Origin of the sequence: Rhodococcus sp. IEGM 1351, from assembly GCF_030056875.1 — a bacterium.
Classification (GTDB): Bacteria; Actinomycetota; Actinomycetes; order Mycobacteriales; family Mycobacteriaceae; genus Rhodococcus_F; species Rhodococcus_F opacus.
Genome location: NZ_JASHKU010000002.1, coordinates 280,999 through 334,410, shown reverse-complemented (window position 1 = coordinate 334,410; position 53,412 = coordinate 280,999). Strand labels below are relative to the sequence as shown.

General features: G+C 56.9%; 75 protein-coding genes and 1 tRNA gene (2 of these 76 cut by a window edge). 46 read left to right on the top strand and 30 right to left on the bottom strand.

All coding sequences use genetic code 11. The features are described 5' to 3' along the window. The 5 genes from QM806_RS04695 to aceE all read right to left on the bottom strand — a co-directional run. A protein-coding gene (locus QM806_RS04695) for a KasA/KasB family beta-ketoacyl-ACP synthase (RefSeq protein ID WP_005247840.1) crosses the window boundary here: on the bottom strand, positions 1-941 show its 5' portion. It extends 310 nt beyond the left edge of the window; only the first 941 of its 1,251 coding nucleotides appear in the window; its start codon is at positions 939-941; its stop codon lies beyond the left edge, outside the window. A gap of 8 nt (positions 942-949) precedes the next feature. Then, positions 950-1,261: a meromycolate extension acyl carrier protein AcpM gene (acpM, locus tag QM806_RS04690; RefSeq protein ID WP_005247839.1), complete on the bottom strand. Its 312-nt coding sequence runs from the start codon at positions 1,259-1,261 to the stop codon at positions 950-952. A gap of 106 nt (positions 1,262-1,367) precedes the next feature. Beyond that, positions 1,368-2,285: an ACP S-malonyltransferase gene (locus QM806_RS04685; protein ID WP_005247836.1), complete on the bottom strand. Its 918-nt coding sequence runs from the start codon at positions 2,283-2,285 to the stop codon at positions 1,368-1,370. A 127-nt stretch (positions 2,286-2,412) separates the two neighbouring features. Beyond that, positions 2,413-3,684 carry a PucR family transcriptional regulator gene (locus QM806_RS04680; RefSeq protein ID WP_005261202.1) on the bottom strand — a complete coding sequence of 424 codons (1,272 nt, stop codon included), beginning with the start codon at positions 3,682-3,684 and terminating at the stop codon, positions 2,413-2,415. 75 nt (positions 3,685-3,759) lie between these two features. Continuing rightward, the gene (aceE, locus tag QM806_RS04675) at positions 3,760-6,615 is read right to left on the bottom strand and encodes a pyruvate dehydrogenase (acetyl-transferring), homodimeric type (protein ID WP_283290571.1); all 2,856 of its coding nucleotides are present in this window, start codon (positions 6,613-6,615) and stop codon (positions 3,760-3,762) included. 224 nt (positions 6,616-6,839) lie between these two features. Here aceE and QM806_RS04670 point away from each other — a divergent pair, with 224 nt between their 5' ends. The 4 genes from QM806_RS04670 (at position 6,840) to QM806_RS04655 (ending at position 8,581) form a co-directional block, all read left to right on the top strand. Next, positions 6,840-7,376 carry an Rv2240c family protein gene (locus tag QM806_RS04670; RefSeq protein ID WP_005562267.1) on the top strand — a complete coding sequence of 179 codons (537 nt, stop codon included), beginning with the start codon at positions 6,840-6,842 and terminating at the stop codon, positions 7,374-7,376. Between the two features lie 168 nt (positions 7,377-7,544). Further along, positions 7,545-7,970, top strand: a complete 426-nt coding sequence (locus QM806_RS04665; protein WP_005247829.1) for a DUF3052 domain-containing protein — start codon at positions 7,545-7,547, stop codon at positions 7,968-7,970. A gap of 39 nt (positions 7,971-8,009) precedes the next feature. After that, positions 8,010-8,474, top strand: a complete 465-nt coding sequence (locus QM806_RS04660; RefSeq protein ID WP_005247827.1) for a peroxiredoxin — start codon at positions 8,010-8,012, stop codon at positions 8,472-8,474. A 32-nt stretch (positions 8,475-8,506) separates the two neighbouring features. Next, a tRNA-Val gene (locus QM806_RS04655) sits at positions 8,507-8,581 on the top strand. Between the two features lie 54 nt (positions 8,582-8,635). Here QM806_RS04655 and QM806_RS04650 read toward each other — a convergent pair. Both QM806_RS04650 and QM806_RS04645 read right to left on the bottom strand, forming a co-directional pair. Continuing rightward, on the bottom strand, positions 8,636-9,868 hold the full coding sequence (locus tag QM806_RS04650; RefSeq protein WP_283290568.1) for a site-specific integrase: 1,233 nt from the start codon (positions 9,866-9,868) through the stop codon (positions 8,636-8,638). An 86-nt stretch (positions 9,869-9,954) separates the two neighbouring features. Beyond that, the gene (locus QM806_RS04645; RefSeq protein WP_283290566.1) at positions 9,955-10,242 is read right to left on the bottom strand and encodes a hypothetical protein; all 288 of its coding nucleotides are present in this window, start codon (positions 10,240-10,242) and stop codon (positions 9,955-9,957) included. Between the two features lie 193 nt (positions 10,243-10,435). Between QM806_RS04645 and QM806_RS04640 the strand changes: the two genes are divergently transcribed. After that, entirely contained in the window at positions 10,436-10,744 is a 309-nt protein-coding gene (locus QM806_RS04640; protein WP_283290564.1) for a hypothetical protein, read from the top strand. Positions 10,745-10,963: 219 nt separating this feature from the next. Here the strand turns inward: QM806_RS04640 and QM806_RS04635 are convergent, their stop codons facing one another. From QM806_RS04635 to QM806_RS41600, 17 genes are all read right to left on the bottom strand, one after another. After that, a complete protein-coding gene (locus tag QM806_RS04635; protein ID WP_283290563.1) occupies positions 10,964-11,368 on the bottom strand; it encodes a hypothetical protein in 405 nt (134 codons plus the stop codon). 87 nt (positions 11,369-11,455) lie between these two features. Next, entirely contained in the window at positions 11,456-11,947 is a 492-nt protein-coding gene (locus QM806_RS04630; protein WP_283290562.1) for a DUF3846 domain-containing protein, read from the bottom strand. A gap of 8 nt (positions 11,948-11,955) precedes the next feature. Beyond that, the gene (locus tag QM806_RS04625) at positions 11,956-12,432 is read right to left on the bottom strand and encodes a hypothetical protein (protein WP_283290560.1); all 477 of its coding nucleotides are present in this window, start codon (positions 12,430-12,432) and stop codon (positions 11,956-11,958) included. Then, on the bottom strand, positions 12,425-12,700 hold the full coding sequence (locus QM806_RS04620) for a hypothetical protein (RefSeq protein WP_283290558.1): 276 nt from the start codon (positions 12,698-12,700) through the stop codon (positions 12,425-12,427). Before QM806_RS04620 ends, QM806_RS04625 begins: the two co-directional genes overlap by 8 nt. Positions 12,701-13,099: 399 nt before the next feature. Next, entirely contained in the window at positions 13,100-13,384 is a 285-nt protein-coding gene (locus QM806_RS04615; protein WP_283290556.1) for a hypothetical protein, read from the bottom strand. Further along, the gene (locus QM806_RS04610) at positions 13,381-13,599 is read right to left on the bottom strand and encodes a hypothetical protein (RefSeq protein WP_283290554.1); all 219 of its coding nucleotides are present in this window, start codon (positions 13,597-13,599) and stop codon (positions 13,381-13,383) included. The genes QM806_RS04615 and QM806_RS04610 overlap by 4 nt, the downstream gene beginning before the upstream one ends. 1,560 nt (positions 13,600-15,159) lie before the next feature. Then, positions 15,160-15,609 carry a hypothetical protein gene (locus QM806_RS04605; RefSeq protein ID WP_283290552.1) on the bottom strand — a complete coding sequence of 150 codons (450 nt, stop codon included), beginning with the start codon at positions 15,607-15,609 and terminating at the stop codon, positions 15,160-15,162. Beyond that, on the bottom strand, positions 15,610-15,837 hold the full coding sequence (locus QM806_RS04600; RefSeq protein WP_283290550.1) for a hypothetical protein: 228 nt from the start codon (positions 15,835-15,837) through the stop codon (positions 15,610-15,612). It abuts the gene before it with no gap. Between the two features lie 92 nt (positions 15,838-15,929). Then, on the bottom strand, positions 15,930-16,073 hold the full coding sequence (locus tag QM806_RS04595; RefSeq protein ID WP_283290548.1) for a hypothetical protein: 144 nt from the start codon (positions 16,071-16,073) through the stop codon (positions 15,930-15,932). Next, complete coding sequence (locus QM806_RS04590; protein ID WP_283290546.1) at positions 16,063-16,254, bottom strand: hypothetical protein; 192 nt, start codon at positions 16,252-16,254, stop codon at positions 16,063-16,065. The genes QM806_RS04595 and QM806_RS04590 overlap by 11 nt, the downstream gene beginning before the upstream one ends. Beyond that, positions 16,247-16,501 (bottom strand): hypothetical protein, encoded by a 255-nt coding sequence (locus QM806_RS04585; protein ID WP_283290545.1) that lies wholly within the window; start codon positions 16,499-16,501, stop codon positions 16,247-16,249. Before QM806_RS04585 ends, QM806_RS04590 begins: the two co-directional genes overlap by 8 nt. 135 nt (positions 16,502-16,636) lie before the next feature. Continuing rightward, positions 16,637-16,900: a WhiB family transcriptional regulator gene (locus QM806_RS04580; protein ID WP_283290543.1), complete on the bottom strand. Its 264-nt coding sequence runs from the start codon at positions 16,898-16,900 to the stop codon at positions 16,637-16,639. Beyond that, positions 16,897-17,175 (bottom strand): helix-turn-helix domain-containing protein, encoded by a 279-nt coding sequence (locus QM806_RS04575; RefSeq protein ID WP_283290542.1) that lies wholly within the window; start codon positions 17,173-17,175, stop codon positions 16,897-16,899. Before QM806_RS04575 ends, QM806_RS04580 begins: the two co-directional genes overlap by 4 nt. A gap of 2 nt (positions 17,176-17,177) precedes the next feature. Next, positions 17,178-18,275, bottom strand: coding sequence for an AAA family ATPase (locus QM806_RS04570; RefSeq protein ID WP_283290540.1), 1,098 nt, complete (start codon positions 18,273-18,275; stop codon positions 17,178-17,180). Further along, entirely contained in the window at positions 18,275-18,529 is a 255-nt protein-coding gene (locus QM806_RS04565) for a hypothetical protein (protein WP_283290538.1), read from the bottom strand. Before QM806_RS04565 ends, QM806_RS04570 begins: the two co-directional genes overlap by 1 nt. Before the next feature lie 313 nt (positions 18,530-18,842). Continuing rightward, positions 18,843-19,106 carry a hypothetical protein gene (locus tag QM806_RS04560; RefSeq protein WP_283290536.1) on the bottom strand — a complete coding sequence of 88 codons (264 nt, stop codon included), beginning with the start codon at positions 19,104-19,106 and terminating at the stop codon, positions 18,843-18,845. 60 nt (positions 19,107-19,166) lie between these two features. Beyond that, entirely contained in the window at positions 19,167-19,658 is a 492-nt protein-coding gene (locus QM806_RS41600; protein ID WP_502943828.1) for an NUMOD4 domain-containing protein, read from the bottom strand. 72 nt (positions 19,659-19,730) lie between these two features. Here QM806_RS41600 and QM806_RS04555 point away from each other — a divergent pair, with 72 nt between their 5' ends. Beyond that, positions 19,731-20,078, top strand: a complete 348-nt coding sequence (locus tag QM806_RS04555) for a hypothetical protein (protein WP_283290534.1) — start codon at positions 19,731-19,733, stop codon at positions 20,076-20,078. Positions 20,079-20,157: 79 nt separating this feature from the next. After that, entirely contained in the window at positions 20,158-20,313 is a 156-nt protein-coding gene (locus tag QM806_RS04550) for a hypothetical protein (RefSeq protein ID WP_283290532.1), read from the top strand. Positions 20,314-20,342: 29 nt separating this feature from the next. On the opposite strand, the gene QM806_RS04545 is transcribed toward QM806_RS04550, so the two are convergent. From QM806_RS04545 to QM806_RS04535, 3 genes are all read right to left on the bottom strand, one after another. Beyond that, on the bottom strand, positions 20,343-20,597 hold the full coding sequence (locus QM806_RS04545; RefSeq protein ID WP_283290530.1) for a hypothetical protein: 255 nt from the start codon (positions 20,595-20,597) through the stop codon (positions 20,343-20,345). Next, the gene (locus tag QM806_RS04540; RefSeq protein ID WP_283290529.1) at positions 20,597-21,319 is read right to left on the bottom strand and encodes a hypothetical protein; all 723 of its coding nucleotides are present in this window, start codon (positions 21,317-21,319) and stop codon (positions 20,597-20,599) included. Before QM806_RS04540 ends, QM806_RS04545 begins: the two co-directional genes overlap by 1 nt. Before the next feature lie 1,175 nt (positions 21,320-22,494). Then, a complete protein-coding gene (locus QM806_RS04535; RefSeq protein WP_283290527.1) occupies positions 22,495-23,112 on the bottom strand; it encodes an ERF family protein in 618 nt (205 codons plus the stop codon). Between the two features lie 452 nt (positions 23,113-23,564). On the opposite strand from QM806_RS04535, the gene QM806_RS04530 reads away from it, so the two are divergent. From QM806_RS04530 to QM806_RS41595, 3 genes are all read left to right on the top strand, one after another. Next, positions 23,565-24,401 carry a replication-relaxation family protein gene (locus tag QM806_RS04530; RefSeq protein WP_283290526.1) on the top strand — a complete coding sequence of 279 codons (837 nt, stop codon included), beginning with the start codon at positions 23,565-23,567 and terminating at the stop codon, positions 24,399-24,401. Positions 24,402-24,617: 216 nt separating this feature from the next. Then, positions 24,618-25,016, top strand: a complete 399-nt coding sequence (locus QM806_RS04525) for a YopX family phage-derived protein (protein ID WP_283290525.1) — start codon at positions 24,618-24,620, stop codon at positions 25,014-25,016. Between the two features lie 983 nt (positions 25,017-25,999). Continuing rightward, positions 26,000-26,386 carry an HNH endonuclease gene (locus QM806_RS41595; RefSeq protein ID WP_502943827.1) on the top strand — a complete coding sequence of 129 codons (387 nt, stop codon included), beginning with the start codon at positions 26,000-26,002 and terminating at the stop codon, positions 26,384-26,386. A gap of 1,062 nt (positions 26,387-27,448) precedes the next feature. Here the strand turns inward: QM806_RS41595 and QM806_RS04520 are convergent. Together QM806_RS04520 and QM806_RS04515 are read right to left on the bottom strand one after the other, a co-directional pair. Continuing rightward, positions 27,449-28,291, bottom strand: coding sequence for a hypothetical protein (locus tag QM806_RS04520; RefSeq protein WP_283290524.1), 843 nt, complete (start codon positions 28,289-28,291; stop codon positions 27,449-27,451). 21 nt (positions 28,292-28,312) lie between these two features. Beyond that, positions 28,313-29,161, bottom strand: a complete 849-nt coding sequence (locus QM806_RS04515) for a hypothetical protein (RefSeq protein ID WP_283290522.1) — start codon at positions 29,159-29,161, stop codon at positions 28,313-28,315. 337 nt (positions 29,162-29,498) lie between these two features. On the opposite strand from QM806_RS04515, the gene QM806_RS04510 reads away from it, so the two are divergent. From QM806_RS04510 to QM806_RS04475, 8 genes are all read left to right on the top strand, one after another. Then, positions 29,499-30,422 carry a hypothetical protein gene (locus QM806_RS04510; protein WP_283290520.1) on the top strand — a complete coding sequence of 308 codons (924 nt, stop codon included), beginning with the start codon at positions 29,499-29,501 and terminating at the stop codon, positions 30,420-30,422. Positions 30,423-30,434: 12 nt separating this feature from the next. Further along, the gene (locus QM806_RS04505) at positions 30,435-30,899 is read left to right on the top strand and encodes a hypothetical protein (RefSeq protein ID WP_283290518.1); all 465 of its coding nucleotides are present in this window, start codon (positions 30,435-30,437) and stop codon (positions 30,897-30,899) included. Positions 30,900-31,137: 238 nt separating this feature from the next. Beyond that, entirely contained in the window at positions 31,138-31,686 is a 549-nt protein-coding gene (locus QM806_RS04500; RefSeq protein WP_283290516.1) for a CAP domain-containing protein, read from the top strand. Continuing rightward, positions 31,683-32,069, top strand: a complete 387-nt coding sequence (locus tag QM806_RS04495; protein ID WP_283290514.1) for a YopX family phage-derived protein — start codon at positions 31,683-31,685, stop codon at positions 32,067-32,069. Before QM806_RS04500 ends, QM806_RS04495 begins: the two co-directional genes overlap by 4 nt. Then, on the top strand, positions 32,066-32,200 hold the full coding sequence (locus QM806_RS04490; RefSeq protein WP_283290513.1) for a hypothetical protein: 135 nt from the start codon (positions 32,066-32,068) through the stop codon (positions 32,198-32,200). The genes QM806_RS04495 and QM806_RS04490 overlap by 4 nt, the downstream gene beginning before the upstream one ends. Then, positions 32,201-32,605: a hypothetical protein gene (locus QM806_RS04485; RefSeq protein WP_283290512.1), complete on the top strand. Its 405-nt coding sequence runs from the start codon at positions 32,201-32,203 to the stop codon at positions 32,603-32,605. It begins immediately after the preceding gene. A gap of 2 nt (positions 32,606-32,607) precedes the next feature. Next, a complete protein-coding gene (locus tag QM806_RS04480; RefSeq protein WP_283290510.1) occupies positions 32,608-33,426 on the top strand; it encodes a hypothetical protein in 819 nt (272 codons plus the stop codon). Positions 33,427-33,933: 507 nt separating this feature from the next. Continuing rightward, positions 33,934-34,395 (top strand): hypothetical protein, encoded by a 462-nt coding sequence (locus QM806_RS04475; protein WP_283290508.1) that lies wholly within the window; start codon positions 33,934-33,936, stop codon positions 34,393-34,395. Here the strand turns inward: QM806_RS04475 and QM806_RS04470 are convergent. After that, on the bottom strand, positions 34,376-35,191 hold the full coding sequence (locus QM806_RS04470; protein WP_283290507.1) for a biosynthetic peptidoglycan transglycosylase: 816 nt from the start codon (positions 35,189-35,191) through the stop codon (positions 34,376-34,378). The genes QM806_RS04475 and QM806_RS04470 overlap by 20 nt on opposite strands. 394 nt (positions 35,192-35,585) lie before the next feature. Between QM806_RS04470 and QM806_RS04465 the strand changes: the two genes are divergently transcribed. From QM806_RS04465 to QM806_RS04340, 28 genes are all read left to right on the top strand, one after another. Continuing rightward, complete coding sequence (locus QM806_RS04465; RefSeq protein WP_283290506.1) at positions 35,586-35,825, top strand: biotin/lipoyl-containing protein; 240 nt, start codon at positions 35,586-35,588, stop codon at positions 35,823-35,825. A 704-nt stretch (positions 35,826-36,529) separates the two neighbouring features. Further along, entirely contained in the window at positions 36,530-36,700 is a 171-nt protein-coding gene (locus QM806_RS04460; RefSeq protein WP_283290505.1) for a hypothetical protein, read from the top strand. Beyond that, positions 36,697-36,969, top strand: a complete 273-nt coding sequence (locus QM806_RS04455) for a hypothetical protein (RefSeq protein ID WP_283290504.1) — start codon at positions 36,697-36,699, stop codon at positions 36,967-36,969. The genes QM806_RS04460 and QM806_RS04455 overlap by 4 nt, the downstream gene beginning before the upstream one ends. Then, positions 36,966-37,223 (top strand): HK97 family phage prohead protease, encoded by a 258-nt coding sequence (locus QM806_RS04450; protein WP_283290503.1) that lies wholly within the window; start codon positions 36,966-36,968, stop codon positions 37,221-37,223. Before QM806_RS04455 ends, QM806_RS04450 begins: the two co-directional genes overlap by 4 nt. After that, complete coding sequence (locus QM806_RS04445) at positions 37,220-37,579, top strand: hypothetical protein (RefSeq protein ID WP_283290501.1); 360 nt, start codon at positions 37,220-37,222, stop codon at positions 37,577-37,579. Before QM806_RS04450 ends, QM806_RS04445 begins: the two co-directional genes overlap by 4 nt. Next, positions 37,580-37,933, top strand: coding sequence for a hypothetical protein (locus QM806_RS04440; protein WP_283290499.1), 354 nt, complete (start codon positions 37,580-37,582; stop codon positions 37,931-37,933). It begins immediately after the preceding gene. Beyond that, positions 37,930-38,130 carry a helix-turn-helix domain-containing protein gene (locus tag QM806_RS41590; RefSeq protein WP_502943826.1) on the top strand — a complete coding sequence of 67 codons (201 nt, stop codon included), beginning with the start codon at positions 37,930-37,932 and terminating at the stop codon, positions 38,128-38,130. The genes QM806_RS04440 and QM806_RS41590 overlap by 4 nt, the downstream gene beginning before the upstream one ends. A gap of 460 nt (positions 38,131-38,590) precedes the next feature. Continuing rightward, a complete protein-coding gene (locus QM806_RS04435) occupies positions 38,591-39,046 on the top strand; it encodes a DUF5681 domain-containing protein (RefSeq protein WP_283290498.1) in 456 nt (151 codons plus the stop codon). A gap of 3 nt (positions 39,047-39,049) precedes the next feature. Further along, positions 39,050-40,441: a phage terminase large subunit gene (gene terL, locus QM806_RS04430; protein ID WP_283290497.1), complete on the top strand. Its 1,392-nt coding sequence runs from the start codon at positions 39,050-39,052 to the stop codon at positions 40,439-40,441. A 69-nt stretch (positions 40,442-40,510) separates the two neighbouring features. Continuing rightward, positions 40,511-41,848, top strand: coding sequence for a phage portal protein (locus QM806_RS04425; protein ID WP_283290496.1), 1,338 nt, complete (start codon positions 40,511-40,513; stop codon positions 41,846-41,848). A 77-nt stretch (positions 41,849-41,925) separates the two neighbouring features. After that, on the top strand, positions 41,926-42,654 hold the full coding sequence (locus QM806_RS04420; protein ID WP_283290495.1) for a phage head morphogenesis protein: 729 nt from the start codon (positions 41,926-41,928) through the stop codon (positions 42,652-42,654). Between the two features lie 31 nt (positions 42,655-42,685). Further along, positions 42,686-42,958 carry a GroES family chaperonin gene (locus QM806_RS04415; protein WP_283290493.1) on the top strand — a complete coding sequence of 91 codons (273 nt, stop codon included), beginning with the start codon at positions 42,686-42,688 and terminating at the stop codon, positions 42,956-42,958. 36 nt (positions 42,959-42,994) lie between these two features. Continuing rightward, positions 42,995-43,327, top strand: coding sequence for a hypothetical protein (locus tag QM806_RS04410; protein WP_283290491.1), 333 nt, complete (start codon positions 42,995-42,997; stop codon positions 43,325-43,327). After that, a complete protein-coding gene (locus QM806_RS04405) occupies positions 43,324-45,822 on the top strand; it encodes a hypothetical protein (RefSeq protein ID WP_283290489.1) in 2,499 nt (832 codons plus the stop codon). Before QM806_RS04410 ends, QM806_RS04405 begins: the two co-directional genes overlap by 4 nt. Further along, positions 45,822-46,301 (top strand): restriction endonuclease, encoded by a 480-nt coding sequence (locus tag QM806_RS04400; protein ID WP_283290487.1) that lies wholly within the window; start codon positions 45,822-45,824, stop codon positions 46,299-46,301. Before QM806_RS04405 ends, QM806_RS04400 begins: the two co-directional genes overlap by 1 nt. A 13-nt stretch (positions 46,302-46,314) precedes the next feature. Continuing rightward, complete coding sequence (locus QM806_RS04395; protein ID WP_283290485.1) at positions 46,315-46,890, top strand: hypothetical protein; 576 nt, start codon at positions 46,315-46,317, stop codon at positions 46,888-46,890. 66 nt (positions 46,891-46,956) lie between these two features. Further along, entirely contained in the window at positions 46,957-47,865 is a 909-nt protein-coding gene (locus QM806_RS04390) for an HK97 family phage prohead protease (protein WP_283290483.1), read from the top strand. Between the two features lie 28 nt (positions 47,866-47,893). Further along, positions 47,894-48,988 (top strand): phage major capsid protein, encoded by a 1,095-nt coding sequence (locus tag QM806_RS04385; protein WP_283290482.1) that lies wholly within the window; start codon positions 47,894-47,896, stop codon positions 48,986-48,988. Positions 48,989-49,030: 42 nt separating this feature from the next. Next, positions 49,031-49,549 carry an HNH endonuclease signature motif containing protein gene (locus tag QM806_RS41585; protein ID WP_502943825.1) on the top strand — a complete coding sequence of 173 codons (519 nt, stop codon included), beginning with the start codon at positions 49,031-49,033 and terminating at the stop codon, positions 49,547-49,549. A gap of 3 nt (positions 49,550-49,552) precedes the next feature. Further along, positions 49,553-49,786, top strand: a complete 234-nt coding sequence (locus QM806_RS04380; protein WP_283290480.1) for a hypothetical protein — start codon at positions 49,553-49,555, stop codon at positions 49,784-49,786. Next, on the top strand, positions 49,786-50,106 hold the full coding sequence (locus tag QM806_RS04375; RefSeq protein ID WP_283290479.1) for a hypothetical protein: 321 nt from the start codon (positions 49,786-49,788) through the stop codon (positions 50,104-50,106). Before QM806_RS04380 ends, QM806_RS04375 begins: the two co-directional genes overlap by 1 nt. A gap of 66 nt (positions 50,107-50,172) precedes the next feature. Further along, entirely contained in the window at positions 50,173-50,745 is a 573-nt protein-coding gene (locus QM806_RS04370) for a head-tail connector protein (protein ID WP_283290477.1), read from the top strand. After that, positions 50,745-51,056: a hypothetical protein gene (locus QM806_RS04365; RefSeq protein ID WP_283290476.1), complete on the top strand. Its 312-nt coding sequence runs from the start codon at positions 50,745-50,747 to the stop codon at positions 51,054-51,056. The genes QM806_RS04370 and QM806_RS04365 overlap by 1 nt, the downstream gene beginning before the upstream one ends. Next, on the top strand, positions 51,056-51,517 hold the full coding sequence (locus QM806_RS04360) for an HK97-gp10 family putative phage morphogenesis protein (RefSeq protein WP_283290475.1): 462 nt from the start codon (positions 51,056-51,058) through the stop codon (positions 51,515-51,517). The genes QM806_RS04365 and QM806_RS04360 overlap by 1 nt, the downstream gene beginning before the upstream one ends. Further along, entirely contained in the window at positions 51,510-51,962 is a 453-nt protein-coding gene (locus tag QM806_RS04355) for a hypothetical protein (RefSeq protein ID WP_283290473.1), read from the top strand. Before QM806_RS04360 ends, QM806_RS04355 begins: the two co-directional genes overlap by 8 nt. 19 nt (positions 51,963-51,981) lie before the next feature. After that, on the top strand, positions 51,982-52,155 hold the full coding sequence (locus QM806_RS04350; RefSeq protein ID WP_283290471.1) for a hypothetical protein: 174 nt from the start codon (positions 51,982-51,984) through the stop codon (positions 52,153-52,155). Next, positions 52,142-53,104 (top strand): phage tail tube protein, encoded by a 963-nt coding sequence (locus QM806_RS04345; protein ID WP_283290469.1) that lies wholly within the window; start codon positions 52,142-52,144, stop codon positions 53,102-53,104. Before QM806_RS04350 ends, QM806_RS04345 begins: the two co-directional genes overlap by 14 nt. Positions 53,105-53,173: 69 nt before the next feature. Beyond that, positions 53,174-53,412, top strand: the 5' portion of a protein-coding gene (locus tag QM806_RS04340; RefSeq protein WP_283290467.1) for a hypothetical protein. Its footprint extends 106 nt past the window's final position; the window shows 239 of its 345 coding nt (coding positions 1-239); the start codon lies at positions 53,174-53,176; its stop codon lies off the right edge, out of view.

Below are 53,412 nucleotides of genomic sequence, written 5' to 3'. Positions count from 1 at the left end.
GCCGTGGCGTGCGCGTTGATGTGCTGGATGTCCGTCTTCGTCAATCCAGCAGTCTCGATCGCCCTCGTCATGGCCCGCGCAGCGCCCGAACCCGAAGGGTCGGGAGCGACGATGTGGAACCCGTCGGAGGTGATTCCCGCGCCCAGCAGACGGGCGTGGATGGTGGCACCGCGAGCCTTGGCGTGCTCCTCGGTTTCGAGGACCATCATCGCTCCGGCCTCACCGAACACGAAGCCGTCACGATCCTTGTCGAACGGCCGCGAAGCCGCCTTCGGATCGTCGTTGCGGGTGCTCAGCGCGCGCATCATCGCGAAGCTCGCGATCGGCACGGCGTCGAGGTATCCCTCCACACCACCGGCGACGATGATGTCCGCGTCACCCATCACCAGCATGCGGTACGCATGGGCGATGGCCTCGGAACCCGAGGAGCAGGCCGACACGGGAGTGATCACTCCGGCGCGGGCCCCGAGCTCGAGTCCGACGGTGGCCGACGGACCGTTGGGCATCACCATCTGGACGGCGAACGGCGACACCTTGCGGTACCCACCGGCCTTCATCTTCTCGACGGCGTCGATCAGAGCTTCGCCGCCGCCCAGTCCGGTGCCGATGACGACGCCGAGGCGATCCTTGTCGACCTCCGGGCTGCCGGCGTTCTCCCAGACCTGACGGCCCAGGACGAGCGCCAGCCGCTCGACGAAGCTCATCCGGCGGATCTCGACCCGGGACAGCGACTCGTCGGGCGACACCTTGAGCTTGCCGCCGATCGTCACCGGAAGGTCGTTCTCCGTGACGAAGGCTTCCCGTATGGTGTCGATGCCGCTCTCGCCGGCCAACAGGCCCTTCCACGTGGCATCCACGTCACCAGCGATCGACGTCGTGGCCGCGAGGCTGGTGACGACGATGTTGGGGAACTGCTTCCCGTTGGTCGAGGCGGAAGTCACGGCTGAGCTCACTCCTCGTCGTTCTTGGCAGCTTCGAGCTTCGCCTTCACGGCCTCCGCGTCGGCGCCACCTTCTGCTTCGAGCTTCTGGATGTAGGACACGGCGTCACCGACAGTGCGCAGTCCGGCGAGATCCTCGTCGGGGATCTTCACGCCGTACTTGTCCTCGGTCTGGACGGCGATCTCAACCATGGAGAGGGAGTCGATGTCGAGGTCGTCGACGAAAGACTTTTCGATGGTCACCTCGGACGGCTCAATACCGGTGACCTCCTCGATGATCTCCGCGAGTCCGGCGATGATGTCTTCCTGGGTGGCGGCCACTGAGTGGCTCCCTTCTGATTCGGTGTAGATGTATCTGGAGTTGTGCAGGCACGTCCCCATCGGCCGCGCCTGCGGGCCCTGCACGCACCGAGGTGCGCGCAGCAAACTAGCCGAGTTCTGTCAGTTCGGCTAGCGCGGAGATATCCCCCGGGGTCTTGAGTGCCAGAGTCGGCGTACCGCGCATTTCACGCTTGGCGATACCGACGAGGGTTCCGGCTGGTGGAAGTTCCGCGATCGCGGAGACCTGAGCGGTCCGCAGGCTTGCGGTGCACAGGTCCCAACGCACAGGTCGGGTTACCTGCGCGGCCAGTTTAGTCAGTGCGTCGGCTCCGGATGCGACCGGTGCGCCGTCGGCGTTGGAGAGCAGAGTGCGGGTGGGTTCACCCGGTGTGATCTTGGACGCAGCCTCGGTGACGGCCTCCTGCGCGGGAGCCATGAACCGGGTGTGGAACGCGCCTGCGACGGGAAGTGCGCGCACCCGCGCCTTCTCCGGCGGGTTGGCCGCGAGTTCCTCGAGCGCCGACAGCAGACCTGCCGCGACGATCTGGCCCGCCGCATTGCGGTTGGCCGGCTCGAGGCCCAGTTCGTCGAGGCGGGCGAGCACCTCGGCCTCGTCGCCCCCGAGGACCGCGGACATGCCGGTCGGTTCGAGTGCGCAGGCCTTGGCCATCTCTGCGCCGCGGACGGCGGCGAGGGCGACGGCGTCGTCGGCGGAGAGGACTCCGGCGACGGCGGCTGCGGCGAGTTCACCGACCGAGTGCCCGGCCGCGATGGTGTCTGCGGGAACCAGGCCACGCGCGTCGAGTTCCTCGAAGGCGAGGAGTGCGGCGGCCACGACGAGAGGCTGAGTCACCGACGTGTCGGTGATCTCCTCCGCTGTCGCGGTGGTACCGAGGCGGACGAGGTCGAGGCCGGCAGCCTTCGACCACAGTGCGACACGGTCATGAGAACCCGGCAGCTCCAACCAAGGGATGAGCATGCCGGGAGTCTGAGAGCCCTGACCCGGGGCGAGCAACGAAATCACTCTTCAAGAGAACACCGTCAACGGCGTGCTGCGAGATGTCGTTGCGGATGAACCTTTGTCGGCGGATTTGTTGGGTTCCCACAAAATTGCACGTGGGGTCCTCGCATCGAATCTGGACAGACGTTCGTTACAGCCCTGCTTCTCCGAATGGGAAGGGTGTGACTGGTGTTAAACGTGATATGGGTTCGTTATGGGAATGTGTCAATCGACCCACTGTGGCAGCCACTCTGAGCACATACGCATCCCGCGGATTCGTCGGATCGCGACCGGTGACTTCGGCGATTCTCTTGAGTCGATACCGCACAGTATTTGGATGAACAAACAGCTGCCGCGCACAAGTCTCAACCGCACCTCCACAGTCGAGATATGCGTCCAAAGTGTCGGTGAGAACACCTCCGGCGGCCGCCAGCGGCGCGACCAGATGATCGTTCAGAGCGGTGACCGCGGCGTTGTCCCCGAGCAGTGCGCGCTCGGGTAGCAACTCGGCGGCGTGGACGGGCCGAGGGGCTCCCCGCCAGCCGGCGACCGCCTGCATCGCGGCGAGCGCCTCGACGGCACTGAAGTGCGCCGCGCCCAGCGTCGGCGTGGTCGGCCCGATGATCACCGGCTCGTCCGAGAACTTGCCGAGCAGGTCGGTCATGAAGCTCGAGTGCCCCGACCCCTCCTGGAGTTCGCCGCTGACGACCATCACGAGCCGCGAACCCTGCACCACGGCGAGGGCGGCGCGGCCGTGTTTCTGCGCGATGGTGTGGACCGTGCCGACCACGGAGACCCGTTCGTCCTCGGGGGGAGTGCCCACGATGACGGTGGCGGGGGCGGTGGCGTCCCAGTTGAGGGTCGCCGCCCGCGACAACATGTCCGAGCCCGTGTCACCACGGACCACGGCGTCGACCACCAGTGCCTCGAGCCGGGTGTCCCAGGCGCCGCGGGACTCCGCGGCACTCGCGTACACCGAGGCGGCCGCGAAACCCAATTCGCGACCGTAACGGAGGACGGCCTCGGTGAGGGCGATCAGTTGCTGGTCGTTGCGGGCGAGCGCCGGGAGCCACTGCTCGAAGAACTCCATCGCCACGCGGACCATGTCCACCGTCTGGCTGAGGGTGAGCCTGCGCGCGAGATCCTGCGGAATCACCTGGAACGCGTCCAGGCTGAACCGGATGTCACTGTCCGGATTCTTGAGCCACTCGAGGAAGTTGACGACCGCCGTCTGAACCAGCAACTGCACGTTGGAGCGTTGAGCGGCGTCGAGGTCGTCGAAGAACGGCAGTTGATCCTGCATCGTCGTGACGGCCTCGGTCGAGAGGCGACCGGAGAACTGTTTGACGCGACGCAACAGTGCGTCGGGCAACGGATCCCGGGTTTGTCGTCTGCGGGAGACCAACGGACTCTGCTCGACCATAGTCAAGAACCTACGCCCACCGCCGCCCGTGTTGTCCGACGGACACACGGGCGGCGGTGGGTGAGGATGTCGGCGTTACGCGCTACCGGTATCCGTGTAGGAGACGGCCGCGGCGCGGACGTCGTCGATGCGGTACCGGTTGGCGGCCTCGACGGCCTTGGAGCGGTCGAGGGTGCCTTCGCCGGCGAGGGCGGACAGCACGGCGACGACGATGGATTCGGCGTCGACGTTGAAGTACCGGCGGGCGGCGGGGCGGGTGTCGGAGAAGCCGAACCCGTCGGTGCCGAGGGTGGTGTACGAGCCGGGGACCCACTGGCGGATCTGGTCGGCGACCGCACGCATCCAGTCCGAGGCCGCCACGAACGGGCCGGCGGCGTCGGACAGGGCCTGCGTGACGTACGGCAGCGGGGCGTCGGTGCCGGGGTCGCGCAGGGCCTGGCGCTCCGATTCGATGCCGTCGCGGCGCAGTTCACCCCAGGAGGTGACCGACCACACGTCGGCGGCCACACCCCACTCGTCGGCGAGCAGCTGCTGGGCCCGCAGCCCCTCGGGCATGGTGACACCGGAGACCAGGATCTGCGCCTTCGGGCCCGATGCCTGCGACTTTTTGAACAGGTACATGCCCTTGAGCAGGCCCTCGACGTTCAGGTCGGCGGGTTCGGCGGGCTGGGAGTAGGGCTCGTTGTAGAGGGTGATGTAGTAGAAGATGTCCTCGCCACCGAACCCGTCGACGCCGTCGGTGCCGCCGTACATCCGGCGCAGCCCGTCCTTGACGATGTGCGCGATCTCGTAGGAGAACGCCGGGTCGTAGGCGACGGCGGCCGGGTTGGTCGAGGCCAGCAGCAGCGAGTGCCCGTCGGCGTGCTGCAAACCTTCGCCGGTGAGGGTGGTGCGGCCGGCGGTGGCGCCGAGCACGAAGCCGCGGGCCATCTGATCCGCGGCGGCCCACAGGCCGTCGCCGGTGCGCTGGAACCCGAACATCGAGTAGAAGATGTACAGCGGGATCATCGGCTCCCCGTGGGTGGCATACGAGGTGCCGACCGCGGTGAACGAGGCGGTCGAGCCGGCCTCGTTGATGCCCTCGTGCAGGATCTGCCCGATCTCCGATTCCTTGTAGGCGAGCATCAGGTCCGCATCCACCGCGGTGTACAGCTGGCCGTTGCGGTTGTAGATCTTCAGCGAGGGGAACCAGGAGTCCATCCCGAAGGTGCGGGCCTCGTCCGGGATGATCGGCACGATCCGCTTGCCGATCTCCTTGTCCCGCAACAATTCCTTCATGATCCGCACCAACGCCATGGTGGTCGCGACCTGCTGCTTGCCGGAGCCCTTGCGGACCACGTCGTAGGTCGAGTCCGCCGGCTGCGGCAACGGCGCCGGGCTGGTGCGGCGCTGCGGCAGGAACCCACCCAACGCGCGGCGCCGGTCGAGCATGTACTGGATTTCCGGGGCATCGGGGCCGGGGTGGTAGTACGGCGGCATCTTCGGGTCCTTCTCCAACTCGGCGTCGGAGATCGGGATGCGCTGCAGGTCCCGGAAATTCTTCAGATCATCGAGGGTCAGCTTCTTCATCTGGTGGGTGGCGTTGCGGCCCTCGAAGTGCTTGCCCAGGGTGTAGCCCTTGATGGTGTGCGCCAGGATCACCGTCGGCTGCCCCTTGTGCGCCATCGCCGCCGCATACGCGGCGTAGATCTTGCGGTAATCGTGGCCGCCGCGCTTGAGGTTCCAGATGTCGCGATCGGACAGGTTCGCGACCAGTTCCTTCGTCCGCGGATCCCGGCCGAAGAAGTGCTCCCGCACGTACCCGCCGTCGTTGGCCTTGTAGGTCTGGTAGTCGCCGTCCGGGGTGACGTTCATCAGGTTGACCAGGGCGCCGTCGCGGTCCGCGTGCAACAACGCGTCCCACTCGCGGCCCCAGACCACCTTGATCACGTTCCAGCCGGCGCCGCGGAAGAACGACTCCAACTCCTGGATGATCTTGCCGTTGCCGCGGACCGGGCCGTCGAGGCGCTGCAGGTTGCAGTTCACCACAAACGTGAGGTTGTCCAAACCTTCGGTGGCCGCCACATGCGCCAGACCCCGCGATTCGGGTTCGTCCATCTCGCCGTCACCCAGAAACGCCCACACGTGCTGATCGGAGGTGTCCTTGATGCCGCGGTCGTGCAGGTAGTGGTTGAACCTGGCCTGGTAGATCGCGTTCATCGGGCCCAACCCCATCGACACGGTCGGGAATTCCCAGAAATCCGGCAGCAGCCGCGGGTGCGGGTACGACGGCAACCCGCCGCCCTCGTCGGCGTGCGAGTGTTCCTGCCGGAACCCGTCCATCCGCTCCGCCGGGATCCGCCCCTCCAAAAAGGCGCGGGCGTAGATGCCCGGCGAGGCATGCCCCTGAATGAAGATCTGATCCCCACCACCGGGATGATCCTTGCCGCGGAAGAAGTGGTTGAACCCCACCTCGTACAGCGCCGCCGACGACGCATACGTCGAAATGTGGCCACCGACCCCGACCCCCGGCCGCTGCGCCCGGGTCACCATCACCGCCGCGTTCCACCGGATGAACGCCCGATACCGGCGCTCGGTCTCCTCGTCACCCGGGAACCACGGCTCGTTCTCCGTCGGGATGGTGTTCACATAATCGGTCGACGTCAACGCCGGCAGGGCGACGTGCTTCTCCCCGGCCCGCTCGAGCATCCGCAACATCAGATACCGGGCACGGGTCGGTCCGGACCGGTCCAACAGTCCGTCGAACGATTCCAACCACTCCGTGGTCTCGTCCGGGTCGATATCCGGCAGGTAAGACGCAACACCCTCACGGATGACGCGAACGCGGCCGTCGGAACCCGGGGTCGCACTGGGGTTGGAAGGTTGGGCCGCTCCGGCGCCGGGTGTGGCGGAATCCGGTTGAGACGCGGGTCCCTGGATCAGGTCTGACAACGTTGCTCCTCATTGTGGTGGGACGCGCGGTGTGGCGTCCTCTCCATGCGATCGCGGCCTTGTTAGGCCCGACCCATCTCCTTTATGAATATGGCGCGACCCTTATCTTTCACCATCGCGGCGCAGTCGGCACACTGTGTTCGGGTTACTCTCCGGTAGCGTTTGCGCAGATCCGGGGCCGAATGTTGAACTTGTCGATGTCGTCGAAAACATGGGGGAGACGAATGCGCACGTCGAGGCGCCGCTGGGGGCCGGCGAGTGCTGCCGTCGCGGCGATCGTCGGTGTGGGCGTCATCGCCGGATGCGGCGGCGCCATCGAGGGGACCGCGCAGCAGAACGATTCTCAGGCCGCCGAGTACGCCGCGGAGGCGACGTCCTCATCGGTGGCCGCGTCGTCCTCACAGAAGGCCGCAGCCGAGCGGGAGGCGCTCGTGGAACAGTGCACGATGTTCGTGAACCGTGCCGGCGACACCATCGACACCTACAACGCCTTCATCGACGCCGCCAACGCCGATGCCGCGGATACCGGCGCGAAGGCGAGCGCCGCGGCGGCGGCCCTTCGGGCGGCGGCCGACGGTGCGAACGCCGCCACACCCACGCTTCCTACCGAACTGACCGGATTGCTCACCGATTACGCGAACAACTATCGGGAACTCGCGGCCGCCGTCGACGGCGGGCAACGCGGCGACATTCTGAACACGCTCGCCAGCCGTGGAGACGAGCTCAGCGACGCGATTCGGGCAGCCTGCCCCACATCGTGACTCCCGCACCGTAGGCTCGGTCGATGACCACGCATCACTACTTTCTGAGAAAAATTCGCGTGGTCGGCTTGCGCGAAAGCGTTCGAGCATGTTCGCTTTCACCTAATTGATCTTCATCCGGCAGGTGTTCGGGTATCCGAGCACCGTCAACAAAAGGAGGACCCCACCGTGGTCGCCGCGGCGGACGCCCAAAACTACGCTCAGAAACTCGGGATCACTGCCGACATGGCGGTACAGGAACTGGGCTGGGACGAGGACACCGACGACGACCTGCGTGCCGCGGTCGAGGACACCATCGGTGGAGAACTGCTCGACGAGGATTCCGACGAGGTGATCGACGTCGTGCTGCTGTGGTGGCGCGACGAAGACGGAGACCTCGTCGACGCCCTCATGGATGCCATCGGCCCCCTGGCCGACGAGGGATTCGTGTGGGTCCTCACCCCCAAGACCGGTCAGCCCGGTCACGTCGAGCCCAGCGAGATCGCCGAGTCCGCACCTACAGCCGGTCTCACCCAGACGTCGGCGGCTAACCTCGGGGACTGGTCGGGAAGCCGTCTGGTTCAGCCGAAGTCGCGTCCCGCGAACAAGCGCTGAGCAGTCTCACTTTTCGTTCACTCACCTAAGGATCACGTCATGCCGCTCGAGGTGGGCACCACCGCCCCCGATTTCACTCTCAAGGATCAGAACAATCAGGAAGTGACGCTTTCCGATTACCGCGGAAAGAAGAACGTCCTGCTCGTGTTCTACCCCCTCGCGTTCACCGGAACGTGTCAGGGTGAACTCTGCAAGGTTCGCGACGAACTGCCGAAGTTCGAGAACGACGAGACTGCGATTCTCGCGCTGTCCGTCGGTGCGTCGCCGACACACAAGATCTGGTCCGCCGAGCAGGGATATACCTTCCCGCTGCTCGCCGACTTCTGGCCGCACGGTGCGGTCGCGCAGCAGTACGGCGTCTTCAACGAGAAGCTGGGCTTCGCGAACCGCGGCACCTTCGTCATCGACAAGGAAGGCGTCATCCGGTTCGCCGAGATGAACGGGCCCGGAGAGGCCCGTGACCAGGGAGCTTGGGAGAAGGCTCTCGCCACGCTAGAGTCCTGATGCGCATCCGGCGAGGTTCTCGCCGGATGTTCGGGCGTGTAGCTCAGTGGTAGAGCTCTGGTTTTACACACCAGCGGTCGCAGGTTCGACCCCTGTCGCGCCCACCAAGATTTATGCAGGTGAGAGGTGTTATTTCGCCTCTCGCAGAGTGTCACACGTTGTCACGATGCCACCGAGTTGTCACGGATTGTCACATCTCCCGATAACTCTGTGTCGTTCTTTGTACTGACCAAACCCGCCAGAGTGGTCGAAGCGGCCGTCAGCGCGTACGGCTGGTTGTGGACGTAGCGCGCCATCGTGAATGCTGCCGTGGCATGGCCAAGCCATTCCGACACGGTCGGGATCGGCACACCGTTCAGGATCATCAGTGTCGCGCAGGTGTGACGTTCATCATGCAGGTTGATTACTGGCACGCCAGCACGCCCACAAGCGGCCTTCCAGCGGTCGGTGAGGTAGTCGGGGTACACAGGCCGTCCAAGCGCATCCACGAAGACGTAGCCGCTCTCCTGGTAGTCGGTACCGGCTTCCAGGCGCTCGCGGTGCTGTACGGCTCGTGCGTGGAGTAGCGATGAGTAGACGGGATCAGGGATCGGTAGCTCGCGCCGTGAGCGCTTAGTCTTGGGCTTTCCGATGACGACCTTCCCGTCAGCGATCGTTCGAGTCCTCACGATCTGGATGGTGTGGGCCTCCATGTCGATGTGCTCCCACCCGAGACCCGCTAGCTCTTGTTTCCTGAGGCCGAGTGATCCGAGCCAGTGCTGATGTCCGTCGCGATCGCTCGCCGTGATATCGAGCACCCGTTGTAGCTCCTCAACCGTGAGCGTCGGGCGTTCCTCGCTATCAAGCTTGGGTGCGTCGACTAGTTGCGCGACGTTGCGGGGAATGTGTCCCTGCTTCATCTCGCTAGCCAACAGCTCACGAATTGAGCTGAGAACGTTGCGTCGGGATTGGCCGTTGGACGGGCGTCGGCGTCTCTCATCTGGTCGCGGGATATCCCCCAGCCTCAAACGTTCCATCAGGTTGTCGAGGTGTGACTTCTTTAGATCCTGGACTGGGAGATCACCGTAGAGAACGATGAGCGGTTTGAGTCGGTTGCGGTGGGTTACTCTCGTGACCTCGTTCCACCCCGGGCGACCCGCGATCCATCGTGCGACGGTCTCGCTCACCGTGTCTAAGCGCTTCGCTACGTACGTACCGGATGCTCTTTGATCGATCACCTTAGCCAGCTCAGCACGTGCCTCAGCCTCGGTATCAAAGCGTTTCCGGAGCTGCTTGCGTTTTCCGTCGACTATGCCTGTGTCGACCGTCAGCTGATACTTGACGATAGGCCGGCCATTTCTACGGCCCTGCAAAGTGACAGGTTTAATCTGTGGCGGTAATTGTTGCCTAGGCATGGGAGTCCTCAGTTCGATTTACGAGCGGAAACTCCCATTTTACGCCGAAACCTAAAAGCGTGTTTTCAATAGTCTGTGCCATCGCATTAAGTGTCCAGGGAATCCCAGTCGTCGCCGAGCATCCATCGGATCGCTGATAGCTTTCCGTTTGTCATACCCCAATCGAAGTCATCTTTAGCCGGTAGGTTTTCCTTACCATACTGCGCCTCTATACGTCGCATACCGGCTGTCATGCCGTCCATGATGTCTTCCGGCGGCATTTCTTCGATACCTTCTTGAATATTTGCCAGCATGACCAGCTTTCGTTCGTACCAGACAATGTCCGAATATTTCTTTTCTTCTTCTTGTAACTCTTTGACTGAGCGTAAACTCATGTAATTCTCCTATTCCCGATAGGAGCCATCTACTTTATAATCGAGGATGACCTCCGACTCGTACTCGGGGGTTATTTGTTGTACTTCCATTTTACTATATTTAGCATTGTAAATAAATGCTGAGTATGTCATTAATAGAGGCATAGAACGACGCCCGTCTTCTATCGCATCTAGTTGAAAGTTGGTGAGAGCAATGGGTTTCAGAAGCGTTCGTGTATCTGATCTGACCGGTGTCGAGCTCGACGACGCTCAAGTGGTGAACGTCGTCGTTCGCCATCCGGAGCACGAGGAGGCACGACAATTCGACGCCTCGCAGGAAGAACTGAAGGCTCTGAAAACGGTGGGAAACCTCGTGAGTCTCGAACTTCGGTTTGCCGATGGCACTTCGCAGGAGGCGTTCGCCACTGCTGCCGAGTTCGCGAAGTTGGTTCCTGCGGAGAAGTTGACGACCTTCGACCAGCTCAGGGGTCGTCGCAAAGGCTACCGGCCGAACGCTGACTGATCTGTTCTCGCCCGTAAAACGGCTGACTTCTGTCCCTACTAAACAACTTCATAGCCCGTCGCATCCAGCGGCGGGCATTCTATTTCACCTGTGATTTTGCTATAGTAGTTATTACGTGACAGGCGTACGCATTTGGAAAGTAACGAACACCCTCGGGTGTTCTTTGCATTCTCTAGGCATGAGAAGAGCCCGTCATTCAGACGGGCTAGTTCCCACGATCTAATCGATCCTGGTCAATGTGAACGTCACTCCACGGTTCTGCCCGGAGTACTCGCCGTACACGGACGGCGTCACATGGTGCGGGTACTCCTTGCCGCTGAGTTCATCGGCCTTGTCTCCGTTGACGGTGAAGATCGATCTCCACTCGCCAATCAACAACTCGATCGTTCCGTTTACGAAGTCCATTGAACCTGAGTATCGCCCAGGCTTGTACCACTCGACGTATGAATCAGCGGACCAACTTCCACCCCAGCTCTCGGATGGGTTGTCGTCCCGGCACTCATTGAGCGTCCCATCCTCGTAGAACGTCACGATGAATCGCTGGCCGTTGCCGACCTTGAGCCATCGACCTACGGCGATCTCCCGCGCTTTATCCCGCATCTCGTTCTGACGCTGTTCGATCATTTCCGCCTCCGAGTTCATGAAGTGAGGGTAGTCGGACAAAGAAAGTCCCCCGCTACGTTTCGGTAGCGGGGGCATTGCCTTCACGATCTACGCAGCTACGACGCGGCACTCGGTGACGAGCATCCAGCGCGAGGACAGTTCGAGCACGCCGTGGGCGGCATCCCAGTAGTCGTCGTATCGCAGACCGTTGCCGTTCCACGATGGACTACCTGTCTGCACCTCGTACTTGTACTCGTCTGTCTTGAACAGCAGATCGATGATCTCCTGCGGGACTGACGTGGTGCGGCCCTCTTCGTCCGGTTGACCGGTGATGAAGGCGTTGCCAGCAACGAAGTCCTGGAAGCGCCACCGGCCGTCTGAAAGCCACAGCTCCATCGTCGCGCGCTGGTTCTTCGGGAGACCTATGTTCTTACCTTCCTCGTTCACCCAGAGAGTTGCCTTCTGAGCTTCCAGGTCGATGGCCTGGTAGAGACCGCCGACAATGCCCTGCATCGCCGAGAGGTCGCCTTCATAGAACTCCATGTGACCCACCTCGACATTGATGTCGGCGGGGATCACGATGCAACGGATCTTGTTCATGACTGCTCCTAAATCGCGGAAAGTACTTGCGTCCGGTTGGGCGCAAGATTCTGTCCGCGATTTAGAACATGATTTCTTCGGTGTACGTCCCCATAAGGTACTGGTCGATGAGCTTCTTGCAGCTCGCGTAGCTGATCCCGAACGCCGCGTAGTAGCCGGGCCGCGTTGAGCCGCTTGATCATCTCGGCCTGGTCCCTGATGTGCGGATCGGCGACGAGTGATCCGTCCTTCTTTCGGATGCGCGTACCAGGCTTCTTGACCTCGATGAACAGCCCAAGGTAGTCGCCGAAGTCTGGGTGCGAGCGCGCGGCGACATGAAGGTCGGGCCATCCTGGATCGCCGTTCAACGCCTTGTAGAGCGCGCGTGAATAGTGGCTGGTGTTGTTGACGCCAGACGTGTCGAAGTGGAACACCACGCCCTGGTAGTTGATACGAAGGTGCTGTGCGATGAGCCTGTAGATGTCGTTCTCTACGTTGCTACGCATCACCAACCTCGCGGTTGAGCACCGCCTTGAGCGCGCCGATCAATCTCCCGTAGAGGTACTCGTCTTGCTTCGCAAGCTGCTTGCGCACAGCGATCTCAAGTCCGCTGACTGGCTTTCGCCCAACGTGGTAGTACTTGCACTGAGGACACACGTAGACATTGACCTCGTGGTTTTTGGCGTTAGGCAGCCAGTCCTTATGTTCTCTCGCTGCATGCGCAGTGAGATATTGCTTCTTGACCGAGCCACCCCTGTTGTAGTGGCTACCCACGATCGTCCTCCCAGTCGGCGGGATTTACCTCGGAGGCAGCGGTCAGGTCGCAACGCCGACACACGACGTGCCAATGGTCTTCGCAGACCTCGCCGTTGCCAACCATGTCATGACCGTCGAGGATGTAACCCGCGAACAAGCCGTCTCGTGCATAGCGGACGTTGATCCAAACGGTAAGTAGTAAGCAGAAGAGACTAGGCATTTCCGCTCCTCGGCGAGGTGTGGCCTACATGCCAGTGCTTGCATTTGGTGCATCGGTAATGGCTGTACGTCCCACGGCTATCTACCGACGAATCAGCTCGATTCTTCGCACGTTTCTCCGAACGGAAACATTGTTTCCAGCACTCGCAACCAGTGCTCGAATGCTTTGTCACGCTCTTGATGCGAGCGAAAGGGAAGTCAGTCGCCTTCATGCACCCTCGCGCGCTCTAGTAGGCTCGCCTTTGCCAATAGATCGACACGTTGACCGCGTCGCTTGTCGGCATAGCCCCACTCATTCAATGCTTCCTGGCACTCGTAGAAGATCGACATGTACTCGTGCGCACGCTGTAGCGCGAAGCTGCCGAGATCATGCACCGTCTGTGGCTCCTGCAGCTCAATGAAGTCCCGCTCAGAGCCGATGACGAGCTGTTCTTCGGTGTCGACGCCTTCGTGTTGTGGTACGGGGCGGTAGATCTCGCTCATGCCGCGCCACCTTCCAAGATGACCGGCGCCAACTGCTCCATGTGCGCAACAGCCTCATCGCGGGTGATCAGGTGCTCGTCTGCCTCGGCCATCTTGTCCTCGAATGCCAGGTAAATAGCGAGCTGAGCGATCTCCGGCTGCGTGAACGGCCGCGTCACTTCGGTCTCCGCGGTGCAGGGTTGATGTCGTAGTGATTCGGGACCGTTGTGTGCCATCGTGGCGTTCTCCTATTTAGTTGTTGGTCGGCTGATCTAGTCAGCTCATCGATCGGATAGATATGTCGCGCCAGTCATGGTGGAGGGCTGACGCGACGGTCGATGAGCTTCAAGAACGAGCACACAAACCGGGTGGGCTGGTTCATGTGCCCAGTGGCGGAGACGAAGGTTACGGAGCAAGGGGGCTCAATCTTCGGTCGTCTCCACTACTGGAATGTGCAGTCGCTGTAGACAGTACGGGAGAGAAGAGTAAGGAAAGATCTTTGCCAAACTCTTCTGTACCCCCGCTTATCGTAAGTCCGCCCAGGGGAGGGCGAAGGGGCTCTCGCCCCGTACTATCTACAACATCGGACTGCGGACTGATTTCTTTTAATGTGCTTTGACAGCCCTCGCATAGCTGTCAAAGTGAAGTAATGCGCCGCACGGGACGGACAGGTGCCTACCCGTCCCGCCTTGCTGATCGTATGATCAAGGGCTTACGCCCCGTGCGACACACTACTTTTGAAACTTGCCACAGTTGCCATGGAATGGGTACCACACGGACTTGCGGGCAACCGCGACTACTTTACTGTCCCTACACGTAGCAGCACCGAAATAACTGGTGTTGCAACGATTGATAGTCCGATTCTGTAAACGCGACGCAAATCGTCAAAGCGCTCTGCAGCTTTGTTTGCCTGGTCGGCTTCCTCGCGTTCTGTACGCTTCCAGCCGCCTAGCTTCTTCTTGAAAGCAGAGTCGTCGGATTTTTCGTAGTGTATTGGGTACTGTGAAAGTGCTGATTGTGTTCGTTCATTATCTGTCATTATGATGTTCCTGTTTTGGTTTCTGCAACCATAATGAACCAGTTCGTTTAAATATGCAATAGTAATTTTAGGCGATAGTTTTCCACTGCGGAAAAAGCTGTGGAAAACTACACGTAATCAAAGTTGGTATAGGCGAACTCTCCGTGAAGCGCGAGCGCCCACTGGTCGTACATCCACGCGGCTTCCGCCTCAGACGAAAATACTCCGATGTAGTGGCTAATTCGCTGGGAGGAGATCGAAACGATCCATTTGCTGCTGGGCGTAAGGCTGACGCCCTTATGCCTGCTTACTGTTCCTCTGTTCGGTCGGCAGTTATGTTGGTTCTGCGCATATGTGGCGATTCGCAAGTTCGTTCGTCGATTATCAAAGATGTCGTGATTGCGATGGTCGACAAGCTCGCTTCTTGAGAGTGGTCTTCCTAGAGTTCGGGCCATGACCTCTCGATGTAGATATTTATGAGTCAGCTCTTGCGACCCTGACCGGGGATACCCTCTACCATCGTTTGACCACGAGAACTCTGCTAGCTCTGCGTCCTCGATATCGAGTTGGATCATGTCGCCGCTTGCTGATGAAATGACAATATGATCGATCGGTTGAGGGAACTCGACTCGTGGACGCCTTGTCGCTAAGTTTGATTTCATTTTATTTACCTCCTCCCGAAACGGAGGCCAAAGGTCTATAATAGATCTATGACCCCGACTGCACTCGGGGTTTATTTTGTGTTTTCTATTATCGCACACCTTCAATTTATTTAGAACTACTCGTCAAACATGGCCTCATCGAGAGGGCAGCCATTTGCATGTGGCTCCGCGACATGAGATCCGCACGCGGGGCAATTGTCTAGGTCATGATCTGCCCAGTCATCGACTTGGTCGTCAGGCTGCTTAAGCCATAGCCTGCTCCATCCCTCTACCGCCGTGATCTCGTCTCGGTCGTAGACGTAGTCGACGAGTGCCCGGAGGTGCTGGCGTCGTTCTGGCTCTTCAATCGACGCCAGGGTGTCACCCAGTTCGTAGACGAACTCCGGGGTGATCTCTCCAGTTGAGACGAAGGAGTACATGGCGCTGGCCTGGCCGTTGTGCCACTGGGATGCGATCATGCGGGCAGCAGCGTCGTTTATCGGGCGGTCCTGTGCATCGCTTGCCGCGATCTCGTAGTCAATAAGCGTCTCGTCGTCCCAGCGTTCGGGGTTGGGTTGTCGTTCCATCTAGCGAGTGGCCCACTTAACGAGCTTGTAGATGCCGACGGCGACACCAATTAATACGACCACGGCAATTACGACGAGCCAGCTGATCCAGATTGGCGAGAGCACCCACCACCACGACCAGTCATTCACAGCATTTCCAGGTACCAGCTTCAACACGATGAAGACAATGGTCAGGACTCCGACGAAGCCGATACCGCTACTTGTTGAACTTGAACTATTTGAACTCACATCACCTCCTTCGGTGTCTTAGTTGATCTCGTCCAATGGACGTAACCCGGCACAACGGGGGTACACGTCAATGCCGGGATATGCCCACTCGACTACGAAGTCCAGTGGATCTTGGTCATCAGCCAGAGTGCGAACAGAGCAGTGAGCACGATGACGGTGACGGTCAGGCCGAGTAGCTTCAGGCAGTCCCAGATCGCGTCGACGAGGTAGAGCCAGAGGTTGCGGCTAATCTTCACGACTAACCTCCTCGGTCTCAAACACCTCGACGAGTTCAATCGAGTAGCCGGCCGCCTTCAGCGCAGCGTTGGCGACGGCGAGGAATTGGCGCGTTCGGCCGGCGTCTTCCACGTAGTTGCCTGACTCTCGGGGGACAGCGAGGCGGAAGTTGACCGGGACTTGGGTGGGGCGCTCACTCATCACCGTCCCTCTTGAGATCGCCTTGCTTGAAGAGTTCGATGGCGAGCTTGCAGGCGGCGTCCTCGGGTGTGTCCGCAGTAACGTTGAGTCGGCTTCTCATCTCGTTTGCCCACCCGCCAATCTGAATGACGCCAAAGTCTTCGTTCATAAAGTGATTGCGCACCTCCACTGAGTGGGGCAATTTCTGCAGAAGGTACCCGACACTGTAGGCGGGAAACTGCAATTGGTTCTCGATACGCTTCGTCAACTTAGGATTACGGTCACCGAGCGTCGTTCGTATCTGCTCGAAGTTACCTTACACTTCTCATCGACCAGTAGTACGGGTGGGCTTCCCAACCACTCAGCTCATAGAGCTCCTTGCAGAGCGGGAGTGACGCGACGTTCATGACGCGCCCCCTATCAGTGCGCGCTCTGCGGGACTCATGCCTGCCCAAATGCCTTGCTCTGGCTGTGCTCGTAATGCGTACTCACGGCAAGCATCGAGGATGACGCAGTTACCGCAGATGCGACGGGCCATCTTGGCGACGGCTGAGTCGTAGCGCTCGGGCGTCCAATACTTGTCGGTGTTCTTCGGATCGGTCTGGAGGCATGATGCATCACTGAAATCAAACTGGTCTGCGGCGGTGCTGTGTACGTCGTGGCTCATGCGGACACCTCCTCGTCTCGGTGCCCGTGGAACTCGAAGCGGTACAGCCCGTCATGAACGCGGACAGTCTCAATGAGATAGCCGTCGTCGCGTAAGTCTTTGATCCTCGCGCTGTAGCGAAAGATCCCCATGCTGTTCAGCTCAACGTTGGTTGCAAAGCCGCGGCGCTTGAAGAGGCGCAGTATCTTGGCGCACTGGCTGGATGGATCGTGCTGGCGCTTCTCGTCCTGCTCGGTGACGAGATCGTCGAGGGTCTTGTTGGCGAGGGCGGTCATACCTAGCCGACCTTCTCGTGGAGCTTTGCCTGCTCCTTCGTTGGTAGGCCGGTTGTGGGAGCGGGGGCGTCGTTGCTCTCGTAGTCCATCAGCGCGGTTAGTTCCTGCTTGAGAGCTTCCTTCAGTACTGCAAAGCTGATCAGCTCGTCCTTCCGGAACGCCGCAATACGGGCTGCCCTGAGAACGGTGTTCTTGACGTAGCCGCCGGTCACCTCATATGACGCGAGTAGATCCCAGTCGATATCCGCGGCGAGCGGCGCCTTCTTCGGGAACATGCGCTGCCAGATCTGCTTTCGCAGTTCATGTGACGGCATCTCGAATCGGATCTTCACCGCGATTCGACGATCGAGTGCTTTGTCGAGGTTTGTCGAGTGGTTGGTTGTGAAGACGGTGACGCCCTGGTGGTTCTCCAGCTTGTTGAGCAGCACATTGACCTGCGACACCTCCCACGATGCGCGGGCGTTCTCGCGGCTGCCGAGTAGAGAGTCGCACTCATCGAAGAGGATGACTGCGTCTGAGTGCTTGTCGAACATCTGGGCAATCTTCTTCTCAGTCTCACCGACGTACTTATCCATGACTTCGGCGGCGGTGATCGTGATCAACTCTTTGCCGAGGTAGTCAGCAATGGCTTGTGCCATCAACGTCTTGCCGGTGCCAGGTAGACCGTGGAACAGCAGCGAGACTCCGGTTCCCTTCTCGATCGTGTCCTCGAATCCCCACTGCTTGAAGATCAGGTCGCTGTTCTCCACAAGCGAGAGGGCTTCCACAATCATCTGCTTCTTGTACGGCTCGATGATGACCGTCTCGAACAGACTCTTGTCTGCTGCGCGGAAGTACCGACCGGCCGGGTAGTCGTCATTTACAACCCAGTCGTGGCCGGCGATCTTTGGAGGCTTGCTTTTCTTGGCTTTGCCGTACTTGCAGTCGGTGCAGTAGAAGCGGCTGCCGGAGAGCTCCTCATCGCACTTCGGGCACTTCGTGAGGCCGTCGACCCAGCTGTACTTCTGGTCAGGTGTGGAGCTCGAAGTAGTTGCGTCGTAGGAGAGCGAGAACGTGGGCGTTCGCATGTACTCGCGAAGGAAATCGTCATCGAAGGCCATCAGTCGAGATCTCCCAAGTCCATCTTGCGTGAGATTCGTGAAGCCCCGCGTGACAGCTTCGACGCACTGTCTGCCATTGACCCAATAGCCTCGACTTCATGTGTCTTGACGATGAGCATGGTCAACGAGTCCGCGATCTTGCTGGCCGCACCCGTGTCATCAGCTGCAAGGTGCTTCTCTACTGCCGCCGCCAGGCTGTCCATCAGCTTGACAGTTACTTCAGCTCGTTTGTCTGTTATTGATTCGCTTAACATTCTTTCTGTACTCCCTATTTAGTTGTATGTGAATTACTATGAGCTATTCGATGTAAATATGCAATAGCAATTTTGCCTGTGGAAAACTCCACGTTCTCGACTTCATGGTCCGGAGATTTCCGGAGCTTGGAATTTGTGTTCTAATAGCGAGTCAGTCAACATCCGGCGGTACGTGTCAACCAAAACACGGCCTTGCGAACTGCTCGATCTCATTGTGTTGTTAAGTTCCGGTCGGTCGACCCCTGTTAGTTCGTCGAATCATGCGACGCACAATCTATGTTCGAGGGCGCACACTATCGCGAACTATGCTTAGCTAGCGGTTTTCGCGTACCCACTGCCAGATCTTTGGCTTGCCATCCTCGATGTATGCAACGGGATTGATGTACGTCTCGCCACTCGGATCGTCCGCAACACACCATTCCCCTCTATAAGCGTATTCATCATCGCTGACGTTCTTGAGGATGTCTGCGACACCGGTGATTCCTTTTTCGTAGTACTCGGCGTCCCACTTTTCATAATCTTCTTCATAGATGTCGCTCATCTTATCAAGTTGTTCAATAGCTTCTTTGATCGTCATTAGTTTTTCTCCTTTATACCGTTACTTATATATGCTCCGCCGACACTGCGATATCGACGGTTACGCGGCCTTCTTGTTCCACGGTCGATTAAGACCTGTATCGAACGCGTGCTGGATATTTTGCTGGGCGGTGCACCACTCAAGGTTTGTGACGGCGTTATTTAGCTTCACGCCATCTTTATGGTTCACTTGCGGCAGGCTATCTACGTTCGGGATGAACGCAATGGCGACTAGCCGGTGAACGCTAACCCACCGCGGACGCCCGTCTACTCTCAGACCAACAAGCCGGTACCCATAACGGGTGACTGTGCCCTTGATGAGGTTGTGTCTGAATTTGTTTCTTACCCGGCCGAGGTTGCTTACCTCGTAGCTCGGGAAGTCGGTTACAGGTTTCCATTCCTCGCCAGGCGTATCGTCAGATAGCGCGAACGACAGGTGTGTGCGGCCTCGTCTTAGTTGCCTCGTATAGTGGGTCTCGCATAAGCTTTTGGCGTAATGCCAGCCATTGCACCCGTCTAGTTCACAAGTCCTGCCTTTGAATCCTCTTAACATACATTTCTATATCCTTTCTACTCTCGATTATACGACATCATATGATTTGCGAATATAGTAGAATTGACATATATGCCAAGACGACATTATGACCTGGACGAGGTGCTTGCCTTAGCCGAAGCCGGCAAAACTGCTGCTGAGATCGTGGAAGAACTCGGCCTGCCAGTGGGGGAGCGAGCGATACAGAAGGCGATCAACAAGTTCGTCGGCCCTTTGCCTAAACGCCCCGCTGCCCGCAGTGACAAGATGCGTCCCCGTGTGGTGGCGTGGATGGTGGCCCATGGTTTGAACGAGAAGGTTTGCTGCGTGTGCTTCAAACCGTCTGTGTTCGACATGTACCTGCGGGAGCTAAAGCGTGACGACGAGTTAGGATCGCTGATCTTCGTGTGTCGTCACTGCAAGCGCGTTGGTGATTTCTAGGTGCTCGGTTTGGCTCGCGCCGAAGGATTCGCGGTGGTAACGTCTCTCCGTTGGTCTCATCCTCGAAAGGAAACTATCAGTGAGTAGTCGTGCCCAGCTTGAAGTTCTTATCAAGAAGTACCGCGAAAACCCCGACGATGCCATGATGAACAAAATCCACAAAGTCGTTAATGATCTCGTCAACGCGGGAGAATTTAGCCCGAGTGACGGTGCGGATATTCTCGCCGACATCTGATCTTCCATCGTGGAGGAGTAGTTGGCTCCTTACTCCTCCACGATCCTCGGCGTACTCGTCACCTCCGGTAGTTCCAGACCGCGCTCATTCGCGATAGCCGAGTACTTCGTCAGTAGTTCGAGAACGTCGTCATCGAGCACCCACAGCACTTCCATGACATCGCCTAGTTCGGTATCGGTCAGTTCGTTCGGATCGGGTGGAAGGTTCTTGAACGCTTCGACGAACCCGCCTCGAAATATCTGCGCCTTGTCGAGCTTGTGTGGTTGATGTTCACGCTCGCTCATTAGGCTGCAGTCTTCGCTCGCTTCATAGTCTTGAGCGTGTGGCCTGCCTTACGAGCGGCACAAGCACGCGCATAAACACTCGTGACTGCCATGCCCGTCTTAGCCGCGACACTGCGAGGGCTGCGACTGCTGTTGTAGATCCGCACGAATGATTCGAGCGAGTGCCCTTTAGTTCGACGATTGGTCGGTGTGACGACCGCATTAGGAGCAGCGTCACCCACAACAGCCAGCTTTGTCTTCCGCACACTGGTGGTCTTTGCCTGGAACGCTTTCCACTGATCCAGCTCTTCGCGAGTCATGTAGTTCGGTTCCACGGGGAAGACTTCGACGAAGTACTTCGGCTCATCCTCTACCGCCTTTCGTGGATAGGTGACTGACTTGCGTCCGTTCTCGTCTTCGTACTTGATGAACGACGCGTCGAGCACTGTGTAGTCCTGGTCGCCGTCGTCGCACTTCTCCTGCACGATGGCGCCCTTCTTCAGCTCAGGTAGATCTCTGATTAGTTTGTATGTGCTGCGTGCCATTCTGGCGGCTCCTTCCTTTAATAGAATAAAATATCGGTCGTCAAGGCCCGTGAAGGTAACTTCATCGCCTCGGGCATTGAAAATGTGTTCGCCATCCACAGCCGTCACGACGCCCCGCCACCCCTCGGTCGTTGTGCCGTATCTGCGGCTTGCGGACGGTAGACCAATCACCTCGTCACCTACTTTGAAATTGCTCATCTCACCTCCTCTCGGGTCTTAGCCGCCACGTCGGTGCGCTTGAACCGCACCTCTTCGCCCGTGGCGTTATTTGTATATATGAAGTACTTCGGCGGCTCGCGGATGAACTTGTGTCCCCGACGACTGCGCGCTCCGCCTTTAGCACCGGCTATTGGTGCCCTCTCCGGGGCTCCTGCGAAGCCACCAGAGTAGAAGGGTCCGCGGCCAGCCTTCCCACCGATTTTTCCAATCCGTGAGTACCAGTCTTCTCCTTGTCGCGCCTTGTTAGATGCCGCTGCTTTCAAGCCCCCGGCCTTCGACCCACTCAAGACTGGAACCTCCGTAGAATGCGCTGCATGAGCGATAGACGCTTGTGTGCTACCTGCTCGCGAGCCTCCGCTCTTTGAGTCGCGGCTATAGCCTTCTCGACACGGGCCACTCGTACGTCCACGCTGTGAAGGTCGTCCTCAAGCGTGTGAAAGGCGTCTTGTGACCCCTTAGTCAAGCCGTCGATGCGCCGGTTAGTAGCTGCAAGTTCATCCTTGACTGTTGGACCTGCTGGCTGCGCAGCCGGTACCGTCTGAGCGCCCGTCGGCATGAGGACAACGCCCTTCTTTGCCGCTGCTCGATCGCGGGCTTGAGTCATAGTCTTCGCGACTTGCTTGCGCACCTCTGGACTGAAACCTGGTTTCGCCTCCGGTGTGCTTACCGCTGGTAGTGGTGCTGGATTCATCGCTCGGTTCGCAGATTGCTTCCGCAGTGCATACGCCTTGCGTCGCTCCTGGAACTTGCTCCAGGTCTTCAGGCTGCGGATCTCGGTGACTGTAGACGGCGAGTAGCCAGTGGCTTGTGAAATTTCGTTCGGTGTGAAGCCCGCAGCTAGTCGCCTTGCGATGTCGTTGAACTTCTGTTCGGTTATCTTAGTAGTGCCTTTCCTTGGCATATCTTAAATACTCCCTGGGGTCTCCACCCCGTTAGTTAGTACGACTGGAGGAGGGGTAACAAAGCCCCGTCCGTCATCGTGTTCAATCGTGCACACCCGGTGCACAGCTTGTTGTCGTCCGTATCTCGCGGCTCTAGGCATGAGATACAGGTATCGATCACCGCGAAGTCGTTCTCTTCCTCGCGTGAGATCTGCGCCTCGGCTTCCATCTCTTGGATGTATAGCTCGCCCTGGTCTAGTTCGAGCCAGGCCATTAGGCTGCATCCTTTTCGGCAAGCTTTGCCTGCATCTTCTCGATTGCGTCGGATGCCTCAGCACTTGTATGGATCTTTGCGATACCCGCCGAGATCGCGTCTGCACTGATGCCGGCTCGATTCATGAGCGTCCTCAATAGGTTGAGTTGCGCGTCACTGGCTGGTTTGTTCGGTGATGCCTTTGGCTTCGGACCGGGCGTGCTCTTACGCTGGGCGGTGTGCTCGTTACTGTCGGCGTCCTTCGAATCGTCGATAGCGAAGAGGCCGTTGAGCGCGTACTTACGGGCGTAGGAGCTGGTTGCCCCAGTGACCTGGGCCGCGTCCATCCCCTTCTTATCTGCTGCCTCTCGGGCATAGGCGGTCACTTCCATGAAGTTGTTCTTGTCGTCGTACACGCGTGCCGTGGCTTTCACGTAGTACCTGTCACCGATCATGTCGATGTCGTCGGCGACGACTAGCGTCAGCTCGTGCTGCTTGAGAAGTGGTTTAACCGCTTCCAGGATGTCTTCGGCACTGCGGTAGTCGTAGTTACCAAAGTCGTTCCGCTGGCTCTTAGGTGCGTTGAGCTCCGTCTGTACTGCTCGTAGTCGACTGTGAATTGTCTTTTCGCTCTCCATCTCCTTCCTTTCTCATGCTCTCCAGCTTCTCTGCTATCGGTGGATAAGCTTCCATGGCTTGTTCCGCGACGTTGGACAGAGCGACCTTGACATCTTGACCTGGCCCCTTGCCGAGTGTTCGGCCCAGCTCTTCGGCGTATTGTTCTGATGCCTCAACCACGTCTGGATCGAGTGATAGTGTTTTGTAAATCTTGCGCTTGCCCCATCGCTGGGGTTCACCTCTTCGGTATCGTTTGGTCATAGTGTGTAATCTCGTTTATCGGTTAGTTCCCCCGTTTACTGACTATGTGTGCTGATCGAACCCCGGTTATACTGTCCAGCTCGTTAATTGCTGCGTCGTGTTCTGGTAAGTACTATGAGCTATTTGGTATAAATATGCAATAGGAATTTGAGCGTGCCTGTGGAAAACTCGGTTACAACAAATCGTCGGTTCGTGCTTAAATGTTTTCTATATGACCTATGTTGCAACCCAGACTCAGCCGACGGGCAACCCCGGAGATCGCGACAGGGTGATCGGGGCATCTAGCTGGGGCGATACGCCGCGCATGACTGCCGCTCAGTCCCTAGACTTGGGTTCTATGAGACTTCTTGCCCGTGACCACGAGATCCTTCGGCTTGTTTCGCGGTTCGGACAACTGACCACGGCGCAGATTGACGCCCTGGTCTTCCACGAACTGAAGTCTCGCTCGCCATGCCGGGTAGCGATTCAACGCCTCGTGAAGCATGAACTGCTTGAGCCCGTCGCGCAGCGCCTGCCAGGTGGCCGGCTCGGTGGTAGCGCTATGAATGTGCTTCAGCTCGGACGTGAAGGTTGGCCCCTGTTCTTCGAAGGCCGACGACGGTTCAGCCGCGTGATCCGCGCGCACTCACTTGCAATTGCTGATGTATTCGTGGAGACGAAGAAAGCCGAGCGTACGGGCGTGCTTGATGTCTTGGACTACGCGACAGAGCCGGATAGTCACATCTACGTGGGCGGAGCTGACCTACGCCCTGACCTGTTTTTGGATATCGGTCTGCCACAAAAGGGGGAGCGGGTGGCTATGTGGTTAGAAGTCGACCTCGGTAGCGAGCGCCAGAAGCAGATCATTGCGAAAATCGAGGATTACAAGCTGGCGTACGAGCATTCTGACCAGTACCCGCTCGATGTGTTCCCGACATGTCTGTTCCTCGCGACAGAGCCCGAGAGAGTGCGAGAGCTACGGAATATGGTTAAGCGGGTGCGTGGTGTGCCGGATGGGCTGATCGACGTAGCCTTGATTGGTGAGTTCCCGTCAATTCTACAACGTTAGTACCACTGTTTGTATTGAATAACTATGAGACATTTGAGATAATAGTTGTAGATCAAAGTTAAACAGGTGCAACTATATGACTAACGAACAACGGCAAGCAATGAAGCTATCGAGCGAAATCCTACAACTAATCGATAGCGCCGATGGCATGACGCGTAGTGACATTCAGGGCGCAGTGGATGCGTTGGCTATGAATATCGCACGTGAGGCGCAATCATGAGAGAGTATAAGTTCAGAGGGAAGCGGGTCGATGCTGGTGAGTGGATATATGGGTGTCTAGTCGTGAACCCATATGAAACGTCTATCTGTGACGAGAACGATGTCACTTTTGGTCGCTATGACGTTGTCCCCGAGACGGTTGGTCAGTACATCACTCTCAAGGACAAGAACGGGGCGGAGATTTACGAGGGGGACATCGTTAGTCATGGTGGACAGTGGCGCGGAGCTGTGAGCTTCGGTGAGTTCCAGGTCTTCACTGAAGACGATAGCTATTGGTGTCTCGGCTGGATGGCGGGAGACATTGAACTCGACCCCAGGGGTGAGCCACTTCAGTACATCGTCATCGGCAACATCTACGAGAACCCTGAACTGCTAGACCATGGCGTGGCCGCGTAGAACGTCCCTCGGATTAACCGACCCGCGCACGGGCTGGATAGTCGACCTCACGCCGCTACTTCACTCGCCGAAAGCCACCAGACGTCGCGTAAAGCGCCCTAAGCGCAGACCAAACCACAAAGCCAACGCCTGGTCTTCGATAGCTCTCGCCGCGATCCTGGCACTTCTCATCACTCTGCCGCACTTCCGATAGCCTACAAAGAAGACCCGCACTGAGTTTGAGTGCGGGTCTTTTGCAATGTAGACCGGGAGCCTACGAAAGGAGTGTTTATGCGAGGAAGGTACTAGCCGGCCTTCGGGCGAGTCTGGCTTGTTCTTAGATTACCACGATTGCGTGTGAAGTCATTCGCGAAGACTTTATGGCGCTTCTGGCGCTCTTTCTCGTCTAAGGCGCGTGCGGCGGCTGTGGTTGGTAATGGCGCCTGATCAATCTCGATGCGACGGTTGAGGAGAGTGGAGGGGTTGAGGTTTGTTTGTGTGCCCATATCTGCATCGATTATTTCACATTAGGACTGTAATAAATAGTACAAGTGTGATTAAATGGGATTAGCTCTAAGAACTCTTGGCGAGTGCTTACTGCTAGGCACTGAGGCGTACGACTCTCTGTCGCAACCTTCTAACATAAATAAAACCCCTACGATTGGTAAGGGCTTTGAGTTTTGAACTCTTGGCTAACTATCATTATGAGGGGTTAGTCAGGAAATTGCAATAGTGAAATCAATCGGAAACGTGCTGAGGAGCCAACGACCTCAATCAACTGAACAACTGGCAGTTGGCTCTAACAAAGTTAGAACAATTGACAATAGTACAACTGTTGACCGTGCGCTTATACAGACTTCGGACCTCATTACAGAACAATTCAAGCCCTGGTACGCCAAGCAAGCCTACCGTATAGGGGCGGACAGGTACCTGGGCATTGCTTCAGACGCCCGTAAAGGTAAGTCGCCACAGAAGCTTTTTAGCTATCTGTTAAGGAAATCCTGATGGCTAGCGTGCTTGAACTGCGACAAGAATTCTCGAGATTGAAGGGATCAAATGCCTACCGCGAACATGTCGACTGGCTTGTTGAAGTACAGTACGGCCGGTGTGTGTACTGTGACTGTCTTCTTTACGAGGATGAGGAGCTATCGTACAGATACCCGGATTCGTTCTTCGATGACAACCCCTCATTCCCGAGAACATTTATTAACAGGACGTGGTTCTACCATGTCGATCACCTTGTCCCTCTAGGTGTGAGGGGGTCGAATGAACTGACAAACCTCGCTCTCGCTTGTCCGCGGTGTAACTGCGAGAAGGGGGCCAGTATATTGCCGGACTGGCTCGTGCGGGCGATCTCGCGTCGATTAGCAAGGGAGGGGACGTCTCGATGAAACAACGCGATACACCGTCTGGAATGGTTGAGGTCTACGAACCGGAGCATCCGCTATCCAATCAGCAAGGGGTTAGGCGTGGGTGGGTACTACTGCATCGGAAGGTCGCTTGGGATCACGGTCTATTGACTGACCCATCACTACGGGTTAAGCATCACAACGGCAATACACAAGATAATCGCGTCGAGAACCTATATGTGTCGGTCCCCCGGAAAACGACACCGTGTCAGGGGTGTGGTGCCGAACGCCGTTCCAAATCGTTGGTGTGCCGACAATGCAAGCGCGCGGAGAGAGACCGTCTGCGTGCGGAGATCATCGTCAACATTGGGGAACACAAAGCGGACGAAGAACTGATTCGTGAGGTCGACAAGATCGCCTTCGGTATGACGAGCGCGTATATGCGAACCTACTTTCGCAAGGCGGTCGCAGGTCTGGTTATTTCGCGAGAGAAGCGCGCAATCGAGGATTTCGTGTCGAGAACCATGGGACCGCGATGCGCTACTAGGCTCGATTCATGTCCGTCATGCGAGCTATGGGAGTTGTACGACCTATACGTTGCTGGTCGAAAGGAGCGTCAGCTTTGATCGTTGGCTACGACTACCACTCTTGGCGGACTCGCTACCCCCTCGCCCACCATTGAACTAAAGCTATCGACACATAGAGTAGCCCCACCATTGATATCGTCAATGGGATAGCAACCCACCACGAGTATCCAATTAGCCCGTACTCGCCCTGATCTATCTGCTTTCGGTATCGGCGACTCATGTGTGCGATGAGCGCCCACAGGAAGAGACCCGGCAGGACTACCACAGACATTACGAGGGCGACGACTCCACGACCTGTTGGCCCCTGGATGTATCCGAGAGCAATCGCGCCGACGTAGAGAAGGCCAGCAGCAAAGATGGCCGACAACGTGCGTGTCGCAACGTCCTGCCAGAACTTTTCCTGGCGTACCCACTCCGCTGGACACTTCCACGGCGGTACTGTCTTAGATTCTTCCTTCTCTGGCTCGCGTGTAGTCACGTCGCGGCATGTTACGGCACAGAGGATGGGAGAGACCGGCTAGCTGTCGGCTTCGTAGCGGCTCAAGGGTATGAATAGGTTCCCCGGTATTGGTGGCAGCTCTGCGATCTTCTCACGTGCTGACACGAACATCTGTTGACGTTCGGAGCTAAGTTCGTTGAGCAGCGCTGTAATGTTGCTCTCGCTGTTCTCGGGGTCGTTAGGCCAATCAAATGCTTTGCTCTTGTTCAAGCTTACGTGAATGTTGAACTGGAGCGAGTTGGTCAGTGCCCACACTCGTTGGATAGACGCCATGGTGTCTGGCTCACTCACGAGAAGTGCTGCAGGCATGATCATGGATTCGACTGCATGCTGTCGGTCCCTCGCAAGCGATGCGATGTGCTCCGCGCGCTTTCTCTGCGTAATCCGGTGTTGGTCCGGTATGTGTTGATCTAGTTTGAGGAAGTTCTTCGTCTCGTCGGCTAACGAGAGGGTGCGTTCCGCGGAATCGACAATCTTGTCAACTGCGGGCCAAATCGGCGGTATCAAACGGAGCTGCTCAGCATTTCGCTGCGCGGTTAGTTCGTTCTCAAGCCGAGTATTGGCGTCGTGAAGCTGCTCAGCATGTCGCTCGGCTTCCTTCCGGCTTCTCTCCTCGGCGGCAAGAGCGTCCTTGGCGTTCTTCTTTCGCGCTTCGAGCGCCTGCCAGAGAGACACTGAGACTGCACCGAAAGTGAGAAACCCCGCGACCCAAGCGGCGGCTGGTCCCCACTGCGCCGATGTCCAGTCATCGGTGAACGCCGTTACCTCGTTGGTTCGCCACCCGAAAGCGATACCGAGAAGTCCAGCCAGGGCGAATGCGAGCCAGTACCCGATAGTGGCGGGCCGGTTGGGCAGATTCATGGGTGAACTGTAGAGCTTCGTTCAGCTGGCGATGTCCTCGGTATCCTCCGCCTGTCGAAGCGGCGGCACCTGCGCCAGGTGTTCACGAACAATCTCAGTCATCGTCTTCCGCTGGTTGATGATCGTCTTATAGCACTCTTTCAGTTCCGTCATGTCGGGCACGGCGTGACGCTGCACAGCAGTTGCGGCAGCGGTGGCGCTCAATTCATGAAGCTTTCGGGTATCGAGGTAGAGGGTCTTAAGCGCGGCCTGGGTGTGCGGCTCGCTCACGATGAAGTGCGCGGTACTGAAGCCCATCTCCAGATCCATAAGCGAGCGCATCCAAGGTTCGGCCTTCGCCATGAACTCTTCTGCCGCCTCGTTCGTGCGCGGCATTGACGGCAGGTCGGTTAGAAGATATTGGAAGTCTTGGAACGGGAAGGCGAGGTCAGCGATCTGTTGCCAGATCGGCGGGATGCACCGTATTTGTTCTGCCCGCCGTTGGGCATCGAGTTCATTCGCCAGGAGTTCATCGGACTTCATGAGCTGCGCTGTATGCCGTGCTTCGGCAGCCGCCATCTGCTCGGCAGATACCGCGTGAACCCGCTCCAGCTCTTTCACCAGCCGTTGATCCGCTGCCTCTAGTTCCCGCGTTAGTCGTTCATCGGCCTCGGTCTTGGATTCCTCCGCATCGTCCCGTGCGCGTTTGATCTGCCACAGCGCGACGGCAACTGCTGCAAATGCGCCGAGTCCACCAACCCAACCACCAGCTGCGGACCACTGGTCAACGGTGAATCGAGTACCCGTGGCGAAGGCGTACAGGTAATGGCCGACAACTACGACCATGGTGCCGGCTGCGATACCCGCGACCCAGTAACCGAGTTTGTTCACGAGCGGGACACTACCGGAGTAGACGCGAGAGTTTTCCACAGTAGATCATTTGAATGACAGCGATTAACGAAGATTGCTATTGCATATTTAGACTGAATAGCTCATAGTAATTCGCAGAACAAAGATAACAAAGAAAGGCATCAAACCCATGAACGATACGAAAACAATCGCCCGCCGCGCGTCAGTCGTCGAACAGGAACGTAGGGGATACTTCGAACAGCTAGCCGCCGTGGCAGTTGGTGTCGTGGTAGTCGGTATGACACTCGCACTACTCGCATGGAGTCTGATGCTCTAAAGGGATCAGCAACTAAACAACTGAATATGGAGAAACCCCACGATGGATAAATCACTAGTTCCAGCGAACCTAGAAGACAAGCTGGTTAAGTACCGCATTGATGCCGACGAAGCAAACACGCTACTTGCCGAGTACGGCGCTCCGTTTACCGAGGCTGGCGAGATACTAGCCAATTATGAAACTGTTAAGGTCAGCGACGAGTCTGATACTGCGACCATGAAGCTTGCACGCGATCAACGCCTCAAGCTTCGCAAGGTGCGGACAAGCGTCGAGAACAAGCGCAAAGAGCTGAAAGCCGACATCGTCAAGCGTGGCAACGCTATCGATGGTGTGGCTCGTTTCGTCAAGGAAGTAATCACTCCAGCTGAGGAATACCTACAGCTGCAAGAGGACTACGCGAAGGTCAAAGAAGCTGAACGCCAGGCCTCAGTTAAGGCCGAGCGCGTTGCGAAGCTGAGTCCATACGCCATTGACCTCAGTCTCTACAGCTTGGACTCTATGACTGACGAACAGTTCAATGACCTTCACTTGGAGCTGAAGACTGTCCACGAGGCGAAGATCGCCGCTGCGAAGAAGGCGGAGGAAGAGGCTAAGGCACAAGCGGAGGCTGAACGCAGGGAACAAGAGCGTATCCGCGCGGAGAATGAGCGCCTGCGCCAGGAGGCCGAGGTTCGACGCAAGGCAGAGTCAGTCGAGCGTGAGCGGCGAGTGGCGCTGGAACGGGCTGAGCGTGAGCGTGTCGCTCAGGAAGAGCAGGCACGCCTGAAAGCGGAAGAGGCCGAACGCCAAGCACTACTCGCGCCAGACAAAGAGAAGCTACTCAGCTTTGGGAAAGCCTTGGAGGTGATCCGGACCGAGAAGCTACCTGCGGTGAAATCGAAGCAGGCACAAGACGTCGTGAACCTCATTGATGAAATGCTGGTCAAGATGCAGGCAGTTATAAACGATAAGGCAGCACAGCTGTAGGGAACTACCAGTATGAAAATCGAGACACCATCTAAGAAACGCGGCCTTAAGATCCTTCTCTGGATCGTCGGCATCATCATCGTTCTAGCCCTGCTGGGCTCGCTCGGCGCCAAGACCGAGAGCACGCCACAGGCATCAACTCAGCCGGACGTCACCGCTGAACCGGCTGCTCCTGCCACCCCGAATACCTGGGTAAAGGTGGCCGAACTATCCGGCACGACCAACAAGCGCGGCGACGTCTTCAAGATCAACAGCACCAAGCAGCGCATCACGTACACAGTGAGCGACCAGCACAGCCCATTCGTGAGCGTCTACCTCATCCCTGAGGGGAAGAGTCTGGAGCGCGACGGAGGCTTTCCTGAAGTCATGATGGCAACGACCAGTGGAGAGACACTCGCCTACAAGAGCGCGGGAAGCTATTACCTCGACGTGAATGGGCAGGACGAGTGGACGGTGATCGTCGAGGAGTGGAAGTAGCCATGTTCCGCTTCTTGGCATGGTTCGGTGTTGGATTCGTAGTTCTCTGCGCCATCTCCTTAGTGATCGTGCTTGTCTACCTCATACGCTACGAGCCACAGGAGAATGTAAGGCGGCAAGAGGTCTGTCGCGACGCGTTCGGTAGCGGGTACACCTACCGGGATCAGTACCAGGGAATTGACCTTTGTACTTCGTCAGACGGCGACATCAAGGCGTTCCCAAACGATGAGGTCAAGTCATGACCGCCCGCATCAGCCGCCGAATGCGTGACAACCTAATCTGTATCGCGTTCGGACTCATTGCCGCCGCTGCCGCCGCATTCGCGACTATCGGCATCACCAACATGCTGTTCGACGAGCCAGCCCTCACCCCATCCGCGGCCGTCTCTACCGACCCAGTAGACCAGAACGCCCTCGAATCGCTCGTCAACGAGCAGCGTGCCGATGCTGGCAAGAAGGCTCTCGCCACGAACACCAAGCTCCGCAAAAGCGCGTGTGCGAAGGCGGACGACATTCTGGCGCAGAACTATTGGGCGCACACATCACCATCCGGTGTGACGCCGTGGAGCTTCATCGAGAAGGCCGGCTACGAGTACAGCCACGCGGGGGAGAACCTGGCGAAGGCGTACCCGGACGACGCAGCGCTCGTACAGGCCTGGATGGACAGCCAGACGCACCGCAAGAACGTGCTCGGCGAGTTCACTGAGCAGGGGATCTGCCAGAAGACCGGGACGCTCGACGGGAAGTCGACGACGGTGACTGTTATGCATGTGGGGGAGACGGCATGAGTCGAGAGATCAAATTCCGAGCGTGGGACTCTCGCGACGAGAAGGTTCATCCGCTCAAGTGGATCGACAATTTTGACCACCACGCCGCGGTTGTTACTGATTGGACCGATGACAGTGTGACATGGGAGCTGCGTCAATTAGACGAGCTAGAGGTCATGCAATACACCGGCCTCAAGGACAAGAACGGTGTGGAGATATATGAGGGAGACGTCGTTCAGGTGCTGAATGACTATCGAACCGAACGTGGCGAGGTAGTCTATAGAGACTGCCAGTTCCTAAGAGATGGCGCTAAGCACGCACTCGCTTCAGACATGCGAATCCACGAGGGGCATGTCATTGGAAACATTTACGAGAACCCTGAACTCCTGGAGCGCGCATCATGACGCTCACCATCGACTTCAACGAAGAAGAGACGCGCGAACTACTTGCCCACCTGGCGCTCAAGGACGAGAGCATCCTCGCACGCAGGAAGATCGCCAACCTCATCGCGAAGAAGGTCGCGGATCGAATGTAGATGAGCTACTACGAGCAACTACTTGAGAAGAAGGGGATCACACTCAAGCCTGAGGCTGTGTCAGCTCGTCGCGATCTGATGCGCGCCACCGCCTCGTCTATTTCGCGGGTAAAGCGCTCATATCGTCATTGGTCAGCTGAGCCCTACGTATCGCGTGAAATCCCGACGGTTGTTGACGGGAAAGACGACGGCTACCTCGCCATGACGGACCGCCGAACACATCGCGCATCTGCATTTGACGATGAGACCGGTCAGCGCATCTGCTGTGTCTGCCTGGTCGCGAAACCACCCGATCAGTACACCGTGAACCGACAGAAGATCGACGGCCGCGACGCGCGCTGCAAGCCCTGCAAGTCGCGCATCATCACCAGCTACCAGAACGCTAAACGTAAACGAGACAACTGAATATGGAACGCAAGACAACCAAACGACGATACGAGAAAGCCGAGGTTCCAGCTGAACTAGCTGAAGCAACGAACACGGAACTCCTTGAGCAAGTCATCAACATGCCAGGGGAGCTGGGTGACACCTATACCCGCTTCATCAACCTAAGTCTCGGCAATCAGGCCCTCTTGATGATGCAGAACGTCTTCGAGCCAGTCAACACTTTCAGGCGCTGGGGTGAGGACTTCGGCCGCGACGTGAAGAAGGGGGCCCGCGCCAAGTACATCCGCCGGCCACTGTTCAAGAAGGAAGTGAACGAGCAGGGCAAAGAAGAGGAGAAGCTCATCGGCTTCAAACTGGTCAAGTGCATGTTCGGCGTCTCGGACACTGAAGGCGACCCATTACCCGAGTACGAAGCGCCGGAGTGGAGTCAAAGCCGCGCACGACAGAATCTCAACATCACCGAAGTGCCCTTCGAGGAACTGGACGGCAATGTCCAAGGCTTTAGTTACGCCCGCAATCTCGCGATTAATCCCGTAGCGGCCTTTCCTCTAAAGACCTGGCTTCATGAGGCATCGCATATCGAAGCGGGACACACTGGGCCGGGATCGCATGAGGAGTACCTGACGCATCGCGGCGAGAAAGAGTTCGAGGCAGAGACAAGCGCGTATATCCTGATGCATCGTCTTGGTGCTCTCGCGCTGTTCAACGCTGCTGAGAGTCGCAACTATGTGCAGAGCTGGATGCGGAACAAGAAGCCGACGCCAGAGTCGTCAGGTCGCGTCCTGAGAGTGTCTGAGCGCATTTTGAAAGCCGGTAGAGAAACTGACACCGCCGAATGACTGAGATTGACTACGACGCCATGAGAGCCCGCCTATCGGCTCGCATCGCGCAGAAGCAACAACCTGCTACATCGCCCGCTACGACGCAGCAGACAGCGTGTCCGCATGAATGGCAACGCTATATCGAGCGGGTACCGGGTGAACGTCGCAACGCAGGCGAGCTGAATCGCACGGCTAACCCGGTCGAGATCTCACTTGGCGCACACTTCATATGGATCGGGTGCCCACTATGTCGAACGAAGCGCCGGATCGACTACAAGGTCGGGTAGACCACGGGTGTAACGCGGGTCACAACCGCGTGCGATACGTAGTTGTCGGGGCCAACTTCAACGTGTGGAGGACGCCATGAGCGAATTGGACTTCTGGGGGGTACCCGACTGGGCGCAGCCCGGCATCTATGCGATCGCGTACGGGCTAGCCCAGATTGCCTTTTGGTGGTTCAGCATCACGTGAGCAGCGTTAACATCCGCTTGACGAATCGGCTGGTCTTCCGCATGTTAAGAGCAGATGGAAGAACCGGCACTCCCGATCACAATCCACAGAAGCATCATCGGACTGCTCGTCATCGTGATCCGCGGCCTCCTGGTGTTCGGACTTCTCCTCGCGCTGGCTTACTGGCTTAAGGCGCAGAATCCAGCCGATACCCTCCCGCTCGCCATCCTCGGACTGATGTCCGTCGTGGTCATCCTGGTCACCATCGTGCAGGTCGTTGTCTATGACCTGGCGACCCTCACGCTCCGCGAGCAGGGAATTGCCGTGTCGAACTGGGCGACCTTGTTTGTCAGCAAAGAGGCGGTGGCGGACTGGGATCAGATCGAGGACATCACTGTTGAGCAGTCAGGCCCGATCGCCGGCCTACTGGGTATCGGCACGATCCTCGTTCAGACAGCAGGAACTCAAACGAACTTCCGTCTCACTTGGGTACCTCGCGTGAAGTATTGGCGTGACTTCATCGACCAGCGATCGTAGGATCGTGCGTCGCCATGAACTGGGGATCTTCTACCCACAGCCGCTCGGCGACACTGGTCGGCATCGTCGAGCAGGAGTCATCGTCGCGCTCTTCCACGTGGTCGGTCGCGCTGTCCTTGATGCCGATCTGACCGGCCACACCTTCCCAGCCGCCCATGAAGGCGATGTTGGCTGGTATGCCTTCCAATGAATCCTTCCGTACCTTCTCGGCGGTCTTCGGGTTGATCTGCGCGTTGATGTAGAGCCCACCACCGGCGCCACGTTCAACGATGCTCGGCAGCGGCAAGATGCTCGCGAGCAGTGCCGACTCTTCCGCGCTCATGTACCAGGGCGGCGTGTTGAAGTAGTACCAGCTCGCCGCGCAGATCCCGTAGAGCTTGGGCGCGAACTGCGCGTAGTTGAGGTACAGCTCCATGATCCGGGCATCCGACATGGTGAGTACGAAGTCAGTAGACATGTACGCCTCGACGCCCTTACGCCACCAGGTCTTGTCTGGCGAGAGGAACATGTTCTTCACGAGCTGCTGGGGGATGGTTGATCCACCCAAGTCATCCTCGCCATTCCTGTACGCATTAGCGCGCTCGATAAACGTCGAGACATCGAAGGCTAAGAATCGCTCACCATAGTCCACGTCTTCGTGCGCAATAGCTGACGCAATCATGTGTCGGCTTATGTGGTCAATAGAAACGAACTGATAGTCCACGGGAGTGCCTTCACGCCTCATGAAGCTGGACGTGTTCGGGGTTTGCCAGATGAGCGTCACCACCACCAGTTGGAAGGCGACCGGCAAGGTCATGACGAGAGCAATAGCCACCAATAGCCAACGGAGCCAGCGCTTCTGATGGCGCAACTGCGCGAACCGATCGCGCTGATCACGAACGTACCGGACAACTCGCTGCCGCCTGCTCGGCTGCCGTGGGGGAGTAGCCGGCACTTCGGGCGGAGACCAGGGCTTGTGCTCTACCGGCTGAATCTCATCGTGTTTTGGAGACAGGTTAGGCCTGGGAACAATTCTCGTTTCCATTTGCTCATCCCTCATCAGGAGTGCTTTCTATCGCCCGACTTCCGTTAGTGGAATAGAGCAAAAGCACGATTTATCGCAATTGTATGTGGAATAGCCGGTATCGCGTTCGAGAGCGAGAGGGCGTCTTCACGGGCATACTGCGTGGACGAGACAAGGGAGGGTTCGGATGGGTGCTCAGGTAGTCGTCATGCCGCCGCTCGGTGAGGACGTGACGGAGGGCAAGATCCTCACGTGGCTGAAGCAGAAGGGCGACCGGGTCCGCGAGGGTGAGCCGCTGCTGGAGGTCGCAACAGACAAGGTCGACGTCGAGATCCCGTCCCCGCTGACCGGGAAGATCGATGCGCTGCACTACCGCGAGGGGGATGCAGTGCAAATCGGCGGGGTCATCGCCACGATCACCTGGTGACACGAGAGCAGAGCGGGTGCTTCCCGAGGCTTTCGCCTCCACCCGCCCTGCGAGAGACAGGCTAGCACGCGTTCGCACAAGCGTTCGAGCCAATGCAAAAGAGAGGCATCGAGCCGCCCGTACTGGGCTGACTCGATGCCTTTTCTAATTGGAGCTACTTCGTATAGTGATCTTTGATCTGTAGAAGAGCCATATAAGTTTGCGGCAGTGTTACCACTATCGCAAGGATTGCAAGAGTTACCACTACATGGGTACCCCCTCTCGTAGATTCTCCGGAACGTTTCCGCAGTATACTAATTATAACATATTCTCCCGAATAATGTGCGCGCCCTAAAGGGTTAGTCGCGATAGCCGGACATGCCCTGGTGGGTGAAGAAGTAATCAATCTTCGAGGCTGCTGACTTGATATGTGGGACCGCGTTGACTATTGCCGTGCGCTTAAGATCTAATGTTCCGTTTGTTTTTACTATCATTACTATTCTATTTAAACACATATAGCATTTTAAGTCAATAGGAAAGCGCTGGATTCGGTTAGTTATCCACAGGCTGTATGGCAAATAGCTATTGTATTTTCTAATCGAATGCATCATAGTAATTCGTAACAAATAGCAAAGGATTGAGGCCGGTAGAGACGGCGAGGGAGAAGAAGAATGCTAACAATTCAGTTCAAACGACCAAAGCTATACGAATACAGGAGTGACGTCATGGATCAGCATAAGGCCAACACTGCGCTTCTGACTCGCTCAAAGTTCGTCCATCAAACATCAACATATCGTGGCGGCACTACCGAGTATCTGAATGAGATTGAACTTCGCCTGCCGTTTGTGAAGATTCGCAAGGCTTGGATGAATACCGAGCACGGAGAGCTCTCATGAGCGCCATAGAAGATGCTGCTGAACTACGAGAGGCGCTGTTCTCAGTTGCGTTCAACACGAGTGGTCAGGATTTCTATCCGCAAACATGTACCGAACTCGCCGCTCTCATCAAAAGCCGCGAACAGGAAGCGGAAAAGCGCGGCGCGTCAAAGGCAGCGACGGCTATCAATAGCGAGCTTGGCCTGGACCTCACCGACGACGGTAGCTACTACCTCGGGCGATATGAACGACTTCACGCCCAGCAATCAAACCAAGGAGACACGATATGAGCAACATCTACCACGAAAGCAACGAGGTCAAGAGAGGTTTAATATCTGGCGATATACCGAAAGGTAGCATCATTAATGTTCAGTGGCCGAGCGGCAATAGTGAAGCTGTTAGAGTTCACGGCTGGGATATGAAAGAGGGTGCGATGATCGGATGCAGTATGGGTTGGGATAACGCCGCTACAGAATGGTACAGATTAAGTCGTGCGGTCGTTAGTCTCATAGAAAAAGCCTCAGTAGAGGAGATTATCTCATGAGCGCATCAACCAATGACACTACTAGTAAGGATGAGCTACGAGACAAGCTAGAGAGTTTATTCAATGAGCCTATTGACGACACATCCTCTCCGCGAACAGACGCAGCTATGCAGCTCATCAAACAATACGGCGACCAGATTCATAATGAGCTGACTGATAATGAAAAGAAGGTCTGGCTGTATAAAGATGACCTTGAACGTCGCTTGATACAAGAGCGGATACAGGCGTTGGAAGAATTACGCAATAAGCACGACGAAAATGGACAGCACTACGGCAACGACATCGACGACGCTCTTTACTTTTACGAGGATGACTTGAAGAAACTCGCCGCCCTAAAAGCTAAGGAGAGTAAATAGATGAGCGCACCGACAGAGATTCAAAAGGAACTAGTGAATCAGCTGAAAGCTTTCGAGAGGCACATCATGGAGCGCGAGGGTGTTATTCCGTGTGTGGACATGAACCCGCTGTATGGCATTGACGCGGTTGCAGCGGCAATCCTGCAAGCCGTTGATGCACACATAATCGGTGAGGATGAGGACAGGATCAGCGTAGCGGATGTACCTCCTCCAAAGTCTTACTATTTTAGAGAAGACTTGGAAGTCATATTGCCGGAAAGAGACAAGATCAAGCGCAATCAAAAGCGAGCCGACCAGCGCCTAGCCCTCTGGGGGCAATCTAAAGACAACGCAAGTAAGGAGAAAGACGTATGAGCAAAACGAGACTTGGGGCGGCTTTGAAGCAATACTGCTGGCAGAACAGCATTACGACCAGAGACCTTGCAGTCGCATGGAGCTGTTCTCACACGACAGTATCTCGCCTATTGAATGGACGGGATGTGTCACAGCAGACTTTCGTCAAGGCGCTAGCGTGGCTAACCGAAGACTTGCCAGAGGTAAGTCATGAGTAATCTTGATCTCGCTCTGGGTTTTTTAATCTTGGTTGGATGTTTGATCTACTTCATTAACATGAAGTACGGAGGGGATCATGAGTAATACCCAAGACACCACCAGCGAGTTACCGACCATCGACGAGTTGCTGAACCAGCTAATCTCGGACACAGCCAACCAGGTGATGCCTGACGAGGCCGACAGAATATGCCCTGATCTAGTGGGGCACTTCACTAACCTCCGATCATTCAGAGATGAAGCCAAAGCCCAGCTAGAGCGGATCATGGCACAAGAGCGGTTAGATGCACTCTTATCAGTAGAGACAAAAGTTTGCAGTAAGCGACCCCATGCCGAATGTGTAGATCAAGAGGAACTCCATAGGCAAATCGCAAACCTCCAAGCTACCGCACACCCTCTTCCTGAAGCCTCTCAGCGACGCTCGTGACTAATCCGCACTAATGTTTTAAACTGTAGCCAGATATGGCAGATAAGAAAACACCATCCAATGCAGGCGATACGCAGGCGAACAAAAGTCCAAAGTTGCTTGCGAACGGCCTACCTCCCTCGATAGGCAAGAAGACCCAGTTCAAGCCCGGTCAATCGGGTAATCCCGCTGGCATGAAAAAGGGAACAAAGCACATCAACACCTGGATTCAGGAGCTGGTCGGTGACGAGAACTTCGAGGCAGTCATAGTCGACCTGAAGGCTGGTTTCATCGACTACAAGGGTGCGCCGATGAAGGCCATCGTCAAAGCGATCATCAATGAAGCCCTCGCTCACCCAGAGCCCCGTGTCCGTCAAGCTGCCCGTGAGCAGCTGATGAAGTACGGCTGGCCTACCAAGAACGAGGTAACCGGCGAGGACGGCGCGCCACTCGTGAGTCCCTACGCCCAGTTATCCGCTGACGATCTGCGCAAGCTCGCGTCTGGGAAGTAGGCGATGGTTCCTGATCACGTCCGCCTCGAAGCAAAGAAGGAACTCGCCCGACGCTATCTCTACGACTACTGCGCTCTGAGATACCCGAAGCACTACAAGGATGAGCGCCCATACCTTAAGGAGGTGTGCGACCAAGTCCAGGCCTTCGCCAACCAGAACGAGAAGCGCTTCTTGGTGATCAACATGCCTCCACGCCACTACAAGAGCTTCACGGCCGGCAACTTCGTGGAGTGGCGGTTCGGCGAGGACCCAACCCGCAAGGTCATGACCGGCTCGTACAACGAAACGCTCTCAACCACCTTCGCCCGCAAGGTTCGCGACACGATCGATGAGGTGCCTTCGCAGGGTGTACTTGTCTACCGAGACATCTTCCCTGACACCAGGGTCAAGTATGGCCAGGCCAGTGCGAGTAAGTGGGCACTAGAAGGCAGCACGCAGGATAGCTATCTCGCCACGTCTCCTAGCGGTACCGCGACCGGATTCGGCGCCAATGACATCGTGATCGACGACATCATCAAGAACGCAGAAGAGGCGTACAGCGAGCTTGTGCTGGAGAAGCACTGGAGTTGGCTCACGAACACGATGCTGTCGCGAACTGAGGGTGACGACTGGAAGGTGTACGTCTTCATGACGCGGTGGGCGCAGGGCGACTTAGCCGGGCGGATCATCGACGCGTTCGGTGACGAGGTTGAGGTCATCACCTACAAGGCAGTGCAAGACGACGGGTCGATGCTTTGCGAGTCGGTGCTTAATCGACGCGACTATGACCTGAAGACCAAAGAGATGAACACGGACATCGTCGAGGCGAACTACAACCAGAAGCCGATCGACATCAAGGGTCGCCTCTACAGCACGTTTGTCGAGTATGAGGCGTTACCAGCTGGGCAACGTAAACGCTGGAACTACACCGACACCGCGGACACCGGGGCTGACTTCCTATGCTCGGTCAACTACGACGAGGTGGACGGCGATGTGTACGTGACCGATGTCGTCATGACCGATGAGGCTATGGAGACCACGGAAGGGCTCGTGGCCGACTCGCTGGACGCTGACAACGTGGATGAGGCGATATTCGAGAGCAACAACGGTGGACGTGGCTTCTCGCGCAACGTCGAGCGCAAGCTGAAGGAGAAGGGGAACCGCAAGTGCGTCGTGAAGGCGGCCCCTCAAACGGCGAACAAGGAAGCCCGCATCCTCACATCGAGCGCCTGGGTCAACCGTCACGTCTTCATGCCGAGGGGCTGGAAGCAGAAGTATCCCGAGTTCTACAAGCAGCTCATGGCGTATCAGAAGAAGGGGAAGAACAAACACGACGACGCGCCAGATGTCTTGGCGGCGATTTACGAACGCGTAGCGAATCCAACAAGAGCCCAATTCAGGGTGCGTACAGCGTAATTGCTCTAGGCGGGTTCTGACTTTTGTTTTACTATCAGGATTAGAACAGTTAGCGCACAACAACTACATATGGCACAAAAGAACACCCCACTTAGGTACAAACTCGCAGCAGCATTACTCGGCAAGAACAAAGCCTTCATCCCACACCTCAGCAACACCCTCGACCTGTTCGATGGTGGCAACACCATCAAGAACTATCGGACCAAGTCTGAGGCGATCACTGCGAACCTCGGATGGGCCTTCACGGCAAACGACGCCATCGTGCGCCCTACGGCCAAGATCGAGCTGAAGCTGTATCGCCGGGACAAGAAGGGCGACCGCGAGGAAATCTTCGACAGTCCCGTCCTCGACCTGATGAAGCGCCCAAACGGTGCGCTCAAGGGCAAGCAGATGCGCCGCCTGCACTTCAGCTACATGAACTTCACTGGCGAGAGCTACATCCTCATGATGAAGGGGGACAAGCCATTCGAGCCAAAGAAGGGCCAGCTCCCTGACTCGCTCCACATCTTGCCGGCTCACCTCTGCGAGTTCGTCCTCGGCGATACCTACAGCCAGAGCACGGTGAAGTTTAACAACAAGGAATATCCGATCACGTCGGTAATCCGCGAACTAAACCCTGATCCACGCAACCCGTACTTCGGGCAGTCCATCATCACCGCAGCTGCGGCCACGATCGACACTGACGAGCAGATGAAGGATTGGAACCGCCGCTTCTTCGCGAACAACGCCCGACCAGGCTTGATCTTCTCAACCAAAGAGGAGATGAGCGACGATGCCTATGCACGCTGGAAGGCGCAGTTCAGCGACCAGCACACCGGTTCCGAGAACGCGTACAAGAATCTGCTCGTGGAGAACGGCGACGCTAAGCCGTACATGGTGAACCAACAGGATCTCGACTTCCTCAACAGCCGCAAGTTCACCCGAGACGAGATCTTCGCGATGTTCCAGACCTCACCAGCAGTTGTCGGCCTTATCGAGAACGCCAACCGTTCGATCATGGACGGCGCGATGTACACCCACACGATCAACAACGTCCTGCCTCGTATCGAGGACTTTGTCGAGCTGATTAACACGGCTTTCGTCCAGGTCTTCGACCCAACACTGGAACTCGACTTCGAGAACCCGGTGGCTGAGGACAAAGAGGCCAAGCTCAACGAAGCGGACAAGGGCGTCAACAAGTGGATGACCATTGACGAAGTGCGTGAGCTGTACGGAATGGATGCACTGCCAGACGGCCTAGGAGCGCAGATCTACGCGCAAGGAACGCTGAGTCCACTATCAACGATTGCGAACGCCACAGAGCCTGATACGACCTCACAGGACGCCAAAACCACGGGTGATGATCCCGAAAAGACTGATGAAACAACGAAAGAGGGTAAGAAGAGCTTCCCAAAACCAAGGCGCTAACTCTGGAAGAGAAGGAAGCGATCGGCGAGCAGAAGGTCGCCGACTACATCAGACTCTCGGCGCGCCATGAAGAGGCGATGCTGCAGTCCGTGCGCCGTCAGTTCGACGCTCAGCGTGACTTTGTTCTCGGCAAGCTCGACACCGTCCCGGTCACCAACAACTTCACGCCGAAACAGCGCAAGGCCTGGCTTGACGACGTGGTCGACTGGTCACTGTTCGACGACAATATGCGCAAGGTTCTGGCGCCCATCCTTCTCAGCCTGATCGCTGACGCTGGGAAGGTGGCGGTTCAACAGGTAGGGCTCGATCCATCCCTGTTCACAGTGTTCAACCAATCCGTGCAGGACTACATGCGTGAGCGCAGCACCAAGATTGCCAAGGACGTCAACGACGAGACCGAGAAGCAACTGCGCGCCACGTTGTCGCAAGGCATCCAGGCGGGGGAGACGACGTTCGAGCTTCGGGCTCGTATCGAGGGCGTGTTCGGATTCGCGGCCACCACACGCGCCGATCGCATCGCGCGCACCGAGAGCACCAGGGCAACAAGCTTCGCCGACATTGAAGGATGGGACCAGTCGGGCGTTGTCGAGGGCAAGGAGTGGTACACGGCGCTGGACGAGCGCACCTGCCCATGGTGTCGGGATCTACATGGCCGAGTCGTGCCGCTGAAGACGAACTACTTCAACAAGGGCGACGTGATGGAAGTCGACGGCAAGACGATGACCGTGAGCTATGACGACATGCCGGGATGTCCAGCCCACGTTAATTGCCGATGCGTTCTTCTCCCAGTGCTAATAGAAGGTTGAATCTGGGTGATCTTTAGTACAATGGTGACATATGAAAGACAACACCACTATTCCAACCCCTCTCGCTAACCGTGTCCTTGCAGTGCGACGCGAGGCTGCACAAACCACCGCAAGCGGCATCTATCTACCTGATTCGCACAAGGAAAAACCGTCAATGGCAGATGTGAAGGCAGTTGGTCCGGATGTCAAGGACATTGCCGTAGGTGACACGATTGTTTTCAAAGAATATGCCCTTACCGAGCTGAATGTAGGTGGAACGAACTACATCGTTCTCAAATCAGACGAAGTGCTCGCGACTATATAGCGACGCTTGATCGAAGTTGCGTTATATTGAAGCTATATGGCAACAAAGTATCACTTCACAATAGAACAAGGCGCGACCTTTAGAACTAGTTTCGTATGGAAAGACTCGGACGGCAATCCGATCGACCTAACAGGTGTGACGCCGAAAATGCAGATACGAAAGACTGGCGGGTCTCTTATCGTTAGCCTAACGTCTTCTCTTACCCTTACGCCGCTTCAAGGCAAGGTGGATCTGGTCATAGGTGCTGATGTCACCTCAGGCTTCACCTTTGACACCGCGAACTACGACCTCAAGCTCGATGGTGGACCACTGAACACTAGCCGAATCGTTGAGGGGGTAGTCACTCTCGACAAACAGGTGACGGAATGAGCGAGACAGTCACTGTCGTTGCCGAAGAGCAGGTTGTTGTCGTCACCGAGCGGCCTGACGCCTCGGTTGTTTCAGTCGTCACTGCCGGTCCACAGGGGCCTCCATCCGGCACAGCAGTAACCGTCGCCAAGAGCGGCACAGCCAACATCCTCACCAGTTCGTACGCTAATGACGCGGCGGCCATCATCGCAGCGGTCTCGCTTGCTTCCACCCTCGGTACGCGCCGGGTGTTGGTGCTCGGCGACAACACAACGACCTACACGATCGGTAACAGCCGCATCGACTTCCCAAGCAACTTCATCTTCGAGGCGCAGCCAGGCGTCCTGTTCAAGTTGAGGAACAACACGTCCGGCACTAACCCAGTCGGCTTTGGCAACAGTGACACTGTCAACGGCAACGCAAACATCTACCTGCGCAACATCACTGGCGACGGCAACGGTGCGAATCAGGTGGCCGGCCAAAGCAGCGGCGGAGTGTTCTTCAACTTCTCCGGTGTCCAGAACCTCGTCTACGACAACGTCAACATCTACGACTCGATCCGGTACAACTCGTTCATCGGCGTCGCAAGCAGTGCCGCTATCACCGGAACGGCAACCTTCACGATCGACAGTCCGACTATCACGGGCTCGGGCACTTCATTCACGTCACTGACGGTCGGCAAGCGGCTGCGATCTGCCAGCGGCAACCTGACCCCGCCGATTGCGAAGATCAACAGCGATACATCACTCACCCTCGCGACACCGTGGCCACACGCTACTGAGTCGGGGGTATCTGCCAGCTCGGCCCAAGGCGTCACGTTTTTGGTGAAGGACTCCAAGTTCGGTCGCACATACGAAGATGACACGTTTGGCGGTGGTGGCTGGGACTACCCAAAGATCGACAACTGTACGTTCGAGAACGCGTCAGGCTATGGCTTCGGATCTACCGGCATGTTCGGCGGCACCATCACGAATGTCTACGCTCACCACAACCTCAACGGCCTGGGACTCGAGCGGGTCAGCAACTCCACCTTCACTAACGTCATCACCGAGTACAACAGCTCAAAGGGCGTCAATCTCATCAACGGTAGCCACAGCAACCGGTTTGTCAGTGTGATCGCGCGCTACAACGCTGATGGCTTCTACGACGCCAATACCTCGGCAACCAAGGGGCAGAACGCCCGCAACAGCTACACCAGCTGTCTAGCCGAGTTCAACACGAACAACGGTTTCAACATCTGCGGGGTTGATCGTCCGTCATTCTTCAACTGCGTCGCCCGTAGCAACAGCACAGCGAGTGCAGGTACCTACTACGGTTTTGTGTTCCAGGCCGCCAACAACTACAACACGACCAGGCCGGTTATCCGCAGTTGCCGTGGGTTCGATGATCAGGTGTCTCAGACACAGACCAAAGACATCCACTTCACGGCTGGCGCAACGAACGCTCGCGTTGACTTCACCGGCTTCGACAACATCTCTGGACTCAGCGCCCCGAACTACTCCGCCAACATGCAGATCCTTGGCGGCGGTAAGCAGATATCAATCATCACCGCTGGCGCCCGTGCGATCAGCAACTACGAGAACTACATCCTGTGCAACCAGGACAGCTTTGCTCACACCCTGCCACGCCTCGACAGCATCGTTGACGGCCACAAGGTGAAGTACCTCTACAACGGTGCGGGCACGCCGACCTGGACGTTTGCTCGTAGTCCAAGCGATTCATTCGGCACACTCGAGGATTACAGCGCGATCCCACAAGACGGTCACTTCTGGATTGAGTGGTGCTGGGACAACAGCACGAAGCGATGGTTCATCTCTGGAACGAATCATGCTGCTGGGCTGAACAATAAAGTCGACAAGGTAGTTGGCAAGGGACTGTCGACTGAGGACTACTCAACGGCTGAGAAGACCAAGCTCGCGGGTATCGCGACGGGGGCAACAGCCAACGACAGCGACGCCAACCTGAAGAGTCGAGCCAACCACACGGGCAGCCAGGCCATCAGCACCGTCACGGGGTTGCAGACAGCGTTAGACGGAAAGCTTCCGGTGAGTGGCGTGAATTCCGGAGACGTCTTTCTCGACTACATTGGCGGCAAGACGTCATCCAACTTCACCTTTGACGTCAACGGGAACTTCCTCGGCACGCTTTCAGTAGGCGGCGTTGGCGTCGTGCTGCTCACCGGGGCTCAGACGCTCGCGAGCAAGACCTTGACCGCACCTGTGATCAACGGTGTTCGGTTCGGCATCGCTACGAAGACTGCCAACTACACGCTGAACTCTGGTGACCACACCTGTCTGGTCAATGCAGCATCAGGCCCGATCACGATCACGTTGCCGAACGCGAGCGTCGGCACCGGTCAGTCCTATGTCATCAAGAAGATCGATAGCTCGGGGAACGCGGTCACTGTCGCTACGACCTCTAGCCAGACCATCGACGGCGCGACTACTCAGTCCCTGGCCTCGCAGTGGACAACCATCCGCGTCAGATCAAACGGGTCAAGCTGGTTCATCGTGTAATGCAGTACATCACCACCGCACACGAAGCCGAACTGAACGCCGCCCTCGTCATGAAGTCATGGGGATACACAGACGCCGTCGCAACCACTGGCGGGGCGGACGGGGGCATCGATGTTCGATCATCCCGAGCCCTGGCGCAGGTTAAGTGGCGTGGCGGGGCAGCTGGCCGGCCAGAGATGCAACAGCTCTACGGCTCGCGCGCTGCTGACACGAGCAAGGCACTGTTCTTCTTCGCAGCGTCGGCGTACAGCGACCAGGCGGTGCAGTATGCCGATCAGGTTGGGATCGGGCTGTTCATATACGACCCGGTCGGTGCAGTAACCGCGGTGAACAAGGTGGCTCAACAGTTCGTGGTAGCGGCACCGAAGGGAACGGTCGCTAAGGCTAAGATGCCACTCGATGACGTACTGCTATTCGGGGCAGGCGCACTCGCACTGATCGGAGCGGTGATTCTCTTTGTCCTCCTCGCAGGTAAATGACGACGCGTACCCGATGGCAAAGTTCGACGATTCACGTCGGAACAAGTATCTGAGCGAAATCTATCGGCATGCGCGGGTTGCGCAGGTGGCAATCGACAGTTTGCACGAGTCGTTCGCGGCTGAGCCCTTCGAGATCAACATTGACCGGGTCTTCATGGGCGTCCAGTCGTTCCTGGCATCGTCCGGAATGATTTCGAAGATGGTCTGGCCCGCCGTGGGAATGGTGAAAGACCCAAACGTGCGGGAATGGACGGTGAAGCGCAAGCAGATCCTGCAGGAGGTGCTTCAGTTGGACGACACCTCACCTCTTGCCTCGCGTAACCTCCGCAATGCGTTCGAGCATTACGACGAACGGCTCGATACGTTCGTTTCCAAGTCGTACAACACCTTCATGCTTGACTGGACGATCACTTCCGGGCCGAGTGTGTTCGAAGTCCTCGGTGACGCGGAGGATATGCCGCTTGTTACGTGCATCGATCCTAAGACTCTAAATGTGCGGATTATGACCGCATCGATGTCTCTCCTGGAACTCAATGAGGAGGTTCAGCGCATTGGTCAGCTCGCCAAGGACATCATTGAGCGGCGTTAGTGTGATGTATCGCTATTGATTTATTTCGCAGTCTAGTTGTATCTTTAGACCAGAGATACAACTCATATGTCAGAAAAGAAACTCAAGCTTTACACTACAAAGATCAAATCGATCGACGACGACAAGAAGTCGATCCGCTTCCGCATCAGTGACGACTCAATCGACCGCTACGGCGAGAAGGTTGATCAGTCCTGGAACCTAAAGAACTTCCTTAAGAACCCGATCATGCTCTGGAACCACAAGAGCTGGGACGTTGAACCTGAGGATGTCCTCGGCACCTGGAGCGATGTTGTCACCGAGAGCGACGGCACCTATGCGACCGCGACCTTCGATGTAGACATCAACCCGAAGGCGCTCACTGTCTTCAACCAGTACGTCAAGAACACCCTGCGCTGCGTAAGCGTCGGATTCATCCCTCACTCACTCGAGTTCGAGGACGACACACCAGTGCTGAAGGACAACGAGCTACTTGAAGTCTCGTGTGTACCGATCCCAGCCAACGCCAACGCTGTAGCCCTGGCGCTCAAAGACGGCTCACTCAATCGCAGAGACGCGCAGTGGATGCTTCGCAGCATGCAAGACGGCGTTAGCAACCTAGAAGAACAACTGAATAAGAACGCGCCGGTAGACGGCGAGGAGATGCACGTGGAAGAACTGAAGACTGAAATCAAGGCTCTAGCCGATCTAATGACTCAACTTGGCGAGAAGGTCACCACTCTGTCTACCAACGTTGACACGATCGTCGCTGAGGTTGAAGAGGTTAAGACCACCGTGGGTGAGCTGAAGCCAGTTGAAGATAAGTCAGCGAAGTCGGATGAAGACCAGACGCCAATTGAACCAGAGATTCCACCAGCTAAGGGCGGCGAAGACGACCAGCCCGGTGCCGGTGAGGACGAGTTCGATGAAGACGCTGAACTAACGCCTGAAATCCAAGCGCAAATCGACGAAGAATTTGCTTCAGTCGAAAACCAATAACCAACCAACTACCACCTAAGGAGGTGATATGAGTGACAAACTCACTATTAAGCAGTACGCAGAAAAGAAACTTGCGGAAGCTGCTAAGGCGAAGTCTCAGGACGTAGTCGTTGGCGGTGATGCTCCAGTCGTAACAGAAACAGACGAGAGTAAGAGCCGCGAGATCAACAAAAGCTTCTTCAGCGCACTTGCTGGCCAAGACGGTGCTGCAATGGCACAGGCTCAGAAGTCAATCCGCGACGAGTACAAAGCGAAGGCTCAGACGATCGGTACTGACAGCGAAGGTGGAATCTTGGTTCCTCTCACTGTTGACCAGAACATCCAGCGCCAGCTTGAGTACATCTCACCAATCCGCCAGATCGCCCGTGTGATCAGCAACGCTCCAGCGAAACTACGTTTGCCATCAGCAACCGGTGGTGCCGCTTACTGGGTAGCTGAGGCTGCGACTATCAGCACCACTGCTGTCACGTTCGCTAGCAAAGACCTCGTACCTGAGAAGCTTGCATCGATCATCCCTGGCATCACACTTGAGTTCCTGCAGGATGCGGCGATCAACCCAAGCGCTCAGGCACTGTTGGAATCACAGCTCGCGACTAAGGCCGCTCTCAAGGAGAACGACGCATTCGTGAACGGTGACGGTACAGACAAGCCATTCGGCTTCCGCTCTAGCGCAGTCACTCCATACAGCCAGACACAGGCTGGTGCTGCACTTGCATACGGTGACCTGGTTGCTCTCATGTTCAAACTACCTACGGCATACCGCAATCAAGGTACGTTCGTCATGGGCTCAGTCGCACTCGCAAAGTTGATCGGCATGGAAGACGAGCAGGGTCGCCCTCTCTTCATTCCGAGCATCACTGAAGGTGCAGGCGGAACATTGCTCGGTCGCCCTGTCGTGATCGTCGATGAGATCCCAACAAACGTTGGTACTGGCTCAAACAAGACTGAAATCTGGTACGGCGTCTTCAGCGACTACGTTATCGGCGACCGCCTTGGCACGACATTCGACCTCGGCACAGCTGGCGACGACTTCAACAAGGCGCAGTACACACTCCGCATGCTGAAGCGCGTTGGCGGTATCCCAACGTCAAATAATTTCGCGAAATTAACAGACGTCGCCTAAAGTAATTGTTGACTAATAGTTCGTTTTCTTCATAATGAGGGCATGACAGCTTTTAGATTAGAGAGAACGAATATATGCAACTTTTGTAAATGCACCTTTCATCCTTGGCACTCAAACCCGCTGGCTAAGTTCTGTTCACAGAATTGTGGGGCGGCAAACCGGCGGGCGAGAGTCACCCTAACATGCAAGACTTGCGGTAAATCATTCGAAACGCATCGTTTCCGAGTGCAGGCTGGCAAGGTTAGGTTCTGTAGTCAAAAGTGCAAAGGTGCCGAGGACCGGATACGACTACTCGGAGATGCAGCACCTTGGTACAAGGGGGGCTGGATCAACGAGAACGGGTACCGTGTCATCAGCGTAGATAGCAAGAAGTATCTTGAGCATCGATACGTTATGGAACAGCATGTGGGACGCCCGCTCCGCGATGATGAAGCAGTTCACCACAAGGATGGAAACAAACTAAATAACTCAATCGATAATCTCCAATTGATGTCCTATCCAGAGCACATGAAGCTTCACTGGCGAACCGGGCACTACGAGAATCGAGGGAAGAATCAATAGAGAATGACAGTAGTAACTTTCAACGTAGATCAGTATCCGTACTGCAAAGGCGATCAGGTTAACCTGTCAGACGATCAACTAAAGGAAGTTGACGCAGAAGCTGAAAGGCGCAGCGTCAAAGACACCTACACAGTCGAGAAGGGTGCAGCTGAAAAGGCTGCACCTGCCGAGGCTAAATCGTCAGACGAACCTAAAGCTCCAGTACAAGCCAAAACTAAAACCAAAGGAGGCAAGTAATGGCACGAATACGAACCGCAGTGAACACGCTTGCCGGGACAACTGGCAAGAACATCCGCGTAGCGTTCGAAGCGCTCGCTGCCAAGGGCGCCGTAGTCGGTACTAGCAAGATCGTCACCAAAACAGTGACAGTCGACGCTGCTGCAGCAAGCGGCACCGCAACCGTCGTAGCTGGCTCAACCATCCTGGGTATCTACCCAGCCGGTAACCAAGACCAGCTAGTCGACAACGTAGCGATCAGCACCACCACGCTCACCGTTACGCTCGCGGCAAACGCCACGGCAACTAACACCTACAAGGTCGTAGTACTCGAACCGTAAAACCAACAGAGCAAATAGTAGTCGCCTTCTAGCAATAGAAGGCGATTTGTTTTATGTTGAGGGCAGATGAGCAAGATAATCACCCTTGAACAGTTAAAAGCAATCAACCCAGCCGTTAATGACGTCGTAGGAGCGCTTGTCGCTGACGCTGTGAACGCTTGGGTAGAAAATGCGACAAGTCGGTGCTGGGGAGAGCCTAAGACCGTCACAGAGCTTTACGACGCGTCAGGCGTGATCTGGCTAAACCACATGGACGTCACTGCGGTGACTGAAGTCAAGACGGGCTACCCGAATGAAGAGCGCGAGACACGGGACGAGGGCAGCTACAGCTGGACTAAGAGTGGCCGGCTGATCCTGAGCTACTACCGACAGCTTGCCTTGCCGCCTTCAACGCTCGACTACGTGGAGGTGACCTACACCTACGGCGTGCCGGAGGAGAACATCCCGGCCGACCTCGTACTCGCGACACTTGGCCTAGCCACGGGCTACTACGAGTACATCGGCAACAGCGGCCGTGAAGTGAGCCGCGCCCAAGTAGGCAGCTACAGCCTGCAGTTCGCCTCGGGTGCTGAAGGTGAGAACGGAACCAAGTCGCGCGATTGGCAGGTGATCAGCTCGTACGCGCAGCGGAGGGTGTGATGCTGTTGCTGAACCACTCGTGCAGCGTCTGGCGGAACACCGCGGTCGGCACCAACGGTCGTAGGCAAGTGCAGGAACTCTATTCCAGCGTGCGCTGCCTCGTGATCCCTATGAGTTCACAGACCACCATCCAGGAGAACATGGAGCCCGGACGTGGCTTCGAGATCCATATGGGTCCGGATCAGGACATCAAGGTTGGCGACAAGATCGTCTGGAACGGCACCGGTCACTATGTGAAGTACATCCGCAACTACCGAGATATGCCGCCGGTCAGCCACATCGAGCTGGTCTGTGAGAGCGGGGTTGCCTGATGCAGTTAAACATTCGGGTCGACTCCGCTCAAGTCGAGGAGATGCTTCGACTCGCCCCGCAGAAGACGACAGCCAAGCTGGCGCGGATCTTGAACCTGGTCGCAATCGAGACCGAGCGCGAGATGCGCATCAAGTCGCCGGTCCACGATGGTGAACTGAGGCGATCAATCAAACATCAGGTGACCGGCCTGACCGCCACGATTGGCCCGACAGCGAAGTACGCCAACTTCGTGGAGCTGGGAACGCGGCCTCACTGGACCAGCGCACGACCTGGCTCGCCACTCTATAAGTGGGCAAATGACAAGGGCATCAGTCCATTTGCCGTGCAGCGATCGATCGCGAGGAAGGGCACCAAGCCTAATCCGTTCGTCGCGCCGACACTGACGCTGATGGAGCCGCGCATCATCGGCCGCTTCGAGAAGGGAATCGATGAACTAACACAGGAGCTCAACAATGGGTAAGACACGAATCATCAAAGACGCGCTGGTCACAGTGCTGTCAGGAATCCAGTACGAGGGCGAGCCTGCGTTCGTAGAGGTCAAGGACAACACCGACGGTGAGTTCGACGGGTATCCGTCTGTACGGCTACTCCCAGGCAGTATCGACAACACCAAGGGATCAATGGCGCAGATGGACAGGGCCATTGAGTACCAGGCAGTCATCCACCTGCAGCTCGAGGATGCGAACAATATCCGGTCTGAGATCATTAACCAGATATATGACCTCACCGATCTGGTAATCGACGCACTTGACGAGGCTGACTTCGACGACGCCTTGCGCGAGCAAGTCGGTGGTTCCTATCTGTTGCGAGCCGACAGAGTGGACTGGGATGTCGTGGACAGCAGTGCGGGCGCGCTAATCATGCTAGTCGTCACTATCACCGCAGAATATTCAAAGAACTTGTAATTTAGGATATGTTGAGGATATGGGAAATAAGAAGACCACAAAAGACATCGAGAAGGTGACGCAAGAAATCAAGACAGAACGTCGCACGTACTTCGTGCCGAACTATGGCGCGATCGAAGCTGAAGACCTTCCTGAGGTAGAGAAGAAACTAAAAGAGCTCAAAGAGCAAGAGGTAGGTGATGACAGCATTTGATCCATATATCGGTAGGCGAGAAGCAGTTGGCTTCGGCATCGGCTCCGATCCAACAGCAACCGTAGCGCCACAGATTTTCATGCGTTGGCTAGACCAGGACATTCAGCCGAAGACAGAGATCATCGAGAACGACAGCGCCATGGGCGTGGTCGAGAAGATCAACGACAGCGAAGTAGTCGGTAAGTGGGTCGAAGGCACCATCGGCGGCAAGGTCACCGACATTGCGGTTGGCTTCCCGCTCCTCGGATGGTTCGGCAGCGTGAGCACCGGCGCCGCAGTGTCCGGTGTCTATCCGCACACCTTCGAAGTCAGCCAGTCGAGCATCCCACCAGCGATGACGCTTGCAAAGGTGACGCCGGCCAAATCGGAGCGCTACTCGTACCTGACCTTCGACACGCTTGAACTAACCGCTGAGAAACAAGGCTGGGTGCAGATCAGTTCTGCAGTTAAGGCCCGCATCGGTACGTCTTCATCAGAGACGGTCGCCTTCAGCACGGAGAAGGAATTCACCAGCAAGAACATCGTGCTCAAGACCGCAGCGAACATCGCTGGTCTGGCGGCTGCCTCACCGATCGACGCGCTCAGCCTGAAGCTGAACCTGGAACGTTCATCTGAATCGTTCTTCCCGCTCGGGGGAGACGACAACCCAAAGTTCGACCGCGGCACAGTAGAGGCCAAGGGTGAGTTCGTCATCCGCTACGCGAACACGGATGTCGAGGACGACTACCTGGCGCACGCGATCAAGGCCATGAGCATCACGTTGACCAACGGCACCAGCTCACTCGCTTTCACGGCGGGCAAGGTTCGCTTCACTGAACTCGAGAAGTCCAGCGACAAGGACGAGATCATCACGCAGACGATTAGCTTCTCGTGTCAGCTCGACGCGACAACGAGCAAGACAATCAGCGCGCTGTTGAAGAACACCCGCGCGACATACGCAGCCGCGTAATATCCATTGACTAAATAGTGGCTCCGTTATTAACTGGAGTCACTATTTTAATTTGGAGAAGAATCTTAGATGGCACTAAACATTGTTGCGCACCGAAAAGTAAGTCTGAAGGGCTTTGGCCAGGGTTGGGATGACTGCTACCTACTGGTGAAAGCGGCAAACCCTGCACAGGTCAAGAAGTGGCGCGAGAACCTGACACCTGAGACTCCAGACGACGAGGCTGAAGCACTTCTCCGTAATGCCGCCCGCGAGGTTATCGTGTCAGGTCAGGTGATCACCACCGAAGAGGACGGCACAACCCAACCTGT

Bases quoted from the DNA above. Each gene is read 5' to 3' on its own strand.
- QM806_RS04680 (WP_005261202.1), bottom strand. From the start codon at position 3,684: ATGGTCGAGCAGAGTCCGTTGGTCTCCCGCAGACGACAAACCCGGGAT.
- QM806_RS04670 (WP_005562267.1), top strand. From the start codon at position 6,840: ATGCGCACGTCGAGGCGCCGCTGGGGGCCGGCGAGTGCTGCCGTCGCG.
- QM806_RS04660 (WP_005247827.1), top strand. From the start codon at position 8,010: ATGCCGCTCGAGGTGGGCACCACCGCCCCCGATTTCACTCTCAAGGAT.
- QM806_RS04650 (WP_283290568.1), bottom strand. From the start codon at position 9,868: ATGCCTAGGCAACAATTACCGCCACAGATTAAACCTGTCACTTTGCAG.
- QM806_RS04645 (WP_283290566.1), bottom strand. From the start codon at position 10,242: ATGAGTTTACGCTCAGTCAAAGAGTTACAAGAAGAAGAAAAGAAATAT.
- QM806_RS04640 (WP_283290564.1), top strand. From the start codon at position 10,436: ATGGGTTTCAGAAGCGTTCGTGTATCTGATCTGACCGGTGTCGAGCTC.
- QM806_RS04635 (WP_283290563.1), bottom strand. From the start codon at position 11,368: ATGATCGAACAGCGTCAGAACGAGATGCGGGATAAAGCGCGGGAGATC.
- QM806_RS04630 (WP_283290562.1), bottom strand. From the start codon at position 11,947: ATGAACAAGATCCGTTGCATCGTGATCCCCGCCGACATCAATGTCGAG.
- QM806_RS04625 (WP_283290560.1), bottom strand. From the start codon at position 12,432: ATGCGTAGCAACGTAGAGAACGACATCTACAGGCTCATCGCACAGCAC.
- QM806_RS04615 (WP_283290556.1), bottom strand. From the start codon at position 13,384: ATGAGCGAGATCTACCGCCCCGTACCACAACACGAAGGCGTCGACACC.
- QM806_RS04610 (WP_283290554.1), bottom strand. From the start codon at position 13,599: ATGGCACACAACGGTCCCGAATCACTACGACATCAACCCTGCACCGCG.
- QM806_RS04605 (WP_283290552.1), bottom strand. From the start codon at position 15,609: ATGGAACGACAACCCAACCCCGAACGCTGGGACGACGAGACGCTTATT.
- QM806_RS04590 (WP_283290546.1), bottom strand. From the start codon at position 16,254: ATGAGTGAGCGCCCCACCCAAGTCCCGGTCAACTTCCGCCTCGCTGTC.
- QM806_RS04580 (WP_283290543.1), bottom strand. From the start codon at position 16,900: ATGAGCCACGACGTACACAGCACCGCCGCAGACCAGTTTGATTTCAGT.
- QM806_RS04575 (WP_283290542.1), bottom strand. From the start codon at position 17,175: ATGACCGCCCTCGCCAACAAGACCCTCGACGATCTCGTCACCGAGCAG.
- QM806_RS04570 (WP_283290540.1), bottom strand. From the start codon at position 18,275: ATGGCCTTCGATGACGATTTCCTTCGCGAGTACATGCGAACGCCCACG.
- QM806_RS04565 (WP_283290538.1), bottom strand. From the start codon at position 18,529: ATGTTAAGCGAATCAATAACAGACAAACGAGCTGAAGTAACTGTCAAG.
- QM806_RS04560 (WP_283290536.1), bottom strand. From the start codon at position 19,106: ATGACGATCAAAGAAGCTATTGAACAACTTGATAAGATGAGCGACATC.
- QM806_RS41600 (WP_502943828.1), bottom strand. From the start codon at position 19,658: ATGTTAAGAGGATTCAAAGGCAGGACTTGTGAACTAGACGGGTGCAAT.
- QM806_RS04555 (WP_283290534.1), top strand. From the start codon at position 19,731: ATGCCAAGACGACATTATGACCTGGACGAGGTGCTTGCCTTAGCCGAA.
- QM806_RS04545 (WP_283290530.1), bottom strand. From the start codon at position 20,597: ATGAGCGAGCGTGAACATCAACCACACAAGCTCGACAAGGCGCAGATA.
- QM806_RS04540 (WP_283290529.1), bottom strand. From the start codon at position 21,319: ATGAGCAATTTCAAAGTAGGTGACGAGGTGATTGGTCTACCGTCCGCA.
- QM806_RS04535 (WP_283290527.1), bottom strand. From the start codon at position 23,112: ATGGAGAGCGAAAAGACAATTCACAGTCGACTACGAGCAGTACAGACG.
- QM806_RS04530 (WP_283290526.1), top strand. From the start codon at position 23,565: ATGACCTATGTTGCAACCCAGACTCAGCCGACGGGCAACCCCGGAGAT.
- QM806_RS04525 (WP_283290525.1), top strand. From the start codon at position 24,618: ATGAGAGAGTATAAGTTCAGAGGGAAGCGGGTCGATGCTGGTGAGTGG.
- QM806_RS41595 (WP_502943827.1), top strand. From the start codon at position 26,000: ATGGCTAGCGTGCTTGAACTGCGACAAGAATTCTCGAGATTGAAGGGA.
- QM806_RS04520 (WP_283290524.1), bottom strand. From the start codon at position 28,291: ATGAATCTGCCCAACCGGCCCGCCACTATCGGGTACTGGCTCGCATTC.
- QM806_RS04510 (WP_283290520.1), top strand. From the start codon at position 29,499: ATGGATAAATCACTAGTTCCAGCGAACCTAGAAGACAAGCTGGTTAAG.
- QM806_RS04505 (WP_283290518.1), top strand. From the start codon at position 30,435: ATGAAAATCGAGACACCATCTAAGAAACGCGGCCTTAAGATCCTTCTC.
- QM806_RS04500 (WP_283290516.1), top strand. From the start codon at position 31,138: ATGACCGCCCGCATCAGCCGCCGAATGCGTGACAACCTAATCTGTATC.
- QM806_RS04495 (WP_283290514.1), top strand. From the start codon at position 31,683: ATGAGTCGAGAGATCAAATTCCGAGCGTGGGACTCTCGCGACGAGAAG.
- QM806_RS04490 (WP_283290513.1), top strand. From the start codon at position 32,066: ATGACGCTCACCATCGACTTCAACGAAGAAGAGACGCGCGAACTACTT.
- QM806_RS04485 (WP_283290512.1), top strand. From the start codon at position 32,201: ATGAGCTACTACGAGCAACTACTTGAGAAGAAGGGGATCACACTCAAG.
- QM806_RS04480 (WP_283290510.1), top strand. From the start codon at position 32,608: ATGGAACGCAAGACAACCAAACGACGATACGAGAAAGCCGAGGTTCCA.
- QM806_RS04475 (WP_283290508.1), top strand. From the start codon at position 33,934: ATGGAAGAACCGGCACTCCCGATCACAATCCACAGAAGCATCATCGGA.
- QM806_RS04470 (WP_283290507.1), bottom strand. From the start codon at position 35,191: ATGACCTTGCCGGTCGCCTTCCAACTGGTGGTGGTGACGCTCATCTGG.
- QM806_RS04465 (WP_283290506.1), top strand. From the start codon at position 35,586: ATGGGTGCTCAGGTAGTCGTCATGCCGCCGCTCGGTGAGGACGTGACG.
- QM806_RS04460 (WP_283290505.1), top strand. From the start codon at position 36,530: ATGGATCAGCATAAGGCCAACACTGCGCTTCTGACTCGCTCAAAGTTC.
- QM806_RS04455 (WP_283290504.1), top strand. From the start codon at position 36,697: ATGAGCGCCATAGAAGATGCTGCTGAACTACGAGAGGCGCTGTTCTCA.
- QM806_RS04450 (WP_283290503.1), top strand. From the start codon at position 36,966: ATGAGCAACATCTACCACGAAAGCAACGAGGTCAAGAGAGGTTTAATA.
- QM806_RS04445 (WP_283290501.1), top strand. From the start codon at position 37,220: ATGAGCGCATCAACCAATGACACTACTAGTAAGGATGAGCTACGAGAC.
- QM806_RS04440 (WP_283290499.1), top strand. From the start codon at position 37,580: ATGAGCGCACCGACAGAGATTCAAAAGGAACTAGTGAATCAGCTGAAA.
- QM806_RS41590 (WP_502943826.1), top strand. From the start codon at position 37,930: ATGAGCAAAACGAGACTTGGGGCGGCTTTGAAGCAATACTGCTGGCAG.
- QM806_RS04435 (WP_283290498.1), top strand. From the start codon at position 38,591: ATGGCAGATAAGAAAACACCATCCAATGCAGGCGATACGCAGGCGAAC.
- terL (WP_283290497.1), top strand. From the start codon at position 39,050: ATGGTTCCTGATCACGTCCGCCTCGAAGCAAAGAAGGAACTCGCCCGA.
- QM806_RS04425 (WP_283290496.1), top strand. From the start codon at position 40,511: ATGGCACAAAAGAACACCCCACTTAGGTACAAACTCGCAGCAGCATTA.
- QM806_RS04420 (WP_283290495.1), top strand. From the start codon at position 41,926: ATGCTGCAGTCCGTGCGCCGTCAGTTCGACGCTCAGCGTGACTTTGTT.
- QM806_RS04415 (WP_283290493.1), top strand. From the start codon at position 42,686: ATGAAAGACAACACCACTATTCCAACCCCTCTCGCTAACCGTGTCCTT.
- QM806_RS04410 (WP_283290491.1), top strand. From the start codon at position 42,995: ATGGCAACAAAGTATCACTTCACAATAGAACAAGGCGCGACCTTTAGA.
- QM806_RS04405 (WP_283290489.1), top strand. From the start codon at position 43,324: ATGAGCGAGACAGTCACTGTCGTTGCCGAAGAGCAGGTTGTTGTCGTC.
- QM806_RS04400 (WP_283290487.1), top strand. From the start codon at position 45,822: ATGCAGTACATCACCACCGCACACGAAGCCGAACTGAACGCCGCCCTC.
- QM806_RS04395 (WP_283290485.1), top strand. From the start codon at position 46,315: ATGGCAAAGTTCGACGATTCACGTCGGAACAAGTATCTGAGCGAAATC.
- QM806_RS04390 (WP_283290483.1), top strand. From the start codon at position 46,957: ATGTCAGAAAAGAAACTCAAGCTTTACACTACAAAGATCAAATCGATC.
- QM806_RS04385 (WP_283290482.1), top strand. From the start codon at position 47,894: ATGAGTGACAAACTCACTATTAAGCAGTACGCAGAAAAGAAACTTGCG.
- QM806_RS41585 (WP_502943825.1), top strand. From the start codon at position 49,031: ATGACAGCTTTTAGATTAGAGAGAACGAATATATGCAACTTTTGTAAA.
- QM806_RS04380 (WP_283290480.1), top strand. From the start codon at position 49,553: ATGACAGTAGTAACTTTCAACGTAGATCAGTATCCGTACTGCAAAGGC.
- QM806_RS04375 (WP_283290479.1), top strand. From the start codon at position 49,786: ATGGCACGAATACGAACCGCAGTGAACACGCTTGCCGGGACAACTGGC.
- QM806_RS04370 (WP_283290477.1), top strand. From the start codon at position 50,173: ATGAGCAAGATAATCACCCTTGAACAGTTAAAAGCAATCAACCCAGCC.
- QM806_RS04365 (WP_283290476.1), top strand. From the start codon at position 50,745: ATGCTGTTGCTGAACCACTCGTGCAGCGTCTGGCGGAACACCGCGGTC.
- QM806_RS04360 (WP_283290475.1), top strand. From the start codon at position 51,056: ATGCAGTTAAACATTCGGGTCGACTCCGCTCAAGTCGAGGAGATGCTT.
- QM806_RS04355 (WP_283290473.1), top strand. From the start codon at position 51,510: ATGGGTAAGACACGAATCATCAAAGACGCGCTGGTCACAGTGCTGTCA.
- QM806_RS04350 (WP_283290471.1), top strand. From the start codon at position 51,982: ATGGGAAATAAGAAGACCACAAAAGACATCGAGAAGGTGACGCAAGAA.
- QM806_RS04345 (WP_283290469.1), top strand. From the start codon at position 52,142: ATGACAGCATTTGATCCATATATCGGTAGGCGAGAAGCAGTTGGCTTC.